This window comes from Metapseudomonas resinovorans DSM 21078 (assembly GCF_000423545.1).
GTDB lineage: Bacteria > Pseudomonadota > Gammaproteobacteria > Pseudomonadales > Pseudomonadaceae > Metapseudomonas > Metapseudomonas resinovorans.
The window spans coordinates 114,205-164,517 of the sequence record NZ_AUIE01000016.1 but is presented as its reverse complement, the minus strand read 5'-3'; the positions used below and the strand labels follow the sequence as shown (position 1 = coordinate 164,517).

General features: G+C 63.8%; 50 protein-coding genes and 2 pseudogenes (1 of these 52 only partly in view). 21 read left to right on the top strand and 31 right to left on the bottom strand.

All coding sequences use genetic code 11. The annotated features are described in order from the left end of the window. The 3 genes from G559_RS0115075 to cysK all read right to left on the bottom strand — a co-directional run. A partial coding sequence (locus G559_RS0115075; RefSeq protein ID WP_028629025.1) for a hypothetical protein occupies positions 1-239 on the bottom strand: 239 nt, incomplete at its 3' end. Between the two features lie 101 nt (positions 240-340). Further along, positions 341-1,426, bottom strand: a complete 1,086-nt coding sequence (locus tag G559_RS0115070) for a polyamine ABC transporter substrate-binding protein (RefSeq protein WP_028629024.1) — start codon at positions 1,424-1,426, stop codon at positions 341-343. A gap of 262 nt (positions 1,427-1,688) precedes the next feature. Then, the gene (gene cysK, locus G559_RS0115065) at positions 1,689-2,663 is read right to left on the bottom strand and encodes a cysteine synthase A (protein ID WP_028629023.1); all 975 of its coding nucleotides are present in this window, start codon (positions 2,661-2,663) and stop codon (positions 1,689-1,691) included. A gap of 220 nt (positions 2,664-2,883) precedes the next feature. Between cysK and G559_RS0115060 the strand changes: the two genes are divergently transcribed. The 3 genes from G559_RS0115060 (at position 2,884) to G559_RS0115050 (ending at position 5,624) form a co-directional block, all read left to right on the top strand. Continuing rightward, complete coding sequence (locus G559_RS0115060) at positions 2,884-3,729, top strand: AAA family ATPase (RefSeq protein WP_028629022.1); 846 nt, start codon at positions 2,884-2,886, stop codon at positions 3,727-3,729. 140 nt (positions 3,730-3,869) lie between these two features. Next, positions 3,870-5,048, top strand: coding sequence for a vWA domain-containing protein (locus tag G559_RS0115055; RefSeq protein ID WP_028629021.1), 1,179 nt, complete (start codon positions 3,870-3,872; stop codon positions 5,046-5,048). Between the two features lie 81 nt (positions 5,049-5,129). Next, entirely contained in the window at positions 5,130-5,624 is a 495-nt protein-coding gene (locus G559_RS0115050; protein ID WP_028629020.1) for a PaaI family thioesterase, read from the top strand. A 37-nt stretch (positions 5,625-5,661) separates the two neighbouring features. Here the strand turns inward: G559_RS0115050 and G559_RS0115045 are convergent, their stop codons facing one another. After that, positions 5,662-6,687 carry a sterol desaturase family protein gene (locus G559_RS0115045; RefSeq protein WP_028629019.1) on the bottom strand — a complete coding sequence of 342 codons (1,026 nt, stop codon included), beginning with the start codon at positions 6,685-6,687 and terminating at the stop codon, positions 5,662-5,664. 248 nt (positions 6,688-6,935) lie between these two features. Then, entirely contained in the window at positions 6,936-7,607 is a 672-nt protein-coding gene (locus G559_RS0115040; protein ID WP_028629018.1) for a DUF3313 domain-containing protein, read from the bottom strand. 325 nt (positions 7,608-7,932) lie between these two features. Between G559_RS0115040 and G559_RS0115035 the strand changes: the two genes are divergently transcribed. Both G559_RS0115035 and G559_RS0115030 read left to right on the top strand, forming a co-directional pair. Further along, a complete protein-coding gene (locus tag G559_RS0115035; RefSeq protein ID WP_028629017.1) occupies positions 7,933-8,595 on the top strand; it encodes a membrane protein in 663 nt (220 codons plus the stop codon). Between the two features lie 140 nt (positions 8,596-8,735). Then, on the top strand, positions 8,736-9,227 hold the full coding sequence (locus G559_RS0115030) for a GrpB family protein (RefSeq protein ID WP_028629016.1): 492 nt from the start codon (positions 8,736-8,738) through the stop codon (positions 9,225-9,227). A gap of 179 nt (positions 9,228-9,406) precedes the next feature. Here G559_RS0115030 and G559_RS0115025 read toward each other — a convergent pair whose 3' ends face one another. Continuing rightward, a complete protein-coding gene (locus tag G559_RS0115025) occupies positions 9,407-10,030 on the bottom strand; it encodes a glutathione S-transferase family protein (RefSeq protein WP_028629015.1) in 624 nt (207 codons plus the stop codon). Positions 10,031-10,990: 960 nt separating this feature from the next. On the opposite strand from G559_RS0115025, the gene G559_RS0115020 reads away from it, so the two are divergent. The 3 genes from G559_RS0115020 to G559_RS0115010 all read left to right on the top strand — a co-directional run bounded on the left by G559_RS0115020 (position 10,991) and on the right by G559_RS0115010 (position 14,179). After that, positions 10,991-11,917 carry a universal stress protein gene (locus G559_RS0115020; RefSeq protein ID WP_028629014.1) on the top strand — a complete coding sequence of 309 codons (927 nt, stop codon included), beginning with the start codon at positions 10,991-10,993 and terminating at the stop codon, positions 11,915-11,917. Positions 11,918-12,461: 544 nt separating this feature from the next. Then, complete coding sequence (locus G559_RS0115015; RefSeq protein WP_028629013.1) at positions 12,462-12,803, top strand: hypothetical protein; 342 nt, start codon at positions 12,462-12,464, stop codon at positions 12,801-12,803. Positions 12,804-13,669: 866 nt separating this feature from the next. After that, positions 13,670-14,179 (top strand): BRO-N domain-containing protein, encoded by a 510-nt coding sequence (locus G559_RS0115010; protein ID WP_028629012.1) that lies wholly within the window; start codon positions 13,670-13,672, stop codon positions 14,177-14,179. Positions 14,180-14,392: 213 nt separating this feature from the next. Here G559_RS0115010 and G559_RS0115005 read toward each other — a convergent pair whose 3' ends face one another. Continuing rightward, on the bottom strand, positions 14,393-15,808 hold the full coding sequence (locus G559_RS0115005; RefSeq protein ID WP_245586508.1) for a DUF2252 domain-containing protein: 1,416 nt from the start codon (positions 15,806-15,808) through the stop codon (positions 14,393-14,395). A gap of 601 nt (positions 15,809-16,409) precedes the next feature. On the opposite strand from G559_RS0115005, the gene G559_RS29015 reads away from it, so the two are divergent. After that, entirely contained in the window at positions 16,410-17,492 is a 1,083-nt protein-coding gene (locus G559_RS29015; RefSeq protein ID WP_051246685.1) for a hypothetical protein, read from the top strand. Between the two features lie 190 nt (positions 17,493-17,682). Continuing rightward, a complete protein-coding gene (locus tag G559_RS0114995; RefSeq protein WP_028629010.1) occupies positions 17,683-19,440 on the top strand; it encodes a SulP family inorganic anion transporter in 1,758 nt (585 codons plus the stop codon). Between the two features lie 165 nt (positions 19,441-19,605). On the opposite strand, the gene G559_RS0114990 is transcribed toward G559_RS0114995, so the two are convergent. The 4 genes from G559_RS0114990 to G559_RS0114975 form a co-directional block, all read right to left on the bottom strand. Continuing rightward, the gene (locus G559_RS0114990) at positions 19,606-19,914 is read right to left on the bottom strand and encodes an NIPSNAP family protein (protein ID WP_028629009.1); all 309 of its coding nucleotides are present in this window, start codon (positions 19,912-19,914) and stop codon (positions 19,606-19,608) included. A gap of 37 nt (positions 19,915-19,951) precedes the next feature. Next, positions 19,952-20,470, bottom strand: coding sequence for a DUF2937 family protein (locus tag G559_RS0114985; protein ID WP_028629008.1), 519 nt, complete (start codon positions 20,468-20,470; stop codon positions 19,952-19,954). A gap of 18 nt (positions 20,471-20,488) precedes the next feature. Next, entirely contained in the window at positions 20,489-21,262 is a 774-nt protein-coding gene (locus G559_RS0114980; RefSeq protein WP_028629007.1) for a class II glutamine amidotransferase, read from the bottom strand. Positions 21,263-21,390: 128 nt separating this feature from the next. Next, positions 21,391-21,876 carry a hypothetical protein gene (locus tag G559_RS0114975; protein WP_028629006.1) on the bottom strand — a complete coding sequence of 162 codons (486 nt, stop codon included), beginning with the start codon at positions 21,874-21,876 and terminating at the stop codon, positions 21,391-21,393. 101 nt (positions 21,877-21,977) lie between these two features. Between G559_RS0114975 and G559_RS0114970 the strand changes: the two genes are divergently transcribed. Then, on the top strand, positions 21,978-24,011 hold the full coding sequence (locus G559_RS0114970) for a S9 family peptidase (protein WP_028629005.1): 2,034 nt from the start codon (positions 21,978-21,980) through the stop codon (positions 24,009-24,011). A gap of 3 nt (positions 24,012-24,014) precedes the next feature. Here G559_RS0114970 and G559_RS0114965 read toward each other — a convergent pair whose 3' ends face one another. After that, complete coding sequence (locus tag G559_RS0114965) at positions 24,015-24,341, bottom strand: hypothetical protein (protein ID WP_028629004.1); 327 nt, start codon at positions 24,339-24,341, stop codon at positions 24,015-24,017. A 133-nt stretch (positions 24,342-24,474) separates the two neighbouring features. Here G559_RS0114965 and G559_RS0114960 point away from each other — a divergent pair, with 133 nt between their 5' ends. Further along, positions 24,475-24,849 (top strand): YajD family HNH nuclease, encoded by a 375-nt coding sequence (locus G559_RS0114960; protein ID WP_081668088.1) that lies wholly within the window; start codon positions 24,475-24,477, stop codon positions 24,847-24,849. Between the two features lie 41 nt (positions 24,850-24,890). After that, entirely contained in the window at positions 24,891-25,586 is a 696-nt protein-coding gene (locus G559_RS0114955; protein WP_028629002.1) for a type 1 glutamine amidotransferase domain-containing protein, read from the top strand. A 78-nt stretch (positions 25,587-25,664) separates the two neighbouring features. Here G559_RS0114955 and G559_RS0114950 read toward each other — a convergent pair whose 3' ends face one another. The 6 genes from G559_RS0114950 to dapA form a co-directional block, all read right to left on the bottom strand. After that, entirely contained in the window at positions 25,665-26,888 is a 1,224-nt protein-coding gene (locus G559_RS0114950; protein ID WP_028629001.1) for a hypothetical protein, read from the bottom strand. A 220-nt stretch (positions 26,889-27,108) separates the two neighbouring features. Then, a complete protein-coding gene (locus G559_RS0114945; protein ID WP_028629000.1) occupies positions 27,109-27,558 on the bottom strand; it encodes a YcgN family cysteine cluster protein in 450 nt (149 codons plus the stop codon). A gap of 92 nt (positions 27,559-27,650) precedes the next feature. After that, positions 27,651-28,580, bottom strand: coding sequence for a D-2-hydroxyacid dehydrogenase (locus G559_RS0114940; protein ID WP_028628999.1), 930 nt, complete (start codon positions 28,578-28,580; stop codon positions 27,651-27,653). After that, positions 28,580-28,873 (bottom strand): YcgL domain-containing protein, encoded by a 294-nt coding sequence (locus tag G559_RS0114935; protein ID WP_028628998.1) that lies wholly within the window; start codon positions 28,871-28,873, stop codon positions 28,580-28,582. The genes G559_RS0114940 and G559_RS0114935 overlap by 1 nt, the downstream gene beginning before the upstream one ends. A gap of 47 nt (positions 28,874-28,920) precedes the next feature. Beyond that, positions 28,921-30,048, bottom strand: coding sequence for a ribonuclease D (rnd, locus tag G559_RS0114930; protein WP_028628997.1), 1,128 nt, complete (start codon positions 30,046-30,048; stop codon positions 28,921-28,923). 111 nt (positions 30,049-30,159) lie between these two features. After that, positions 30,160-31,014, bottom strand: coding sequence for a 4-hydroxy-tetrahydrodipicolinate synthase (gene dapA / locus G559_RS0114925; protein WP_028628996.1), 855 nt, complete (start codon positions 31,012-31,014; stop codon positions 30,160-30,162). A 415-nt stretch (positions 31,015-31,429) separates the two neighbouring features. Here dapA and G559_RS0114915 point away from each other — a divergent pair, with 415 nt between their 5' ends. After that, positions 31,430-32,491 (top strand): SMP-30/gluconolactonase/LRE family protein, encoded by a 1,062-nt coding sequence (locus G559_RS0114915; RefSeq protein ID WP_028628995.1) that lies wholly within the window; start codon positions 31,430-31,432, stop codon positions 32,489-32,491. Between the two features lie 131 nt (positions 32,492-32,622). Here the strand turns inward: G559_RS0114915 and G559_RS29010 are convergent, their stop codons facing one another. Further along, complete coding sequence (locus G559_RS29010; protein ID WP_051246682.1) at positions 32,623-33,432, bottom strand: lysophospholipid acyltransferase family protein; 810 nt, start codon at positions 33,430-33,432, stop codon at positions 32,623-32,625. A gap of 125 nt (positions 33,433-33,557) precedes the next feature. Between G559_RS29010 and G559_RS0114905 the strand changes: the two genes are divergently transcribed. The 5 genes from G559_RS0114905 to G559_RS0114885 all read left to right on the top strand — a co-directional run bounded on the left by G559_RS0114905 (position 33,558) and on the right by G559_RS0114885 (position 38,544). Continuing rightward, positions 33,558-34,034 carry an Lrp/AsnC family transcriptional regulator gene (locus tag G559_RS0114905; protein WP_028628994.1) on the top strand — a complete coding sequence of 159 codons (477 nt, stop codon included), beginning with the start codon at positions 33,558-33,560 and terminating at the stop codon, positions 34,032-34,034. 203 nt (positions 34,035-34,237) lie between these two features. Continuing rightward, a complete protein-coding gene (gene metC, locus G559_RS0114900; protein ID WP_028628993.1) occupies positions 34,238-35,413 on the top strand; it encodes a cystathionine beta-lyase in 1,176 nt (391 codons plus the stop codon). Positions 35,414-35,518: 105 nt separating this feature from the next. Next, on the top strand, positions 35,519-36,373 hold the full coding sequence (locus G559_RS0114895) for a sulfurtransferase (RefSeq protein ID WP_028628992.1): 855 nt from the start codon (positions 35,519-35,521) through the stop codon (positions 36,371-36,373). A 241-nt stretch (positions 36,374-36,614) separates the two neighbouring features. Then, the gene (locus G559_RS0114890; RefSeq protein ID WP_028628991.1) at positions 36,615-37,094 is read left to right on the top strand and encodes a hypothetical protein; all 480 of its coding nucleotides are present in this window, start codon (positions 36,615-36,617) and stop codon (positions 37,092-37,094) included. A gap of 181 nt (positions 37,095-37,275) precedes the next feature. Beyond that, positions 37,276-38,544, top strand: a complete 1,269-nt coding sequence (locus tag G559_RS0114885; RefSeq protein WP_028628990.1) for an OmpP1/FadL family transporter — start codon at positions 37,276-37,278, stop codon at positions 38,542-38,544. Positions 38,545-38,600: 56 nt separating this feature from the next. Here G559_RS0114885 and G559_RS0114880 read toward each other — a convergent pair whose 3' ends face one another. From G559_RS0114880 to G559_RS0114865, 3 genes are all read right to left on the bottom strand, one after another. Continuing rightward, positions 38,601-39,155, bottom strand: a complete 555-nt coding sequence (locus G559_RS0114880; RefSeq protein WP_028628989.1) for a glutathione peroxidase — start codon at positions 39,153-39,155, stop codon at positions 38,601-38,603. Between the two features lie 170 nt (positions 39,156-39,325). Then, positions 39,326-40,531 carry an MFS transporter gene (locus G559_RS0114870; RefSeq protein ID WP_028628988.1) on the bottom strand — a complete coding sequence of 402 codons (1,206 nt, stop codon included), beginning with the start codon at positions 40,529-40,531 and terminating at the stop codon, positions 39,326-39,328. A gap of 44 nt (positions 40,532-40,575) precedes the next feature. Then, the gene (locus tag G559_RS0114865; protein ID WP_028628987.1) at positions 40,576-40,989 is read right to left on the bottom strand and encodes a MarR family winged helix-turn-helix transcriptional regulator; all 414 of its coding nucleotides are present in this window, start codon (positions 40,987-40,989) and stop codon (positions 40,576-40,578) included. Between the two features lie 305 nt (positions 40,990-41,294). Here G559_RS0114865 and G559_RS29920 point away from each other — a divergent pair. Both G559_RS29920 and G559_RS0114850 read left to right on the top strand, forming a co-directional pair. Continuing rightward, a pseudogene (locus tag G559_RS29920) lies at positions 41,295-41,807 on the top strand (acyl-CoA dehydrogenase C-terminal domain-containing protein); the annotation flags it as partial. A gap of 89 nt (positions 41,808-41,896) precedes the next feature. Next, a complete protein-coding gene (locus G559_RS0114850; RefSeq protein ID WP_338053612.1) occupies positions 41,897-42,304 on the top strand; it encodes an endonuclease domain-containing protein in 408 nt (135 codons plus the stop codon). Here G559_RS0114850 and G559_RS0114845 read toward each other — a convergent pair. The 9 genes and pseudogenes from G559_RS0114845 to G559_RS0114810 form a co-directional block, all read right to left on the bottom strand. Beyond that, positions 42,301-43,032 carry an adenosylcobinamide-GDP ribazoletransferase gene (locus tag G559_RS0114845; protein ID WP_028628983.1) on the bottom strand — a complete coding sequence of 244 codons (732 nt, stop codon included), beginning with the start codon at positions 43,030-43,032 and terminating at the stop codon, positions 42,301-42,303. The genes G559_RS0114850 and G559_RS0114845 overlap by 4 nt on opposite strands. Continuing rightward, positions 43,029-43,595, bottom strand: coding sequence for an alpha-ribazole phosphatase family protein (cobC, locus tag G559_RS0114840; RefSeq protein ID WP_028628982.1), 567 nt, complete (start codon positions 43,593-43,595; stop codon positions 43,029-43,031). The genes G559_RS0114845 and cobC overlap by 4 nt, the downstream gene beginning before the upstream one ends. Beyond that, positions 43,592-44,647: a nicotinate-nucleotide--dimethylbenzimidazole phosphoribosyltransferase gene (gene cobT / locus G559_RS0114835; RefSeq protein ID WP_028628981.1), complete on the bottom strand. Its 1,056-nt coding sequence runs from the start codon at positions 44,645-44,647 to the stop codon at positions 43,592-43,594. The genes cobC and cobT overlap by 4 nt, the downstream gene beginning before the upstream one ends. Further along, positions 44,644-45,165 (bottom strand): bifunctional adenosylcobinamide kinase/adenosylcobinamide-phosphate guanylyltransferase, encoded by a 522-nt coding sequence (gene cobU / locus G559_RS30630; RefSeq protein WP_162144821.1) that lies wholly within the window; start codon positions 45,163-45,165, stop codon positions 44,644-44,646. Before cobU ends, cobT begins: the two co-directional genes overlap by 4 nt. A gap of 60 nt (positions 45,166-45,225) precedes the next feature. Further along, positions 45,226-46,674: pseudogene (locus G559_RS29005) on the bottom strand (cobyric acid synthase); the annotation flags it as partial. Further along, on the bottom strand, positions 46,671-47,663 hold the full coding sequence (cobD, locus tag G559_RS0114825) for a threonine-phosphate decarboxylase CobD (RefSeq protein ID WP_028628980.1): 993 nt from the start codon (positions 47,661-47,663) through the stop codon (positions 46,671-46,673). The pseudogene G559_RS29005 and the gene cobD, both read right to left, overlap by 4 nt. Continuing rightward, positions 47,656-48,564 carry an adenosylcobinamide-phosphate synthase CbiB gene (gene cbiB / locus G559_RS0114820; RefSeq protein WP_028628979.1) on the bottom strand — a complete coding sequence of 303 codons (909 nt, stop codon included), beginning with the start codon at positions 48,562-48,564 and terminating at the stop codon, positions 47,656-47,658. The genes cobD and cbiB overlap by 8 nt, the downstream gene beginning before the upstream one ends. Continuing rightward, complete coding sequence (bluB, locus tag G559_RS0114815; protein ID WP_028628978.1) at positions 48,561-49,211, bottom strand: 5,6-dimethylbenzimidazole synthase; 651 nt, start codon at positions 49,209-49,211, stop codon at positions 48,561-48,563. Before bluB ends, cbiB begins: the two co-directional genes overlap by 4 nt. Further along, positions 49,208-50,313, bottom strand: partial view of a cobyrinate a,c-diamide synthase gene (locus tag G559_RS0114810; protein WP_051246678.1) — the 3' portion only. The gene runs 223 nt beyond the window's last position; the window shows 1,106 of its 1,329 coding nt (coding positions 224-1,329); its start codon lies off the right edge, out of view — the gene reads right to left on this strand; its stop codon occupies positions 49,208-49,210. The genes bluB and G559_RS0114810 overlap by 4 nt, the downstream gene beginning before the upstream one ends.

Genomic DNA, 50,313 nt, shown 5'->3' with positions numbered 1-50,313 from the left:
GCTTCATACACCACGACCACTCTGGCGGACGCCGGCAACGCCCAGAGCGCGCGCGTCTCCGCGATCGTTTGCACCACCTGCTCCAGGCGCGCCAGGGGCTGCGGTGCGTCGACTGTCTTCAGCCGGGGGTTGCGCCGGGCATCGCTCAGCGCCACTTTCCAACTGGCCTTGGCCAACTCCAGCGCCACTGCCAGGACCGGTTCATTCGCACTATGCTGTTCAACGTAGGCCGTTCGCATGTCGATTCCTCCTCTGGGCCAAACCTTCTATCCCCCGGATTAAGAATCGGCGTGCGGGCGGCCTTTGCATAGGATCTACACGAGATCGTGCGGGACGAGCCCTAGCGCCCCGTCTTCACCGCATTCCATGTACGGGTCCGCACGCGGTCGATCTTCTGCGGCATGGACTCCAAGGCGAAGAGGTTCTTCATCACGTCGGCCGGCGGGTAGATGGCCGGGTCGGCCTTGATCGCGGCCTCCACCAGCGGGTCAGCGGCCGCGTTGCCGTTGGCGTAGTGCACCGAGTTGCTGATGCCGGCCATCACATCCGGGCGCAGCAGGTAGTTGAGGAAGGCGTAGCCAGCCGCTTCATCGGGCGCATCGGCGGGCATCGCGACCATGTCGAACCACATGGGCGAGCCTTCCTTCGGCGTGGAGTACTGGATGTTCACACCGTTGCCCGCTTCCTTGGCGCGGGTGGCCGCCTGGAGGATGTCGCCGGAGAAGCCGACCGCCACGCAAATATCGCCATTAGCCAGGTCGCTGATGTACTTCGAGGAATGGAAGTAGGTGATGTAGGGGCGCACTTTCAGCAGCTCGGCCTGAGCGGTCTTGTAGTCTTCCGGCTTCTGGCTGTGGTGCGGCAGGCCCAGGTAGTTGAGGGTGATGGGCAGCAGCTCCGGGCCATTGTCGAGCACGGCGACGCCGCACTTGGCCAGCTTCTCCATGTTCTCCGGCTTGAAGAACAGGTCCCAGGAATCCACCGGGGCGTTATCGCCCAGCACCGCCTTCACCTTGTCGACGTTGTAGCCGATGCCGGTGCTGCCCCAGAGGTAAGGGAAGCCGTACTGGTTGCCCGGGTCGTTCACTTCCAGCGCCTTGAGCAGCACCGGGTTGAGGTTCTTCCAGTTGGGTAGCTGGGCCTTGTCCAGCTTCTTCAGGGCACCGGCCTGGATCTGCTTGGCCATGAAGTGGTTGGACGGCACCACCACGTCGTAGCCGGTTTTGCCGGTCATCAGTTTGCCGTCGAGGGTCTCGTTGCTGTCGTAGACGTCGTAGCTGGCCTGGATGCCGGTTTCCTTGCTGAAGTTGGCCACGGTGTCCGGGGCGATGTACTCGCTCCAGTTGTAGATCTTCACCGTATCGGCCGCCTGGGCGGCGGCGGACATGGCCAGCGTCAGAAGGAGGGGCGCGAAGGAACGTGTCATTGTCTTTTTGTCCTGGCTGCTTGTGGATCGAGACCCCGTCGTGCGGGGTTTCCAGCTTCGCCATCACCGCCGCCAGTGACAATGCGCGACAAGTCCCAGCGTGCCCGCGAGGAAACCAGACCATAAGAAGGAGATGACCCACCCCGCATGCCGCAGGGTGTGCCAAATGCCAGGAAACTATGTAGGTCGTGACAGCGCGGAGCGAAGCCCAACGCCAGTGGCACGGATGCCCACGTTGGGTTTCGCTGCGCTCAACGCCAACCTACTGTTGCAGCTCTTGCTCGGTAAACAGGCCGTCGAACAGCATGCTGGACAGGTAGCGCTCGCCCGAGTCCGGCAGGATCACCACGATGGTCTTGCCCTGCATTTCCGGACGCTCGGCCAGTCGCACGGCGACTGCCATTGCAGCACCGGACGAGATGCCGCAGAGGATGCCCTCTTCGCGCATCAGGCGCAGGGCCATGGTCTTGGCTTCGTCATCGGTGCTCTGCTCGACGCGATCGACCTGAGTCAGGTCGAGGTTCTTCGGCACGAAGCCGGCGCCGATGCCCTGGATCTTGTGCGGGCTGGGCTTCACTTCATCGCCGGCCAGGGTCTGGCTGATCACCGGCGAAGACACCGGCTCCACCGCCACCGAAAGAATCGGCTTGCCGCAGGTTTGCTTGATGTAGCGAGACACACCGGTGATGGTGCCGCCGGTGCCGACGCCGGCCACCACTACATCCACCGCGCCATCAGTATCGTTCCAGATTTCCGGGCCGGTGGTCTTCTCGTGGATCGCCGGGTTGGCCGGGTTCTCGAACTGTTGCAGCAGCAGGTACTGCTCGGGATTGGACGCGACCAGTTCATTGGCCTTCTCGATCGCGCCCTTCATGCCCTTGGCCGGCTCGGTGAGCACCAGCTCCGCACCCAGCGCCTTCAGCACCTTGCGCCGCTCCAGGCTCATGGAGGCCGGCATGGTGAGGATCAGCTTGTAGCCACGGGCGGCGGCGACGAAAGCCAGGCCGATGCCGGTGTTGCCGGAGGTGGGTTCCACCAGGGTCATGCCCGGCTTGAGTCGGCCGGAAGCCTCTGCGTCCCAGATCATGCTGGCGCCGATGCGGCACTTCACCGAGTAAGCGGGGTTGCGGCCCTCGATCTTGGCGAGAATGGTCACACCGCGCGGCCCCAGGTGGTTGATACGCACCAGGGGGGTGTTGCCAATGGCTTGCGAGTTGTCGGCGAAGATGCGGCTCATGGCGGAATCCTTGTCATGGCGGAAAAGTGCCCAAGCCTACGGCCCATCCTCAGGAGCGTCCAGCGCTCCACGGGGGCGGTTTGAGGGCATTCCTGCCATTCAGTGACTGAATGAATCGTCTGCGTTCACAGTCGACTCGTGCGCGCGTTATAGTCAGCGTTTTCCCAAATACTGAACCGCCCGGTTTTCCAACCGGAGTCTCACGTCCGAGGATTCACTGATGAAGTTCGAAGGCACCCAGTCCTACGTCGCCACCGACGACCTCAAGCTCGCGGTGAATGCCGCCATCACCCTGCAGCGCCCACTGCTGGTCAAGGGTGAACCGGGTACCGGCAAGACCATGCTGGCCGAGCAACTGGCCGCCTCCTTCGGCGCCAAACTGATCACCTGGCACATCAAGTCCACCACCAAGGCGCACCAGGGCCTGTACGAATACGACGCCGTCAGCCGCCTGCGCGATTCCCAGCTGGATTCCGACAAGGTCCACGACGTTCGCAACTACATCAAGAAAGGCAAGCTGTGGGAGGCGTTCGAGTCCGAAGAGCGCGTCATCCTGCTGATCGACGAGATCGACAAGGCCGACATCGAGTTCCCCAACGACCTGCTGCAAGAACTCGACAAGATGGAGTTCTACGTTTACGAGACCAACGAAACCATCAAGGCCAAGCAGCGCCCGATCATCATCATCACCTCGAACAACGAGAAGGAACTGCCGGACGCCTTCCTGCGCCGCTGCTTCTTCCACTACATCGCCTTCCCTGACCGCGACACCCTGCAGAAGATCGTCGACGTGCACTACCCGAACATCAGCAACTCGCTGGTGGCCGAGGCGCTGGACGTGTTCTTCGACGTGCGCAAGGTGCCGGGCCTGAAGAAGAAGCCCTCCACCTCCGAACTGGTGGACTGGCTGAAGCTGCTGATGGCCGACAACATCGGCGAAGCCGTGCTGCGCGAGCGCGACCCCACCAAGGCCATCCCGCCGCTGGCTGGCGCCCTGGTGAAGAACGAGCAGGACGTGCAACTGCTGGAACGCCTGGCCTTCATGAGCCGCCGCGCGAGCCGCTAAGAAGCGCTTGTAGGGTGGGTTAGCGAAGCGTAACCCACCAACCGGCCGCCAGGCTGGCCAAAACGATGCCTGTGGCATCGAAGGTGGGTTACGTCGCTACGCGGCTAACCCACCCTACGGTTATTGATGAGGGCGCATAAATGCTGCTCAACCTGTTCAACGAAATGCGCGCAGCCAAGGTACCGGTCTCGGTCCGCGAGCTGCTGGACCTGATCAACGCGTTGAAGCACAACGTGGTGTTCGCCGACATGGACGAGTTCTACTTCCTCGCCCGCACGGTGCTGGTCAAGGACGAGCGCCATTTCGACAAGTTCGACCGTGCCTTCAGCGCCTACTTCAAGGGCCTGGAAAAGCTCGACGACTACCTCCAGGCGCTGATTCCCGAGGAATGGCTGCGCAAGGAATTCGAACGCATGCTCACCGATGAAGAGCGTGCGCAGATCCAGTCCCTCGGCGGCCTGGACAAGCTGATCGAGGAATTCAAGAAGCGCCTCGAAGAGCAGAAGGAACGCCACGCCGGCGGCAACAAGTGGATCGGCACCGGCGGCACCAGCCCCTTCGGCTCTGGCGGCTTCAACCCCGAAGGCATTCGCGTCGGCGATGCCGGCAAGCGCCAGGGCAAGGCCGTGAAGGTCTGGGACCAGCGCGAATACAAGAACCTCGACGACCAGGTGGAACTCGGCACCCGCAACATCAAGGTCGCCCTGCGCCGCCTGCGCAAGTTCGCCCGCGAAGGCGCTGCGGAAGAACTGGACCTGGAAGGCACCATCGACCACACCGCCAAGGACGCCGGCCTGCTCAACATCCAGATGCGCCCGGAACGCCGCAACACCGTGAAGCTGCTCCTGCTGCTGGACATCGGTGGTTCCATGGACGCCCACGTGAAGGTCTGCGAAGAGCTGTTCTCGGCCTGCAAGACCGAGTTCAAGCACCTCGAATACTTCTACTTCCACAACTTCGTCTACGAATCCGTGTGGAAGAACAACCTGCGCCGCACCTCCGAACGCACCGCCACGATGGACCTGCTGCACAAGTACGGCCCGGACTACAAAGTGGTCTTCGTTGGCGACGCCGCCATGGCCCCCTACGAAATCACCCAGGCCGGCGGCAGCGTCGAGCACTGGAACGAAGAACCGGGCTACGCCTGGATGAAGCGCTTCATGGAGAAGTACAAGAAGCTCATCTGGATCAACCCCTACCCCAAAGACACCTGGAACTACACCGCCTCCACCAACATCGTCCGCGAGCTGATCAACGACCAGATGTACCCGCTGACCCTGCGGGGCCTGGAAGACGGGATGAAGTTTCTGTCGAAATGAGCAACGGGCCCTGCGGGGCCCGTTCTGCTTTGTTGCCAAAGCCGCTAGGCTTGGCGCGTATTCCTTCGAAACGAGTCGATCATGCACGACATCTCCCTGCAGGACGCCGCCGCGCCGGATGGCGTCTGCTATGGCTGCGGCGGTCGCAACCATCACGGTTTGCACATCAAGAGCCACTGGCACGAAGACGGCGTCCATGTCGTGGCCGAGCACGTACCGGATGCCAAGTACTGCGGCTGGCCGGACCTGGTTTACGGTGGGCTGATCGCCATGCTGGTGGACTGCCACTCCAACTGGACCGCCATGGCCTACCACTACCGCGCCGAGGGCCGCGAACCCGGTAGCCTGCCGCGCATCGAGTGCGTCACCGGCAACCTCGGCATCAAGTTCATCAAGCCGACGCCCATGGGCGTACCGCTGCTGCTGCGCGCCCGGCTGGAGGGCGAACTGGGCCGCAAGACCCGGGTGATCTGCGAGGTTTATGCGGGAGAGCTGCTGACCGCCGTCGGCGATTCCATGTTCGTGCGGGTGGACACCGGGCAGCTGGCTGCGTCGGCCCACGGTCGCGAGTCTTGAGCAACGCGGGAGCCCAACCGACCATCAGCCAATCGGCTCAGCCATTGCGCAGCGGAAATCGCTGCGGGCGTTTCACCCTGGCGAGCTTGCGCGCGGTATCCACGAATGGCGTGACGATCAGGCTGTAGATCGTCAGGTAGCGGTCGTGGTCCTTTTCCAAGGTGCCGAAGCGGATGTCCTCAGGCTTCGAGGTGGTGACGTAGAGCGTGCCGAACATCCAGTCCCAGATCGACAGGTTGGTGCCGAAGTTCTTGTTGAAGTGCTTGGGCGCGTCGCTGTGGTGAATCTGATGCTGGGCCGGACTGTTCAGCACATGCTCGACCACAGGCCCGAACGACAGCCACACATGGCTGTGCCGTAGGTTGGCCGCCAGGGCATTGCAGATGAACACCAGGTAGGTAACGCCGAACAACGTATAGCGGCTGATCTCCCCACCGCAGGCATACCAGAAGGTGCCGGCATAGAGGCCCAGGAAGACGCCGGTGCTCAGCTTCTCGACGATCTTCTCCACAAAATGCACCCGGCTCGCCGTCGCCGGCACCAGCACGGGCGCCGAATGATGAACCTTGTGAAACGCCCAGAGCCAGCGGGAATGAAAAGCCCGGTGCGCCCAGTAGTGCACGAAGTCCTTCACCAGGAACACGCCCAACCCGTAGAGCAGCGAGAGCGAGAGGTTCTCACCCAGCCGCGGGCGCTCGCCCCATAGGTTGGTGAAAAAAGCGATGTAGTCCCCCGACTTCAGGATGTACGGGTCGACCAGGGCGACAATGGGCACCACCAGCGCAACCTTGAGCACCGCCCGCACGAAGTAGTAGCGGTAATCCAGCAACGCCGACCTGTGGAAATACACCCCGCTGCCACCGATGAACTGCCAGAACGAACTCGCGTCGGTCAGCCCGCGATGCTTCCTGAGTCGGAACAGCCCGTAGGCGATGCAATAGGAAATGCACAGGAACAACACGCCGAAGCGGCCATTCAGATCGAAAATGCCGGCGAACTGGGTGATTACGGGATCGATCGTCCACTGGGCCACGCGCTCATGGACGTACAAGAGAACATCCATGAATGGCTGGCCTCGACGGAAGGAGGCGCATTCTAGATCAAAACGGGAATCATCCGCTGCTGCATCCCGCGATCAAATTGCATCCCCGCGAGCTGGAGGGAACGAGTGGGGCAAAAAGGGGACACCCATTAGCCGGTCCCCTTTTTCTCCGGATCAAGCAGATGCGAGCAAAGGGCATCACCCTCGACGATGGTATGCACGAAGCCTGCTGAGTTCTTTGCTGGTCGGCTTGTGGCAGCCGGCCTCAGTCAGGGACGCTTATGGAACTGGAGATAGGCGAGTCTCATGTCACTTGCCCACCCGTCGATTACGGGCTGGATGTTCTTCACCGAAAGCACCGCTTCCTTGTTCTCCAAACTTTCGCCGGTGCCTTGGCGCACCACCTCCGCCAGGAGTTTGGTATTGCCTCCATCGAGGAACATCGCTTCGGTGGCGATTTCCACTTGCTGGTCCCGGGCGCCAATCGCTGTAGATGTCGCGGCGACGACAAGCGCGATGGGAATCACCTCGTAAGGTTTGAGCCCCTCGGTGGACGTCGAAACAGCGGTAATGGCCGGGCGCACGATGACACTGTCGGCCGTGGGCGAGTCGCTGATCCTCACCACCGATCCGAGCTCTCGCCTGAGCGCCGCATCGTAGTACCGGGTGATGTCATCCAGCGTGGCCTGGGGTATCTGCGAGCTGGGCTGGGGACGCGGGTAGAACTGGCTGGGCTCCAGATAAATGCTGCTATAGCGCGACAGGTCGATGTCGGGATCTATCCAGCGGGCTACCTTCACCCCACTGGCGGACTCCTGCTTTTCCAGCACCTGGTAGTTAGGAAGGAACCCCGAGTAATTGGCGGGCTCGACCATTGTGCTCGAGCATCCCCCCGTAGCCAGAAGTGCAGCGACCGTTACAGCAATCACGTGAGAACGCATGGTGAACCCCCGATGGAAAAATCTGAATGTCCGCCCTCCAGTTGCCTGGAAAGCAGGATGCAAAGTGCGGAAAAGAGAATCGGACTCCTCGCGTCTGCTCCCGCTATCAGGTCGGGAGTCAGGGCGATCCCCGCCGTGGGGACAGGCTCAAGCGTAGTTGGCGCCATGCCGAGTTCCAGTGCGGATCACACGTTAATCAAGGGCGACCACGGGATCACGAGTGCGAGCAGGACGCCGGTCTGGGTCTGGGTCGACCCTGAAACCCACGCGGGTCTGACACCTTGCCTACACTTCTCTCGCGAAGCTGATAGAGCGAGGGTCTGCGATGGAACACGAGGAAAGAGGCACCCGGCAGCGAATACTCGAACCCGTCGACCGCATCACCGAAGTGATATTCGGACTGCTGATGGCAATGACCTTCATCGGATCGCTGAGCGTTGCCACGGCAGGCCGTGAAGAGGCAAGAACCATGCTGATCGCGGCTTTCGGCTGTAACCTCGCATGGGGCCTGGCCGATGCCCTCATCTACCTGCTGCGTACCTGGACTGAACGCACTCGCAGCCGCACATTGCTCCTCCGCCTGCAAAGCGATGCAAGTCCGGCCAAAGGTCAGGAGCTGATTGCCGACGCCTTGCCACTGAGCATTTCCGCAGCGGCAGGTGCGGACGGCCTGGAGTTGTTGCGTTTGCGCCTGCTGGCCAACGCGGGCAAACCCCTTCGCGCGCGGTTGGACCTGAGGGATTTCGCAGGTGCATTGGGCACCTTCCTGCTGGTCGTGCTGGCAACGTTCCCCCTGGTCATACCTTTTCTGTTGATAGACCAGACCGGACCGGCGATTCGAACGTCCAACCTGGTGTCGCTGGCAATGCTGTTTCTTTCAGGTTGGCTGCTGGCCCGCTATTCCGGCGGCACCCCGTGGGCGACAGGCGCGGTGTTGGCGCTCGTTGGCACGGCACTGATATTCGCGATCATTGCGCTGGGTGGGTGATGGCATTGCCTTAAACAAGCAACGAAGTCCAACGGACGAACTACCCACAACACGCCGCGCCCATCCCCCGGTGCCAAGGCTTACAAAAAAGCGAAGAATCGAGCCCCCGCACGCATCGTTAATGGACCAACGAAAGCACCATGGCACTGACCAGCACCATCACCCGCTACAACGAAAATTGGCCTGCCCTCTTCCTCGCCGAGCAGGCACGCATCGCGGAAGGCTTCCAGGCCGAACTCCTCGCCATTCACCCTGTCGGCAGCACAGCCGTCCCGGGGCTTGCAGCCAAGCCGGAAATCGACGTATTGGTCGTCGTCTCCGGACATCGGGATGAACCCGCAAAAAAGACCTTCATGACCACCCTGGGCTATGCGCGCGGAAGCAACCTTTCCGAAGGACACCACTTCTCCCGGCGCGATGTGGATGGGGTCAGAACACACAAGGTGCATGTTTGCATCAACGGCCATCCCCAGATCGCACGCATGCTCCGCTTTCGCGAACTTCTCAGACATGACTCCGCGATCCGACAGCAGTACCAGGCGCTGAAGCTTCAGTTGGAGGCCAGCAATCGCGAGGGGATTGGTGAGTACCTGGCCGGGAAGGCGCCTTTCATTGATGAGGTGGTGGGGTGATCAGCTTCCTGCGCTGTGTGGCTGTATTGGGGCCGGTAGTGCGCTTTGTTATGGGCAGCTACCGGCCAGAAGAAAACATTCAAAGTTGCCTACAAAAAATGGGGCGATTCACCTCGAGAAGTGGCACGTCATGATCAACAACATGGTTAACAAGCCGCTCCACTGACGCGACTTTCGCACTACAGACCGTGACGCTTCCAAACAGCGGCGACGGTGGGATGGGCGGTCACACCATCGTGGAGAGCCTTCAAGTTGGGATGCTTGGCGAAGAGGCTCGGCAGATTATTGTTCCAGCCAGCGATCATGGCGGCATAGATGTCGGCTGCGCTCATCGCCGCACCGAGGATGAACGGGGCGCGGCCCAAGGCTTCGGCGAAGATGTCCCATTCCTTGGCCATCAGCCGGATCGCCGCCGACTTGACGCCTTGGGCGCCGTTGGGATCGTCGGTGTAGCCGCTAGGGAAATCCCATCGGCCTTCGGTCATATAGGAATTGGCAGCAAGGAACACCATCCAGCGCAAGTAGCGAGGGCGGAGCGGCGAGGCGAGGCCCGGCGCTAGCTGGGCGTCTGGAAAAGCGTCAGCGAGGTAGATGGCCATCGCTGCGCTTTCCGTCATCACGCTGCCGTCGGGAAGCATCAGAACTGGAACTTGGCCCATGGGGTTGAGTTCGATAAACCAGGGCGGAAAGCGCCGCTCGGTGTCTTGCTCGACATCGACGACTGTATAGGGAGCACCGCACAAGGCGAGCACCGCTTCGACCGCCATGGAACCCCAACTCCTGACTCCGTAGAGCTTGTACATGATTCCTCTCAAACAGCTTTTTCGACAAAAGACGGGCCGGCGTCATTTATCTACAGGATAGTCCCTGCTTCGACCGACCAGCGCTCCTGCTGAGCGTTGGCGTCCCTGCGGATCAATAGCTCCATGGCTTACCCTGAATCGCCCCGGCCTTTGTAGGCACTCAATGACCGCTACTGGCCGGTTTCTGCCTATCTCGACCGGCAGCCTCGGGTCGACTTCTGCCGGTCACGATCGGCAGGGATCGGCCCAGACCGTGTAAAAACGCAACAAGCGATGGCACCGAGCAGTTCCCCTGCGCCCGCCGGTAAATGCCGGCGTGCCATCCACAGCCCATAGCTCAGGGCCTGGGTTGATGCATAGAGCAGACGGCACCTTTGCGGGGGTTTCTTAAGCATAAATCGACTTGCCCAGCCGACCAGCTACCTCGCTGTTGAGCCTGCTGGCTCCCACACTACCCCCTTGAGCGAGCAAGACAGGATCCTCGCGTCTACCTGTGTAGTAACGCCTACCGCAGCGCGCCCCGGCGCATCCGCCAATGAGAAGGACAGCCGGGAGTGCTACTCGAACAGGATGGACGGCGCGTGCATGAGCGACGTCGAAGGGAGCCAGGCGCCCCTTCGGTCTCGGGTATGGGGGCGTGTTCAAACTCGGCCTTCTCGATGTAGATGCAGTGGAACAACAGCGCCAGCGCTGTGGAAGCAGCTTTTTGCAGTTGCCTGAGCGATCAGCCCTCGTTCCGTGACCATCAACGCCAGTTCAATTCAGGCAGCAACAATCTGACTGAGTGAGCGAACTTCGATTTCGGCTGTCGCGTGCATGACGTTTGTGGGTGAGCTTCCGACTGACGGACAGAGCGGCAAGGTTAAGCAACCAACGCGCCAAACCCGCCCGCTGGAACATAAGCCAAGAACACTTGTGCCTCTGTTCACCTGAAAACCTTACTCGCGAGGGAGAATGCCCATGCATACCATCCGTAACACCTTGGTGGTGATGGATTCGCAGCAGCCTGAGGACCTGATTCTGAACAGAGCCAGGATGATTGCCAGCGCCACCCAGTCGCACCTGCACCTGCTGGTCTGCGACAAGCGACTCAAGCATTCCTCTTACCTGGACGACATGCGAGGTGCCCTGGCAAAGGAGGGTTTTAGCGTCAGCGCCCAACAGGCCTGGCATGAAAGCCCGCACAAAACCATCATCGCCGCTCAGCAGGCGGAGGGCTGCGGCCTAGTGATCAAGCAGCACCTGCCCGACAATCCGCTGGCCAAGACCTTGCTCACCCCCGAGGACTGGAAGCTGCTGCGCTATTGCCCCAGCCCAGTGCTGATTGTGAAAACCGCAATGCCCTGGACCGGTGGCACGATTCTCACGGCTGTCGACGTGGGCAACGACGATATCGGACACCGCGTGCTACATGCCGGCATCGTCAGCCACGGCTACGACATCGCCCAACTGGCCGGCGGCACCCTGCACATGATGAGCGCCCACCCCTACCCCATGCTCGGGTCACACGATCCGGTCTTCCAGCTCAAGGAGAGCATCGAGGATTTCTATCGCACGCAATGCAAAACCTTGCAGAGCGAGTTCAACATCGACGACGAACACCTGCATATAGAGGAAGGCTCGGCCGATTTGCTGATCCCGCAAATCGCGCACAGGCTCAACGCGGCGTTGACGGTGATCGGCAACGTAGCCCGCACCGGTTTGTCCGGCGTTTTAATCGGCAATACGGCCGAGATGATTCTCGACACCCTGGAGAGCGACGTTCTGGTACTCAAACCGGACGACATCATCACGCATCTGGAGGAACTGGCCGCTCCAGCGCAAAGTCCCACGGCGCAGGCCGCGCTAGCCACCTGGCCCTACAACCACCATAACCACAAACTATAGCCTCAGACATTTCGCCAGCCACTGCGGGTTGGTATTGCCGCGTCGGCTGGGATTGCAGCGCGGGTTGCACCCGCCCCAAGTAGTTTTCGTGAGGGCGGGCTTTGGGGCGTTCCGAACCGGGGTGACCTCATTCGGCCAATAGTTGCCCGTGGACGCTGCGATGGCAAATGAGTACCTATGCTTGGTATGAAACCGGAATTGATCAAGCAGGATGGGCTTTCAAAAGATTCGGGAAGTCTTCTTCAGAAGGGTTTCCTTAGTTCAGGTCGCACTAATATTTATTGAATTTGTTTCTAAAGTGTTTTTCTGAAACCAGACGGAAACATCTCAACTACACGCACTTACATAGCGCAATACAATCCGTCACATGCACTAAATACGGGCATAACTGTAGGAATAACGCATGCCAGACAGATAGTTACGAACTACCACTTCGTCTTGAAGTTCACCACTTGTCAGGCATTCGAAGATAGTACTGGAAGTCTTTTTCCTCTTCCTTATTATCCGACATCGGGGATTATCTGGGGGGTTACGAGGAAGACACATGAAATCCGCAATTACCACCACTGTCTTGTCCAGCCTGCTGTTTTCTTTTGTCGCGTTGACTTCATTGCAGGCATCCAGTTCATCTCTTCCATCGGCAAGCCAGCAGCCGACTCTGATGCTGGCGGAAGGAGGCGGTGATCGCCTCATCCAATATCAGGAGTGGCAAGCGCAACGCGAGCAGACAACTGATGACGAAAGCGAGCGTTTCGCCCAGATGGTCGAGGAGCAACCGACCGCCGCCGGCGCACAGGTCACCCAGGAAGAAACAGAGTCGATCGCCAAGCCGGCAACCCGTTATAAATCAAGGATCCACCAGCAGAAGGTGGAATACGGACATTGACCTGACCTTGTCCGTCCTTCCGGGTGCGCCCCGCCCCGCACTCGGAGGGCCGCAGCACAGACCATCGCGATTGAATTCGCTTGTATGTCCTAAGCCAGTCACGGATGATTCCTGGAATAGATTAAAACTCAGCGCCCTCTGCTATCACAACAGCGCATGCGCCTCTGTGAAAAAGGCTTATCTTCATTTCGAATTCCTTATCTGAATAAGCACAAGCGATACACGGACTGGCATTGGAACTGGTTATCCCAGTAGTCTCGCAGACGGGTCAATGCCATGTTCGATCATGAAATCGAGGCGACACCGGAAGAGTTCTTCATGATGCGGCTCGGAATACTTAATAGCAATTACAATCATTTATTTTTATACTTAGAGGATAATCTTGAGGAATTTCCCTATAAATGGGTGGCACTCACTAGCGCACTACCCACAGCTGGTCCAACCCAGTCGTGTACCCTCATTTCTTGTCCACCGACATTAGTGAATGTCCGCCTCGGGTCGAAAGCTGCCTGACGCGAGTGGCTGCCTCTGGCCGAACGTGCCATTGAGATCTAGCCGCCCCCCCACTTGCCCTTCCAATCTCCCCTCCCTATCCTGCGCCGGTCACGGTAAATCCCGTGGCCGGGTTTGACAGCCCGACGCAAAGGCGCGATTGCGCCGCAAGGTGCATGCGAAAAACGGCGGACGTTTTTTGCAGGCCTTTGTTCGCATGCAGTTTTTGCTGCACTGCTCTATGGCAGATCGCGTGGGGAGACCCTTGCGGTCTGCCGGCTCCTTTGCCCGGTCTGTCAACCCTGCGCGATCTGCCACCCTTCGACTGACAGCGGATGGTGGCAGCTGATGAACTCAGCAAAGGACTATTCGCCATGCAAGACGCATATCGCCCCATCGTTTTCCAACGCCATTCCCATCAACTACGCGCGCTGATGATCGACAACCAGCCCTGGTTCGTCGCCTACGACTTCGCGCGGCTGATTGGTGCCCATCGCCCCTACCGCCTGCCGCAGCGCATGGACCCGCACCAGAAGCGCGCCGTGGTGCTGGAGTTCGCCAGCGGCCTGCGGGAGGAAGTGGAGGTGATCAGCGATGCCGGGGCCTACAAGGCGCTGTATCGCTTTGGGCACCCGGAGCATCGCTGCATCAGCCAGTGGCTGAGCGAGGTGCTGGTGCCCACGCTGCATGACTATCACCGTGCTCCGGACGCAACGCCGCAGCGGGCGTTCATGACCTGGGCGAATCAGCGGATTGGGGTGGTGAAATGGCAAGGGGATATCTGGATTGCGCGGCGGGATTTGCCGGTGTTCATGGCGGCGCATGATGCCCCATCGTTGAAGGAGGAGCCGAGCTGGAAGCGGATTTCGCTTGGGGACTGCTAGCGGCGTCCGAGGTTGGACTGGCTCCCCTCCCCCGGCCCCTCGCAGTATGGAGCGGGGTAGGGGGCGAGGCGCCCGTGTTGCAACCCTGCCAGGATAGCGATGGGCGGTTCGACGTCTGTTTTTGTCATCACCGGCTCAGAGCGATCGACCTGAACAGCCCGGATTACGAATCCATGATGTGTCCACCCTGTCTCCGAACACCCGATCTGATCATTACTCCTCCTCAATAAGGACCTCCAATCGCCCGGACTTCACGGCCTTCACCAAGGCCGCATGATCCTGCTCCGTCTGATCGGCATAGGCGAGGGAAAAGTCACCCAGTGCCTCATCGAAACTGTCGCCGTTGCCCAGGTAACCCGTGATGGTCGCACTATCACCCGACTTGGCATGGGCGCGGGCCAGGGTAATGCCACAGACTCCGGCATAGCGTTTGAGCCGCGTGGCTGAAACCCCCTCGATGGGCACGGACATCTTCATGTCGCGCATCTGCCGGACAAAGTAATCATGCCCACCCTGGCCACGCGTCCAGCCCAGGAAAATGTCGCTGGAGGACTGCATGAGCCTCTGCCCCATGACGACGCGCTGCCCCTGGTTCGTGTACTGGCTTTTCCCCGCATAGGGTTCGAGAACCGAGCGACAGGATTCCTTGAACTGAAGAATCAGCGGATGGTTTTCTTCGGAGAAGAGCAATCCGATGAAGCAGCGGGTGCCAACGCTGCCAATGCCCACGACTTTCATGGCTACGTCCACCAGGCGATAGCGATCCAGGAGAACGCGGCGTTCGTCGGACAGCGTCGAACGGTAGTCCGCCATCGCACGGTGGGCCGTTTCCAGGAATCGTGGCGTGTCGACGTGGTACAGGATCGGGGGTTGATCGACGATGCGCGGGTACCCGGCAACCTGCTCGGTAATCTTGGGAAAGACGTTTTCGACCACCCGCGCGCGGGCTTTATCGGCAAGTTGCTGGCGACTCTTTTTAATCTTTTCATCGGGCGCCAGCTCGATCAGGGTGTCCATGTCCAGGCGCGAATACCAGACCTCCAGCGGATTCTTCCTGGAGTATTCGTGCAGGTTCTCCCGATAGGCGCGCGCACATGCCACCGCGGCTTCCCGTGCCTGGTCATCGGACAGCCCGTTATCGCGTCCGGCAACCGCAAAACTCGCGGCGAGCCGTTTGATATCCCACTCCCAAGGGGCGGGAAGGGTTTCGTCAAAGTCGTTGAGGTCGAACACCAGGTTGCGCTCTGGCGTGGCGAACAGACCGAAGTTCAAGAGGTGGCAGTCGCCGCAGGCCTGCACTTGCACCCCGATGTCGGGGGTGCTGGCCAGGTCATGGGCCATGAGCGCCGCCGAGCCCCGGAGGAAAGTAAAGGGGCTGCGGAGCATGCGTCCGTAGCGGATCGGCACCAGCTCCTGAAGCCGATCCTTGTTCGACTTTTCGAGGATCGCGATCGGGTACCGTCGCTTGTCCTTTGTTGTCCAGGCGGCGTGGCTGCTGCGCGGCACCCTGTCACGCAGCAGCTTCCCGGCATTCAGTCGTTCCTCGCGAGAGCGGAATTGCGGTAGGGCCGCTGCTGCCTTGGTGGCTTTGCCCTTTGCCATGTGGGTGGTTTTCTTGCTGGCTGCCATGGTTGCGCCCCGCGTTCCCGCTCACAGTAATCGTCGGTTGGCCCCCATAAGGGGGCATCGCGGATGCAGCCGGCCAGATCGTGGCCCGGATTTCATCCGCGCTACCGACGTGTAGGAGCGAGCTTGCTCGCGAAAGATCGTGCTCGGGCTGTTCGCGAGCAAGCTCGCTCCTACTGACAATCCGGCTTCATCCTTTAAATCAGGCATTTCGATCGTCACAGGCAGAGCCGATGACTCATGACCACGCCCTAAACACGTGGTTTCCCACGTTCAAATGAAAGTTGAACATTCGACCTTATGCACGCCCTCGGCCCGGATATCCGCGTGAGCGGATGATGCGCAGCGACGCTGAGGCCTGCGGAGCTGGGCTAACCTCTCAGGTTGAGGCCCGTGATCGGACTGCCAGCATCATCAGGACCCGGATCAATGCACCGGCCGACACCTTGCGCTGTGGCGTGGCATCTACGGAGCCGCTGACTCAGTGCGATCAAGAGAACGATGTTTCCCTGGCCGGATCGGCATGGCGCAGTCGGTACGCGGAAGTCGAGCGCGCACCCGTTGATGCAGCGCTGATGCCCGCCCCCAGCTGAGGATGGTGAGAGTGACTCCGAACGAGACGATCCTTCTCATTGCCGCCGTGTTGGCATCTCTGGTGCTGTCGGGTTGCGCGAGCATCGGCCCCGGTACCGTGACGGTGGATCGCTTCGATTACAGTTCGGCCATCGCCGATTCCTGGAAGCAGCAGACCCTGCTCAACATCGTCAAGCTGCGCTACATGGACATGCCCGTATTTGTCGACGTTGCCTCGATCGTCGCCGGCTACTCGCTGGAAACCGGAGGCAACATCGGCGGCCAGATTTCCTCGGCCGATGCCGTTCAGGGCAACAGCGTCGTACTCGGTGCCAACGGCAAATACACCGATCGCCCCACGATTACCTATGTGCCGATGACCGGCGAGAAGTTCCTGATCGGACTGCTGACGCCCATCGACCCAAAGAACATTTTCTCCTTGCTCCAGTCAGGCTATGCGGCGGACTTCATCCTCGGGCTGACGGTCGAGTCGCTCAACGGTGTCCGCAATCGCACGGCATTGGCTGGCGCCGTGCGTGAGGCCGAACCGGATTTCCTGCGTGCCCTGGCGTTGCTGCGCGAAATCCAGGCAGCGGGCGCCGTGGGTTTGCGCGTGGATGAAAACAAGGCCACGGGCACGACCGCGCTGCTGATCATGCGTCGAGATGACGTAGAACCGGACATACTGGAAAAGCAGAATCAGCTCCGTCGCCTGCTTCATTTGCCTGAAGACAGCCAGCGCTTCGTGCTCAAGTACTCGCCATCACGGGGCGAAGAGGGCGAACTGTCGGTCAACAGCCGTTCGATGCTGCAGATCATGACGGCCTTCTCCAGTTACATAGACGTGCCCGAAGCGCATATTCAGGACCGAAGCGCCGTACCGACCGTCGACACGGGCAGTGCGGATAATCCCGCATCTGGAACGCTCGTTCACAGCGGAAAGGAAAAGCCCGAGCACGCTTACACGGCCGTGCGTTATCGCGATTACTGGTTCTGGATAGATCACAGCAACTGGCAGGCGAAGCGGGCACTGGCCGCCATCATGTTTTTCTTCACGTTGTCGGAGGCCAAGGGGAATAACAGTCTGCCGCTGATCACCATCCCGGCGCAGTGATGGCGTACACCAGCAATGACCTGCCCCTTTGCGAACCGACGCCGTCGACAAGGCAGTGGAAAGCGGCCCACCCGCCTTTGCTGGCCCAATCGGGGCGATCTAATCTGCACGGATAGCTGAGGCCCACCGCGGTCATGTCGCAGTCGAGGTGGTAGAAGACTGACGCTCCGCATGCAGGACGGATGGACTCATGCCAAGAAACGATCCCCCCGCGACCAATAAGGCCACGCCCGCAACGATGCCTGCCGCCCATGCGCCGGTTCGCGGCTGGCGCGCGGCCTTTCCTCCGGCCCAGTGGCTCCCGACCTACCAGGTGAAGTGGCTTCGCAATGACGTTGTCGCGGGTGTGACCCTGGCGGCCTACGGCATTCCGGTCTCCCTCGCCTACGCCTTGCTCGCGGGTCTTCCGCCGCAGTACGGCATCTACTGCTATCTGGTCGGCGGCCTGTTCTATGCGCTGTTCGGCTCTTCTCGCCAGCTGGCCATTGGCCCCACATCCGCCATCTCGATGCTCATCGGCGTCACGGTTGCGGGCATGGCGGGGGGCGATCCGACACGTTGGGCCGACATAGCGGCACTGACAGCGCTGGTCATCGCCGCCATGTGTGCGCTGGCATGGCTGCTGCGCCTGAGCTCGCTGGTCAACTTCATCAGCGAGACCATTCTGCTGGGTTTCAAGGCCGGCGCAGCGCTGACCATTGCGATGACCCAGTTGCCCAAGCTGTTCGGGGTCCCGGGAGGCGGGGAAGACTTCTTCGAGCGCATTGTTGTCCTGACCGGCCAACTTCCCGACACCAACTTCGCTGTACTGATATTCGGCCTGGCAGCCATCGCGGCGCTGATGCTCGGGGAAAGGTTTCTGCCAGGCCGCCCGGTGGCTTTGTTCGTGGTGGTGATATCGATCATCGCCCTGTCGGTGACACCGCTGAGCAGCCTTGGCTTCAAGGTGGTCGGGGCTTTGCCGACCGGCCTCCCCGACTTCCACCCCCCGGAGCTGCGACTGCGGGACGTGGACGGGGTCATCCCCCTCGCGTTCGCGTGCATGCTGCTGGCCTATGTGGAAAGCGTTTCAGCGGCCCGAGCCCTGGCCCAGGCGCACGGCCAGGAAATTGATCCACGCCAGGAACTGCTTGGCCTGGGTGCCGCGAATCTGGGTGCAGCCTTGTTCCAGGCCTATCCGGTGGCCGGCGGTCTGTCTCAATCGTCGGTGAATGACAAAGCCGGCGCCAAGACGCCGCTGGCACTGGTCTTTGCCTCGATCACCATCGCCTTGTGCCTGATGTTCCTGACAGGATTACTGGCCAACCTGCCCAATGTGGTGCTTGCAGCCATCGTGCTGGTGGCCGTCAAAGGCTTGATCAACATCCCCGAGCTGCGCCACGTCTGGCGTGTGAGTCGCTTCGAGTTCAGCGTGTCGATGGTCGCCTTCGCCGCCGTGCTACTGCTGGGGATTCTCAAGGGTGTGCTATTGGCGGTACTGGTGTCGCTCCTGTTGCTGATACATCGTGTCGCGCACCCCCACGTGGCGTTTCTCGGCCAGATCCCCGGCACCCGGAGCTACTCCGACATGGATCGCAGTTCCGACAATCTGGCCGTACCGGGCGTGTTGGTGTTCCGCGTCGAAGCATCGTTGCTCTACTTCAACGTCGAGCACGTGCGCGATGTGCTCTGGCAGAGAATCCGCTCTACCCCCGACGCATTGAAACTGGTGGTCTGCGACATGTCCGCCTCCCCGCTCGTCGACTTGGCCGGCGTACGTATGCTTGAGGCGTTGCATGGGGAACTGCAGGGGTTAGGGATACGCTTGCGACCCGTCGGGGCCCATGCGCGAGTACGGGACATACTGCGCACCGAAGGGCTGGAGGAACGCTTCGGCAACTTCGGCCACACGGTTTCGGTGGCCGATGTCATCGACGAGTTCCAGGGCAAGGCTGTGGCAGGCACATGATGACCCGTGGTTGAAGGACGAGCCGCGCTGGAAGCGGATTCCGCTCGAACTCAGCCGCAACACCCGGATTCGAGACGTGCCACTCGCAGGATGTGGCGGGCGGCGTTCCGCTGGAGCGCAGCGATACCCATCAGCGACGGTCCAATGGAGCACTGCCGGCGCTCTCTACGCGCCAAACACAGGCCTGAAGAACGAGCGCTCGTAGCTGAGGATGCACCGGGTCTCTTCCGCGTACTTGAAGGCGGCGATGCATTCGGGGTCGTTCATGGATTGCTGCCGGTAGCGCTCGTAGTCCGCCAGGCTGGGAAAGGTGAACATCGCGAGCGCGATGTTGTTTGCGCCTTCGGATGGCAGGAAGTAGCCGTGGTGCTGGCCGCCGAACTTCTCCACCAGCGGAATCCACAGTTTTCCGTAGTGCTCGAATTCACTCAGCTTGTACGGGTCCAGGACGTATCTCAGGTAACAGGTGACCATTTCTTCCCTCTCTGGCAATGGATGGGTGGCATGAGCGTCACCGCCAATGCCGCTGCTGCACCTTCTTGCTGCGGCCGATGCCAGCGCCGATGAGCAGGAGGAGGCTTTCCACCAGCCACGCCAGCAGCAGGCCGCAGGCCAGGCCCCAGGCGATGGCTTCGGGTTTGAGCAGCAGTTGATAGCTGTAGGCGGTGAGGGTTTCCTGGCGCAGCTCGGGGTTGGCCATGGCCAGTACATGCCAGGCGCGCTGGTACCAGGGGCCTTGCAGGGCGCGCCATTCGCGTTGCATCAGGTCGTTACGGGTGACGAGGTGGGCCACGCTGTCGGCGTCGCTGCGCATGACCGGGTCGGCGCTTGCGCGGTAGTGGGCGACCAGGGCGTCGAGGTCGCCCTCGAAGAAGCGCTGGGCGGTTTCACGGAAGCCCTTGAGGCCCTGCTCCGCTTCCAGCCGGTGGGCGTCGACGCGCTGGGCGTAGTCTTCGATGAAGCCCGGCACCTGCACCCCGACCAGCAAGCCCAGGGTGAACAGGATCAGGCGCAGGTAGCTTCGCAACATTCCCTGTATCTCCTGTTGTCAGGCCCGGCCCTGGGTGACGATCTCGCCGCGGCGCCAGAGGATCCACTCGCCGGGCTGGAAGATGTTCCAGTTTTCGTTTTCGGTCAGCGGTTCGGTGGCAATTACCGTGACCACGTCGTTGGGGGTGGTTTCGGCCTGGAAGTCCACCGTCAGGTCGGCGTCCTTCAGGCTTGCTGGGCCGAAGGGCGCGCGGCGGGTGATGTGGGCCAGCTTGGTGGAGCAGAAGCTGAACAGCCAGTCGCCATCGCTGAGCAGGCAGTTGAACACGCCCTTCTGGCGAAATTCGAAGCAGGCCTGGATCAGCACCGGCAGGAGGATTTCCGCCATGACCGGCTCTGGAAAGGCACCGCGCACACGGTTGAGCAGGTTGCAGAAGGCCGCTTCGCTGTCGGTATCGCCCACCGGGCAATAGAAACCTTTGGGCGGCTCGTAGCCGGACAGTTGGCCGTTGTGCGCAAAGCACCAGTTGCGGCCCCAGAGCTCGCGGACGAACGGATGGGTGTTGGACAGGCAGACCTTGCCGACGTTGGCCTGGCGAATATGGCCGATGACGGTTTCGCTCTTGATCGGGTAACGCTGGACCAGGCGCGCCACCTCGGACTCGATGCTCGCGGCAGGGTCCTGGAACAGGCGCAGGCCGCGCCCTTCATAGAAGCCGATGCCCCAGCCGTCGCGGTGCGGGCCAGTGCCGCCGCCGCGTTGCATCAGGCCGGTGAAGCTGAAAACGATATCGGTGGGGACGTTGGCGCTCATGCCGAGCAATTCGCACATGGTTCAGGACTCTGGCGTCAGGCGTTCTTGGAAGGAGGCGACTTCCCGCACCGGGAAGTGAAAGGGACGTTCCGGGCCGGGGTGGCCCATGCTGAACGTCCAGTGGCCGGGCCGCAAGGCCCGGTGCATCAGAGGCGGGGTTCGATGCGCAGGCGGCGGTCGCCGTTCTGGTCGTAGCGGGTGTCCGCTTCGGGTTTGCTGTCGCGCATGATTTCGCGCAGGGTCGGCTCTTCTTCGGCTTCGGCCTGTTGGGCCGCTTCGCGTTCGGCACGGCGGGCCTTGAGTTTGTTCTCGATGGGCCAGCGGATGCTGGCATATACCAGGTACAGGGTCAGCGCAATGATGCTGTACATGGTCAGATCGAGGGTAGCCTTCCAGGCGTTGTTGCCGACCTTGAACAGCACATCCAGCGCGGTGATGGCCACTGCCGGGGCGAACATGTCCTTGGCCGGGTCGACGATGGTGGGGGTCAGCAACAGCACTGCCACCAGCAGACGCAGCGGCTCACGCAGCCAGCGCCACATCCAGCCCGTGAGGCGGAACCAGACCAGCAGGCAGCCGAGCGCGGCCACTCCATAGGCAGCCCAGGCGAGCAGGTAGTCGTTTTCAGTCATTGGCGTCCGTGGCAAGGCTGGCAAAAGGGCGCTTATGATAAACGCTTTTCACGGTTCCGGCGCTCCTGCCGTCGCCGCCCCGCCTGCCTTCGAGAGTACCCATGTCCCAAGCCCCCATCGCCCGCATCGAACCCGGTGACGACCCCTACCGCTGGCTGGAGGAGCGCGATGCGCCCGACGTGCTCGCCCACCTCGAGGCGGAGAACGCCTGGCTGGAAACCGTGCTGGCCGATCAGAAAGCGCTGCGCGAGACGCTGTTCCAGGAGATCAAGGGCCGCATCCGCGAAACCGACCTGTCCCTGCCGGTGCCCTGGGGCCCCTGGCTCTACTACCAGCGCACCACTGCCGGTGACGAGTACCCGCGCCACTACCGCTGCCCGCGCCCGACCGACGGCTCCCTGACCCTGGACGACGCCGGCGAAGAACTGCTGCTGGACCCGAACGAGCTGGCCGCTGGCGGCTTCCTGTCCATTGGCGCCTTCAGCATCAGCCCGGACCACGCACGCCTGGCCTACAGCCTGGATACCAGCGGCGACGAGATCTACCAGCTGTTCGTCAAGGAACTGGCGACGGGAGAAATCACCGCCCTGCCCTTCGAGCACTGCGACGGCAGCATGACCTGGGCCAACGACAGCGCCACGCTGTTCTTTGGTGAACTGGACGACACCCATCGCCCGCACCGCCTGTACCGCACCCGCCTGGGCGAGCCCGGCGCGGCACTGGTATTCGAGGAAGGCGACGGACGCTTTTTCCTGCATTGCTACCGCGCCAGCTCCGAGCGCCAGCTGATCCTCCTGCTCAACAGCAAGACCACCAGCGAAGCCTGGGTGCTGGATGCCGACACCCCTGAAGGTACCTGGGCCTGCGTGGCCGAGCGCGAAGAAGAGCACGAGTACTACATCGACCACGGCAAGCTGGACGGCCAGTGGGCCTGGTTGATCCGCAGCAACCAGAGCGGCATCAACTTCGCGCTCTACCAGAGCACCGAAGCGGTACCCGTTCGCGACCGCTGGCAGACGCTGATCCCCCATGACGAGACGCGCATGCTGGAAGGCGTCAGCCTGAATGCCGGCGGCTTCGTCCTGAGCCTGCGCGAAGGGGGCCTGCCGATCATCCAGGTGCACCCGCAAGGTGCGGCGCCCTACCCGCTCCAGTTGCCGGATGCGGCCTACAGCCTTTACGTGCAGGACAGCCTGGAGTTCGACAGCCCGGTGGTCCGCCTGCGCTACGAGGCCCTCAACCGGCCGGCGCAGGTGCGCCAACTGGAGCTGGCCACAGGCGCGCAGAAGGTGCTCAAGGAAACGCCGGTGGAAGGCCCCTTCGATGCGGACGCCTTTGTCAGCCGCCGTCTCTGGGCGACGGCGGCGGACGGTACGCGCATCCCCATCAGCCTGGTGGCGCACCGCGACACGCTGGGCAAGCCCGCCCCGCTCTACCTCTATGGCTACGGCGCTTATGGCGAGAGCCTCGACCCCTGGTTCTCCCATGCACGGCTGAGCCTGCTGGAGCGCGGGTTCGTCTTCGCCATCGCCCACGTGCGCGGCGGCGGCGAGCTGGGTGAGGCCTGGTACCGCGCCGGCAAGCTGGAGCACAAGGCCAACAGCTTCGGCGACTTCATCGCCTGCGCCGAGCACCTGATCGCAGAGGGCTACACCACCTCCGCGCAACTGGCCATCAGTGGCGGCAGCGCCGGGGGCCTGCTGATTGGGGCGGTGCTGAACCTGCGCCCGGAGCTGTTCGCCGCGGCCATCGCCGAAGTGCCGTTCGTGGATGTGCTGAACACCATGCAGAACCCCGACCTGCCGCTGACTGTGACCGAGTACGACGAATGGGGCGACCCGAACGAGCCTGAGGTGTTCGCGCGGATCAAGGGCTACGCGCCCTACGAGAACGTGAGCGCACAGGCCTACCCGGCGATGCTGGTGGTGGCCGGCTACAACGACAGCCGCGTGCAGTACTGGGAAGCCGCCAAATGGGTGGCCCGCTTGCGCGCAACGAAGACCGACAACAACCCGCTGCTGCTCAAGACCGACCTCGGCGCCGGCCATGGCGGCATGAGCGGCCGCTACCAGGCGCTACGCGACGTGGCGCTGGAGTACGCCTTCCTGCTCAAGGTGCTGGGGCTGCCCCAGTAACGATCAGGGATTGCCGGTGCCGGTCCCGAGTCCCTTGGTGTTGCGCTCCAGTTGCTGCTCCAGCACCGGGATCGGCTGGTCGCGCTGCTCCAGGGACTGGCGCAGGCGTTGCTCCTGGTCTGGCCGCTTCATCATCTGCGGGCTGCCGCTCTGCGGCGCCGGGCTGGTGATCGCACGCGGCGTCACTTGCGGGTAGGGCTGCGGATTGACGGTGCCGGGCGATCCGGCCGGCGCCTGCAAGGGCGCACGCAGCAGCGGTGGATTCTGCGCGGCCGCGCTGCCGGCGATCAGGGCCAGCGCCAGCAGCAACGACCTGTGCGAAAGCTTCATGGGCTGCCTCCGGTTCATACCTTGTCTGAGTCTAAACCCCGACGGCCGGCGCGACGCCCCGTGCGACGGGATACCCGCGATCCGGCATGCCCGGACTAGACTTTTCACAGATCCAGACTCGGGAGCGCAACCAATGGGCACAGAGCGATCAGCACCGCCCACAAGCAAGCTGGACAAACTGCTCGCCGACGAACGCAAGCGACGCGAACACAGCTACCGGGAACAGGCACTGAAGCTGTTTCCCTGGGTATGTGGCCGCTGTGGACGCGAGTTCAGCGGCAAGCGCCTGTCCGAACTTACGGTGCATCACCGCGATCACAATCATGACAACAACCCGCCGGACGGTTCGAACTGGGAGCTGCTCTGCCTCTACTGTCATGACAACGAGCACGCCCGCTACATCGACCAGCAGTGGCACAGCGAGGAAGAACCCGGCGCGCGGCAGAGTCCGCGCACCACCTACAAGGCGTTCGCCGACATCGGCAACCTGTTGAAGCGCGAGGAATAGCCCGCCGGGCCGTTCGTCACCGAGTCCGCAAGGAGATCACGATGAAGATCCTGATGGTACTGACCTCCCACGACCAGTTGGGCAACACCGGCAAGAAGACCGGTTTCTGGCTGGAGGAGTTCGCCGCGCCTTATTTCGCCTTTCGCGATGCCGGCGCCGAGGTGGTGCTGGCCTCGCCCAGGGGCGGCCAGCCGCCGCTGGACCCGAAGAGCGACGACCCGGACGCCCAGACCGAGGCAACGCACCGTTTCCGCGAGGATGACGAGGCGCGCCGTGCACTGGCCAACACCCATTTGCTGGCCGGGCTGGCGCCGGGGGACTACGACGCCCTCTTCTACCCCGGTGGCCACGGCCCGATGTGGGACCTGGTGGACGACCTGCACTCCATCGTGCTGATCGAAAGCTTCTACGCCGCCGGCAAGCCGGTGGGCGCCGTGTGCCACGCACCAGCCGTGCTGCTTAACGCCAAGGCGCCGGACGGTGCACCTCTGGTGCAGGGCAATGCAGTGACCGGCTTTTCCAACTCCGAGGAAACCGCTGTGGGCCTGGCCGACGTGGTGCCCTTCCTGCTGGAAGATGCGCTCAAGGAGAACGGTGGCCATTACTCCAAAGTGGCGGACTGGCAGCCCCATGTGGTCACCGACGGCAACCTGATCACCGGGCAGAACCCGGCATCGTCCGAGCCGACGGCGGCAGCCATGCTGGAACTGCTGAGCGGGCGGCGGGGGGAGATGTAGGCCGACAGTGGGAAATTCGCCCCTACAGGCAAAAGCGCCGGCCAGTTCGTAGGATGGGTAGTCGTGGTGGACGAGGCATCAACGCAACAGCTTGGTATCGAGCACGTCCGACGCGCCGCCCATGATGTTTTCGGTGATTTCGATGAAGTCCTGGGTGCTGGCCTTGTCCAGGCGCATCAGGCCGCGGGCGACGTCGTCCATGGAGCGCAGGCCGTCAGTGCGCAGGCGGATTTCCTTGTCCAGGTCCTGCAGCAGCAGCACGGCGCGTGCGGTGACCGGGCCGCTGGCGTGTTCGCCGCGCAGGCTGTCGACCTTCTTGCTCCACTGGCGCAGTTGCTTGCGAATGGCCTCGTAACGATCGTCGCTCAGGCCACCGGCACGGCGCAGCAGCTCGATGGCGTAGTACTCGGCCACCCCTTCGCTGATCCAGTCGCTCTTGTCGGTATCGCTGATCCGGCTGAGTACATGCACCAGCTCATGCACCAGGGAACTGGTGCCGTTTTCGCTCACTAGTGGTCGCGCCGAGTGCATGAAATAGGAGTTGGGAGCAGACAGGCCGCCTCGCCACATGGGGTCGTTGGCCCCGACGATCAGCAGCTTGCCCGGCTCGCGGGGGAAGACTTCCTGGGCATGAGGCCAGACGAAGGTCAGCAAGGTGAGGATGTCCATGCGCCGCATGCCCTCGCCCACCGGCGCACTGACCGTGACGTCGGTAGCCCCCAGGGTGGCACGGCGACTGCCCAGCTTGCCGGCCAGGATCCAGCCGGTTGGACGGTCGAACATGCGCTCGGGGTTGTCGATGCGGAAGCGGTTCTTGCCGACGCGTGGCCAGCCGGTTTCCACCGACTTCCACCCCTTGGGCATATCGATCTGCAGGCGCGCCACCAGCTCGATGCCATCCACCATGTCCAGGCGCGCCGCCGGCACCAGGTCATCGCCCCGCAGCAATGCCCAATCGGGGGTCATGCGGGCATCGAAACGACCATCGCCACGCGGGTGGCTGACACGCACCTTGTAGCTCAGGCTGGTCTGGCCGTCGCCGGGCACCCAGGTGCCGTGTTGCGGGTCATCCTGAGTCCAGCTGCCGCTGGCCTTGAAGTCGCTGTAGTAGCCCTTGTCGCCCAGGTCGAAACGCAGGCTGCGCACGCTGTCGCCCTTCTCCAGTACCAGACTGACTTCGGCCTGGTCGCTTTCGGGCAGAAAGCGCACCTGATAGTCGAGATCGACCTGCTTCGCTGCCCACAGCGGGGCGCTGAGGGTCAACAGGACGGCGGACAGCAGGAGCTGGGAACGGGCGGACATCGAGGATGGTTTCCTTGGTGGGTGTGACAGTCAGTCCCTGAGACTCGAACGGCAGTGGTTTGATCCGTGACCGGCCAAAGCAGCTCATTGAAAAACGTGAGCGAGGCAGCCGAGGCGAGGAAAAAAACGACGAAAATGCGGAGTTTACGTGTTGTAAATGAGCAATTTGAGTCGGTTTTTAACGACGCATCGGCAACGCAGGTAGTTTTTCAACTGCCTGCTAGCCTGCGCGAAAAATCAGATAGTCCTCCCAATCATCCTCGGCCACGCTGTTTTCACTGAGCATGCGTCCGGATTGGGAGATGCCGGCCTTGTGCACCGCCTCGGGGTCATTGCAGACCAGGTGGTGCCAGGGCGGCAGGTCCTTGCCCTCGGCCACCAGGCGGTAGCCGCAGGTGGGCGGCAACCAGCTGAACTGATCGGCCTGGGCCGGGGTGAGCTGGATGCAGTCGGCAACGAACTGGCGGCGATTGGCGTAGTCGGTGCAGCGGCAGGTTTTCAGATCCAGCAGCTTGCAGGCGATGCGCGTGTAATAGACGCTGCCGTCGTCCTCGTCCTCCAGCTTCTGCAGGCAACAAAGTCCGCAGCCATCGCAGAGGGACTCCCATTCCTCCTGATCGAGCTGATCGAGGGTCTTGCGCTTCCAGAAGGGTTCGACTTTGGCGGCCATGGCGTACGGGGGGTTATTTCGGGGGCGCGTAGTCTAGTCGGGTCCAGGGTGTCGGCCAAGCATAGCTGACCATTGGTTACAGCGCGGCGAACTCAGTAGCCGCGCTCGAAGCTGACTTGCCCCCTGAGCGGTTCCCCGGCGCGGTAGCGCCCCAGGTTATCGACGAACAGCCGCGCCATGGCGCTGGGCAGCGTTGGCGCCGAGCTGTGGCCCGTGACCAGCAGGTTGGGGGCGGTCCAGAACGGGTGCCAGGCGGGCAGCGGTTCTTCACGGCAGACATCGATCACGGCACCGGCCAGTTGCCCGGCCTGCAGCGCCGCCACCAGGTCATGGTCCACCACTGCCACGCCGCGACCGGCGTTGATGAACAGCGCGGTCGGGCGCATGCGTTCAAAAATCGCGGCATCGTAGATATCGCGGGTGGCCGGCGTGTCGGGCAGCAGATTCACCACGCAGTCGGCCCACCCCACCTGCTCCACCAGCGACTCCATGCCGAAGACCCGCTCGAAGGGCTCCAGTTGACGGGGCTCGCGGGCGATGCCGTGAAGTTCGACGCCGAAGGGTTCGAGGAAGCCCGCCACGCTCTGGCCGATATCACCACTGCCGACGATCAACACCCGCTTACCCACCAGACTGCTCGGCAGGCGGTTATCCCAGCGCTTCTCGGCCTGGGCAGCAACCCGCGAGAGGGTTTGCCGCTGGTGTGCCAGCAGGTAGGTGAGTACGTACTCGGCCATGACCTGGCCGAAGATGCCGACGGCGCGGGTCAGTTGGTAGTCGTTGGGCAGGTCGGCCGCCAGCAGCGGCGTGATGCCCGCCCAGGTGGACTGCATCCACTCCGGTTTGCGGCCCTGGCGCAACAGTTGCGCCAGCAGGTCGGGCTGGCCCAGCCAGACCGGGCATTCCCGCGCGGCCTCCAGCAGGCGCTCGGCCTCGCTGCCGCCATGCAACTGCAGACCGGTTTCGGTGCGCAGCAGATCGGCGTAAAGCGCGAACTCTTCTTCGGCGATGAGGATTTTCATCAGAGGGGATCGTTCATCCGCAACAGCTCTTCCGGCAGGTGCTCGATGTACTCATCCTGGGCCGGCGGCATCTGCAGGTGATAGCCCTGCTTCTCGATGTTCTCCAGCACCTTGCCGATGTCTTCACGGGCCAGTTGGCGCTCGGAGCTAAGCACCAGATCGAAGGTGTGCTGCGGGGCGCCAAAGGCGCTGAGCAGGCCTTCGGGCACGCGGCTCAGGGCCTCGCGCTTGTCGACATAGAGGTACATCTCGTTCTTGCGCGGACTTTTGTAGATGGAGCAGATACGTTTCATGGTCAGGCTCGTGGGGCGAGCCGTGCCAGGCGGCACGGCGAAAGGGTTCATTGGCCGGCCGTGGCCAGGGTGTCCAGCAGGGCCTGGCCCATCAGCTCGCGGCGCCAGCCACGCAGGCCCTCGGGCAGGCTGTAGGGGCCGTCGGGGAAGCCGGTCTTGAGCAGGGCCTCCAGATGCTTCTTGCGCAGCATCAGTTCCGGGGCCATGCCCAGGCGCTCGGCTTCGGCCTGGCCAACGGCGCGCAGCTGTTTCAGCAGCGGCGAGGCTTCGGGCGGCAGCGGCTCGGGCAGCTTCTCGGGCCACTGCTCAGGCGGCGTTTCGGCGGCCTCGCGAATCAATTTAAGCAAGGTATTGCCGTCCTGGCGCACGGTCCGCGGGTGCATGTCGTCGATTCGCGCCAGGGCCACGAGGTTGTCCGGCTGGAAGCGCGCCAGGGGCCAGAGGCTGTGCTCACGCAGGATGCGGTTGCGCGGCTGGTCACGCAGGCGCGCTTCGGTCTCGCGCCAGGCGCAGAGTTCGCGCAGCACGGCGAGCTGGGCGCGAGTGAGTTTCCAGCCCAACTTGGCCTCGCGGTAGAGCTCTTCCGGAATGACTTCGCGGCGCAGGTTGGCCACCAGCTCGGCGCCATCTTCCAGCACCCAGGCACGTTTCGGGTCGGTCAGGCGTGGCTCCAGGGCGGCGTAGAGCTCGGCCAGGTGCTGCACGTCTTCGGCGGCGTAACGCACCTGCATCTCGGTGAGCGGGCGCTGCAGCCAGTCGGAACGGGTTTCGTCCTTGGGCAGCTCAATGCCGAGCACCGCCTGCACCAGGCGCGAATAGCCCATGGAATAGCCGATGCCGAGATAACCGGCGGCCAGCTGGGTATCCAGCAGCGGCTGTGGCAAGGCGCCAGTCAGGCGCATGAAGACTTCCAGGTCCTCGCTGCAGGCATGCAGGACCTTGAGCACGGCGTGGTCTTCCAGCAGTTCGGCGAAGGGCGACCAGTCGCCGATCAGCAGCGGATCGATGAGGAATGCCCGCTCACTGTCACCGACCTGTACCAGGCCGGCCTTGGGGTAGAAGGTGTCGACCCGCATGAACTCGGTGTCCAGGGCCACGAAGGGCAGGCGCCGCCACTCGGCGCAGTGTTTGGCCAGCGAAGCGTCGTCGCGAATCCAGATAATGTCGATGGCCACAGGGCTCTCCTAGAATCAGTGGCGCGCAGTATATATCGCGCCGGGTCCTCGCTTCGCGCCTTGCATCGCTCCCGCCCCGTCGCGGCTGATTCGCGTGAGGCGGGCCGGCGCCTAGGCCAGCTCGGCGCGCAGGCGCTGCAGCAGCGTTGCGGAACTGCGCTGCATGGGCAGGCGCAGCTCATCCACGATGAGCCCTTGCATGGCCAGCAGGCTTTTCACCGGGGCCGGATTGGGCTCGGCGAAGGCCAGGCGAATCAGCGGCTGCAGTTTCTGGAAGATCACTCTGGCGGCAGCAAGTTCACCGTTGGCGATGCAATCGGCCATGCGCACGAACTCCTGCGGGTGGATGTGAGCCGAAGCGGCAATCGCTCCACGACCGCCCATGCACAGGGTGTTGAATATCTGCCCGTCCTCCCCCGTCAGCACGTCCAGCTCGCCGTCAGCGATCAACGCCAGGGTGGTTTCCGGATTGCCGCCGCAGTCCTTGATGGCCACCACGCGCGGGTGCCGGGCCAACTGGCGAAGGGTGTCCAGCTCCAGGCGCACGCCGGTGCGATAGGGAATGTCATAGAGGATCACCGGCACCGTCGAGGCATCGGCAATGGCACCGAACCAGGCCAGCAGACCGTCCTGGGACGGACGGATGTAGTAAGGCGCCGGCACCAGCACGCCGGCGATGGGGCGGCGCTGCACCTCGCGCTGGAAGGCCAGCACCTCCGTCAGGTTGTTGCCTGCCACGCCCATCACCAGTTGGTCGCCGGGCACCTCGTCGAGCAGCGCGTCGAGCACCGCCAGTTGCTCATCCTTGGACAGGGCCGCCGCCTCCCCCGTGGTGCCGCAGGCGACCAGGCCGGAAACGCCGGCGTCCAGCAGGTGCCGGGCCAGGCGGCGCAGGGCGGGAAAGTCGATGGCGCCTTCATTGAAGGGGGTTACCAGGGCAACCCAGATTCCAGAAAACACAGGCATTGCAGATCTCCTTTGGTTGACCGTCAGAGTCACCGTCGGAGGGATGCAGGGAGGGAGATTCGAGGAAGGATCGACCTACTTCGCGCCTACTGTCCTGTCAGCCCATCTGACGGGACAGCGCGCCCCGGTCAAATGAGCGACTGTTTCTTCGATTTGTCCGCGGCAACGCCAATAGCCGACGCCTGGGCCGGGAGGTCCAGGGCAAGAACGGCGTTGGAGGCGATGGCGGGCATTGAAAGCTCGGTTGAATGCAGCGAAGGCACCGATACTGCGAAAGCCACCCGGCGCCTGTCAACTGCGGCCTGTCTAATGCCGCAACATTCAGCCCTGGCGCCGGGGGCGGACGACTGCTAAAAAGCCCGCGCGAAGAAGAACAAGGCTCCGGCCACCCCCTCACCTGAATGGATACAAGAAGATGAAGAAGCTGCTGGGCATATTCGCCCTGCTGATCGTCGCGCTGACGGTCTATCTCGCCATCACGCCGTCTCCCATCGACCCGCTGGCCTGGGATGCACCCAAGGCGCCGGACATGACCGGTGTGCTGGAGCCCAACGACACCCTGATGAAGGCCGAGCTGGTCGCCCAGGGCCAGGTGCATGGCCCGGAAGACACTGCCGTCGACGGCCAGGGCCGCCTCTATGCCGGCCTGCATGACGGACGCATTGTGCGCATCGCCGAGAACGGCCAGGTCGAGACCTTCGCCGACACCGGCGGACGGCCGCTGGGGATGGACTTCGACGCCGCCGGCAACCTGATCGTCGGCGATGCCTACAAGGGCCTGCTGCGCATCGACCCGCAAGGAAAGATCACGGTGCTCGCCAGCGAGGCCGAGGGCGTGCCCTTCCGCTTTACCGACGACCTGGACATCGCCCAGGACGGCCGCATCTACTTCACCGACGCCTCGAGCAAGTTCCAGCAGCCGGACTACTTGCTGGACCTGCTGGAAGCCCGCCCCCATGGCCGCCTGATGCGCTTCGACCCGGCCACCGGCAAGACCGACGTGCTGCTCAAGGACCTCTACTTCGCCAACGGCGTGGCGCTGTCGGCCAACGAGGATTTCGTGCTGGTCAACGAAACCTACCGCTACCGCATCACCCGCTACTGGCTGAGCGGCGAGAAGGCCGGCACCCACGATGTGTTCATCGACAACCTGCCGGGCCTGCCGGACAACCTGCAGGGTGACCACCAAGGCACCTTCTGGGTCGCACTGCCCTCCCCGCGCAAGGCCGATGCCGACTTCCTGCACACCCAGCCCTGGCTGAAGGCGCAGATCGCCAAGCTGCCGCGCATGTTCTGGCCCAAGCCGGTGCCCTACGGCCTGGTGCTGCAACTGAACGAGAACGGCGAGATCGTCCACAGCCTGCACGACACCAGCGGCACCCACCTGCGCATGGTGACCTCGGTCAAGCCGGTGGGGGACTACCTCTACCTGGGCAGCCTGGACAATGACCGGATCGGGAAATTGAAGATTCGTTGATCACCGGGGCGAGCCTTTGCCCTGCCCGGCGAATGAAATGGCTATGCCTGCGTTACATGTTGCAAGCAGCTGCATTGCCCGTAGGAGCTGGCTTGCCAGCAAATGGCCCCGTTTCGCTGGCAAGCCAGCTCCTACAAGGTTCGCGCCGGCGGCAGTTCGGAAGTCACGCCGACAGGATTCGTGGCGTCACCGGGCGGCTGCCCCAGCAACCCCTCCATCCGCTCGCGAGTCTCGGCCATCAGCTCACCGAGCCGCTCCGGGCCGTACTGGCTGGCATCGATGGGCGAACCGACGTGAACTTCCACCTTCTGCCCCAAGTTCAGGCGGAAGGTACGCGCCGGCAGCACGCGGTGGATGCCGCGGATGGACACGGGGATGATCACCGCGTCGGTATCCAGTGCCAGGTGGAAGCAGCCCTTCTTGAACTTCAACAGGCGACCATCAGCGGAGCGCGTGCCCTCGGGCGCGGCCCAGAGGACGATGCCGCTCTCCATCATGCGCCGGGCGGTGTCGAGGTCAGCCAGGGCCTGGCGGCGGTTGTGCCGGTCAATGGAGGGAAACTCCGCTGCGCGCATGGCCGGGCCGAGAAAGGGGATGCGGAACAGCTCTTTCTTCGCCAGCATGCGGATCGACCCCGGCAGGGCGACGAAGCTGGCCGGAATGTCGTAGTGGCTGGAGTGGCTGCAGAGAATCAGGTAGCGGCGACCATCGTTGAAGTCGGGAATCGCCCCGTGCACCGACAGGTCCATGCGTACCAGACGCAGCAGCAGGCGTGACATGGCGCGGGTATAGCGGTCCACGCAGGCGCGGTCGAGACGCCCCAGCAGACCGCGCACCAGCACCAGGCAGCAGTAGTAGAAAACCACCGACAAAGTCCCCAGGATCACGCCAAGACGGCGGACCAACGAGGCACGTTCGCTCAGTATTTGCAGGCTTGGCATCGAGCTCTCCCATCTTCTACCCGCGCGACTTCATGCACGAGCGACTTTATGATGCCGATTGTCATCGTTTCGACACACTTGGCCCGCCAGCCTCCCGACCAAACGCATCCGCACGGACCCAGCCCATGGACAAGAAAGACCTGCAGATCATCGCCCTCCTGCAGCAGGACGCTTCCATCTCACTCGCGGAACTGGCCGAGGCGGTGAACCTCTCTCCCACGCCCTGCTGGCGGCGCTTGCAGAAGCTGCGCGAGGACGGCGTGATCCAGAAGCAGGTGGCGCTTTGCGATGCCGAACGGCTCAAGCTCGGGGTCACCGTATTCGTCACCATCCGCACCAGCCGCCATAGCGACGACTGGACCCGCCAGTTCATCGAAGGCACCCGCGACATCCCCGAGATCGTCGAGATCTACCGCATGACCGGGGACGTGGACTACCTGCTGAAGATCGTGGTGCCCGACATCAAGGGCTATGACGCGGTGTACAAGCGCCTGATCCGCGTTGCCGACCTGTCCGACGTCAGCTCCGGCTTCGCCATGGAAGTGATCAAGCACACCACGGCCCTGCCACTCGGTCACCTGGAGCAGGCCGGCGACCCATGATTTCCGCATCACGACGCATAACCGAAAAATATTTCTACAAAATAATTAATAAGTAGATTTTTCTTCTACAAAACCGCCATTCCCAGCAAATCAAAGCAAAGAATTTCCCCGCGCCCATCGGTAATCTTTCCCCCACGCCAGTTGCCTCTCCTAACGGAAGGCACCGCCCCATCTCGTCATTCGGATTCAGAGGAAACACCCAGGTGGACGACCGCAAGCTGCATGTTGAAACGCTGCTGGCCCATGAAGGCCGCGAACGGGGCCGCGTCGGTGGCACCGTGAATACCCCGGTCTATCGCGCCTCCACGCTGCTCTTCCCCACCGTGGAAGCCCTGCACGCGCAAAATGGCACCCTCAATACCTATGGCCGCCACGGCAACCCCACCACCCGCTCCCTGGAGAGCGCCCTGGCTGAGCTGGAAGGTGCCTACGGCGCCATGCTCACCCCCAGCGGCCTGAGCGCCCTGACCACGGCCCTGCTGGCCACGCTCAAGCCTGGCGATCATCTGCTGATGACCGACTCGGTCTACGACCCGACCCGCGCCTTCTGCGACGAAACCCTGAAGCGTTTCGGCATCGAGACCACCTACTACGATCCGTTGATCGGCGGTGGCATCGTCGAACTGATGCGCCCCAACACCCGCGTGGTGTTCCTCGAATCCCCCGGTTCGCTCACCTTCGAAGTGCAGGACGTGCCCAGCATCGCCGAAGTCGCCCATGCCCACGGCGCCCTGGTGATGCTCGACAACACCTGGGGCACGCCGGTGCATTTCGCCTCCTTCAAGCACGGCGTGGACATCTCCATCCATGCCGCGACCAAGTACATCGTCGGTCACTCCGATGTGCTGATGGGGGTAATCATGACCACCGAAGCGCTGTTCCCGCAGGTGCGTGGCTTCTACAAGCAGCTCGGCCTGTCAGTCAGTGCCGACGATGCCTATCTCGCCCTGCGCGGCCTGCGCACGCTCTCGACCCGTCTGGAGCGGCACCAGCGCAACGCGGAGAAGGTCGCCCAGTGGCTGGCCGAGCAACCGGAAGTGGAACAGATCCTCTACCCCGCACTGCCCGGCGCCCCTGGACATGAGTTGTGGAAGCGCGACTTCAGCGGCGCGTGCGGCCTGTTCAGCGTGGTCCTCAAGGCGATGCCCGAGCAGGCTATCCGCGCCATGCTCGACAACATGCAACTGTTTGGCATGGGTTTCAGCTGGGGCGGTTTCGAAAGCCTGATCCTGCTGACCAACCCCAGCGCCCACCGCAGCGCCACCACCTGGAAGGCGAGTGGCCCGCTGGTGCGCCTGCACATCGGCCTGGAGCATCCGGACGACCTGATCGCCGATCTCGACGCCGGCTTCCAGCGCCTGCGCAGCGCCTGCCGCTGACGCACAGGCGGCGCGGGCTCCGCGCCGCCGCCAATAGCGCGCGACAGGCCATGCGGGCGTCCTTATGATGCTCGCCACAACAATGGTCACGACAAGGACCCCGCCATGTCGCTCGCGCAACTCATCAGCCCTGCCCAACTCAGTGCCCGCCAGGATGAACCGGGCCTGGTCATCCTTGACTGCCGTTTCTCCCTCGACGACCCGGCCTACGGCCAGCGCAGCTACACCGAAAGTCACATTCCCAAGGCCCGCTTCGCTGACCTGGAGCGTGACCTCTCTGGCCCGGTGAGCAAGGGTGTGACCGGCCGTCATCCGCTGCCAGACGCTGCGGTACTTGCCGCAAGGCTGCGCGACTGGGGCGTCAATGCCGACAGCGCCATCGTGCTCTACGACGACGGCCCCGGCGCCTTTGCCGCCCGCGCCTGGTGGCTGCTGACCTGGCTGGGCAAGCGCGATGGCGTATTCCTGCTGGATGGCGGCCTGAAGGCCTGGCGCGATGCCGGTCTGTCGCTGACTGCCGTGGAGCCGTCCGTGCAGCCGGGCAACTTTGCAGGCCAGCCCGACGACAGCCTGCTGATCGACGCCGACAGCCTCCAGCAACGCCTGGGCAATGCCAGCCTCACTCTGTTGGACGCCCGCGCCCTGCCGCGCTTCAAGGGCGAAGTGGAACCCATCGACCCGGTGGCCGGCCATATCCCCGGCGCCCAATGCGCAGCCTTCACCGACAACCTCGGCAGCGATGGCCGCTTCCTTCCGGCCGAGGCGCTGAAGCAACGTTTCGCCGCGATGATCGGCGACCGCCCGGTGGACGAGCTGGTGGCCTACTGCGGTTCGGGCGTCACCGCCTGCCACAACCTTTTCGCCCTGAATCTCGCCGGTTACCCGCTGGCGCGGCTCTACGCCGGCTCCTGGAGCGAGTGGATCACCAACCCCGCCCGCCCTCAGGCCAAGGGCGAGTAAGACCGAGAAACCAGCGGGCGATGGGCTTGGCGGCCTCGCCCTGCTGGCTGTTTTTTAATCACAGGCAGCTATATAGACAATAACCAGAAGCCTGAAACAGTTTAAAAACAGGCCTTTACAGCACAAATATCCCACTAGACTTCAAATCGAGCGGCTAACTCCGCTCCCGGTGGGGCCTTCCTTAGAACGATGAGAAGCTGCCAAAGCGCCCGGCCCCGCCGGCACCTTTCGCGAGGGCCATATGGGAATTGCCGCCTGCGATCTCCGCCAACATGTGATACGACCGACGCTGCTCTACCTGCAGCGCCCCTCCTCCACCGCCGAAAGCCTGCTGCTAGGCGCTGCCGCCTGCCAGTCCGCCCTCGGCGCGGCACTGGACGGCGGCACGGGACGCGGCCTCTATTGCATCAGCGATGAGCGCCACCAGCAGCTCTGGGACCAGCACCTGGCCCGTGACCCGGAACTTGCCAGCCAGGTGCGCGGGCTCGCCAGCCAGCACGCCTTCCTCGCTTCACCGCACCTGGAACTGACCGTCAACCTGCGCTACGCCACCGCCATCGCGTGGATGCTGGTGGAGTCGAGCGTCCTGGTGCTTCCCGCCGCCGACGACCTGGTCGGCATGGCCATGATCTGGCGCCAGGTCTTCCAGCCCGATGGCAGCCCGCGGGACTTCATCGATGCCTGGCAGCGTCATGTTGCCCATCTCAGCCAGGCCGCCTGATCACTGACCAACCAGTCAGGAACGAGCGTACAAGGCAATCTGCACGATCAGCGAAGATGCCATCGTTTTGCCTTTTGTTCGACAATCTTACAAGGATTTTCCTTACATTCTTCCAGGCTGGAAAGCCCTCCTGAATCCTGTTAGCGTGCCGCCCTTTTGCACGATCGTTCAGGAGTTCACCGTGACCAGCAGAGCCCTCAAGACCGCCCTCGCCCTGGCCATTAGCGCCGCTTCCAGCTACAGCCTGGCCGCTGGCTTCGCCCTCAACGAGCAAAGCGTCAGCGGCATGGGTACCGCCTTCGCCGGGCGCTCCTCCTCCGCCGATGACGCCACCACCGTTTATGGCAACCCCGCCGGCATGGCCCGTCTCAAGCGCGAGCAGGTAAGCGTCGGCGCCGCCGCGATCTTCGCCAAGACCGACATCGACGACGCCCGCAGCTCCTTCCGCGGCAGCAACGATGGCGACATGGTTCCCACCGTGGGCGTGCCGATGGGTTACTACGTCAAGCCGATCGATGACAAATGGGCCATCGGCTTCGGCATGTACGTACCCTTCGGCCTGATCACCGATTACGAAACCGGCTTCGCCGGCCGTTACTACGGCGACAAGAGCGAAGTACGCGTAATCACCCTGCAGCCCACCGTCAGCTACCGCATCAACGATCAGCTGTCCGTCGGCTTCGGCCCCACCATCAACCGCATCGACGGCGAACTGACTTCCGCCGTGCTCAACCCGCTGTCCATTGGCCGCAATGACGGCAAGGTGAAGGTCAAGGGCGACGACACCGCACTGGGCTTCAACGCCGGCGTGCTCTACGAACTGAACGCAAGCACCCGCTTCGGCCTGACCTACCACTCCAAGGTGGACTACAAGCTGCGCGGTGACACCACCATCTCCGGTAGCGGCCCCATCCTGGGCAGCTCCGCTGGCAAGTACGACGCTTCGCTGGAGCTGGAAACGCCCGAATCCGTCGACTTCTCCGTCACCCACGACCTGAACGACACCTGGACCCTCTTCGCCGGCAGCACCTGGACCCGCTGGAGCCGCCTGGAAGAGATCAAGGTGGAAAACAAGGGCGTTGGCGGTCTGCTCGGCCCAGCCCTCGGCACCATCACTGAAGAACAGGACTGGCGCGACACCTGGTCCTACGCCGTCGGCGCCGCCTACAAGCTGAACCCGCAGTGGACCCTGCGCGCCGGCCTGGCCTACGACCAGTCCCCGACCCGCAACGAGCTGCGCTCGCCGCGCATTCCCACCGACGATCGCAAGATCTTCAGCCTGGGTGCCGCCTGGAGCCCCAACGACGATGTGACCGTCGACGTGGCCTACTCCTACCTGAAGGAAGACGACGCCAAGATCGATCAGACCAGCCCGATCAAGGGTTCATACAGCGCCACCTACAAGAACAGCGCCCATGGCCTGGGTGCGCAGCTGACCTATCGCTTCTGATCAGGCAGTAGGAAAAAGAAAGCCCGGACAAGTCCGGGCTTTCTTCTATCTGTCATTCAGGGTTGACTGGCCAGCGCCTGCTCCACGGCCTTCAGCAAATCCGGGTCATCCGGCTTGGTAAGGCTGGAAAAATGGGCGATTACCTTGCCTTGGCGGTCCACCACGTACTTGTAGAAATTCCAGCGCGGCGTCTGCCCGGACTGGGCGATCAGTTCTTTGTAGAGCGGCGTCGCCTCGTCGCCGGTCACGTGCTGTGGCTGAGTCATGGCGAACGTCACACCGTAGTTCACGTAGCAGACCTTGGCAGTTTCCTCAGTGCTGGCGGCTTCCTGTTTGAAGTCGTCCGAGGGTACGCCCAACACCTCCAGCCCCTGATCCTTGTAGCGCTTGTAGAGCGCCTCCAGCCCCTTGAACTGCGGGGTGAATCCGCAATGGCTGGCGGTGTTGACGATCACCAGGGGCTTGCCGGCGAAACGCTGGCAAAGGTCGAGGGTGTTCTTGGAGCGCAGTTGCGGCAATTCATGCTGCAGCAGCGAGGGACACTCGGCGGCCATGGCCTGGCCGCCGAACAAGGCGAGCAGTAGCAAAGACAGGGCGGGCAAAGCTTTCATGGCGGACTCCGGCACGATCGGGCGATCTGTCTACGCTACTGCCAAGCGACCCGCCTAGCAATTGAATCCCAACTGCATCAGCGCCAGTCCACCCTGCTGCCAGCCCCACCATACAAGGGCCAGCAGCAGCCCCAGCACCAGTGCTCCCAACGCCCAGCCCAGACGCTGGCTCATACGGCCCCGACGGGCTGCAGGCGCGCCACCGGTTGCTCCCGCACCGGCCAGTTCAGCACGGCGGCGAGCAGACTGAGGAAGATGGAAATCTGCCATACCAGTTCGTAACTGCCCGTGTGGTCATAAAGGTAGCCCCCCAGCCAGCCGCCGAGGAAGGCGCCCAACTGGTGGAACAGGAAAACGATACCACCGAGCATGGACAGATTGCGCACGCCGAACAGGGTTGCGACGGTGCCGTTGGTCAGGGGCACGGTGGACAACCACAGCAGCCCCATGGCCATACCAAAGGCATAGGCACTCCAGATGGTCAGCGGCGAATAGACAAAGGCGACGATGACCACGCCGCGCAGCAGATAAAGCGCGGTCAACAGCCTGGGCTTGGCATGGCGGCCGCCCAGCCAGCCGGCGATGTAGGTGCCGAATACGTTGAACAACCCCACCAGCGCCAGCACCGTGGTGCCCACCGCAGCCGGCAGGTGCTGATCCACCAGGTAGGCCGGCAGATGCACGCCGATGAACACCACCTGGAAGCCACAGACGAAGAAGCCCAGCGCCAGCAGCCAGAAGCCTGAGTGACCCGCCGCCTCACGCAGGGCATCGCCAAGGCTTTGTTCATGAGCCTGGGGCGGCGGCGGATTGTCCTTGAGCAACCCCACCAGCGGCACGATCAGCGCAACTAGCAGACCCAGCGCCAGCAGTGCGGACGACCAGCCGAGCCAGCCGATCAGCCCGAGGGTACCGGGAAGCATGGCGAACTGGCCGAAAGAGCCGGCGGCTGCGGCGATCCCCATGGCCATGCTGCGTTTTTCCACCGGCACGGCGCGACCCACCACGCCAAGAATCACCGAGAATGAGGTGCCCGAGAGGCCAATGCCGATCAGCAGGCCGGCGCTGAAGGACAGCGACAATGCCGAATCGGAAAACCCCATCAGCACCAGGCCAATGGCATACAGGACGCCACCGACGACCACGGTCTTTGCCGCGCCGAAGCGGTCGGCCAGAGCGCCGGTGAAGGGTTGCGCCAGACCCCAGATGAGGTTCTGCAGGGCAATCGCGAACGCGAAGACTTCCCTGCCCCAGCCGAACTCGCTGCTCATGGGCGCCAGGAACAGGCCGAATCCATGGCGAATGCCTAACGACAAGGCCAGGATCAACGACGCCCCCAGGAGGACCCAGCCACTCGTACGCCATACCGATGTCATAGAAAATTCCTTTACGGGTAGATACCCGTTTTCCAGAGAAAATATCAGGCGATATGTTCCAGATCGTCCAGCAGCGCCATCAGTGCTGCCCGCTTCTCCGGCCCCATGCGTTGCCCCATGTCCTGTTGCACACGCTCCCAGGCCTGCAAAGCCTGGTCGAGGCTGTTGCGGCCAGCCGGCGTCAGCGATACCAGCCGATTGCGCTGGTCCTCGCCGCCCTCCAGCAACACCAGCCCCTTGGCCTCCAGCACCTTGAGGTTGCGCCCCAAGGTGCTGCGGTCCAGCCCCATGGCTTCGGCCAGGCTGGTGATACTCGGCTGGTCGAGCCGCGCCAGGTTCTTCAACAGCGAGTACTGGGCGACATTCACCCCGACGCCGGCAAGGGCATCGTCGTAGAGCCGGGTCACGTTACGTGTGGCGCGGCGCAGCTTGGTACAGAGACATTGAGTCGGCAACATGGGTTGCATGTATATACCCGCATCTCCCTGAGCGTCAATCGAATCCTGCCGATGGCAGGTGGCCGGAAACGGAACCGATTGTCCCAACTGCCAGAACACCTCGTTGCCGCTGCCAAGGCCGGCGTCCTGCCCGCCCCATATAAACCGGGCCATCAACGCACGCCGAGGTCACCATGCCCAGCTACAAAGCACCGCTGCGCGACATGCGCTTTCTGCTCAACGAAGTCTTCGATTTCCCCGCCTATTACCGCGCGCTGGCCAATGGCAGCGACGCGACTCCGGACATGGTCGAAGCCATCCTCGACGAATGCGCCCGGCTCTGCGAAGAGGTGTTTGGCGGCCATGGCTACATCCGCGAGCACGGCATGGAGCAGATCGTCCGCGACGCCCGCATCGCCACCCTTTACGAAGGCACTACTGGCAATCCAGGCACTCGACCTGCTCGGCCGCAAGGTGCTGCTGATGACCCAAGGCAAGGCCGTGCGTGACATCACCGGCCAGATCGCTCGCTTGGCCGTCGACCTGCTGAGAAACGCGCCCGCAAGGAGCGCGACGTGGTGAGCACCGCCAGTCACGACTTCCTGATGTATTCCGGCTACGCCGCCCTCGCCTACGCCTGGGCCCTGCAGAAACGCGCGGCCCGCCAACGACTGCGTGACGGCGGCGTGGAATCCACCGAGTTCTACCGCGCCAAGCTGGCCACCAGCGACTTCTACTTCGCCCGCCTGCTACCCCGTGCCAAGGGGCATGCAGCCGCCATGCTGAAGCCGACCGCGTTGGTGATGGGGCTGGCGAGCGAGCATTTTGTGTTTGAGTAGATCGGGGGAATCGGGGGAATCGGGGGCGGATATCGGAAGTTTCCTGCCGGCTAACCCCGGACAATCGAGTCTTTATTCACTGAGCAAGGATGCTTATGGAAAGGCTCGAATTTGCCAGGAGACTCAGGGTGGAGCAGACGGATGCGGAGCGTCTGCTATGGCAGCATCTGCGCAATCGCTTGCTATCCGGCTTGAAGTTTCGTCGGCAACAACCGCTGGGGCCCTACTTCGCAGACTTCTACTGCCATGAACACAAACTCGTCGTCGAACTCGACGGCGGCCAGCACCTGGAGAATCCCGTCGACTCTAGACGCGATGCCTGGCTCGTAACGAACGGATATCGCGTGCTGCGCTTCTGGAACCACGACGTATTGCAACAGACGAACGCCGTGCTTGAAGCAATCTGGCTGACGACGCAGGAGCCGGAGCTCTCTATCAAACCACCCTCACCCCTAGCCCCTCTCCCTCCGGGAGAGGGGCTAGGGGTGAGGGCCTAACCGACAAGCGCCACACCCACCAGCACCCCCACCTCCACCAACTCCACCAGCGCCCCCGCCGTATCCCCTGTCGTGCCGCCCAGCCGCCGCAGGAAGCGTCCGCGCAACCAGCCGAACACCACCAGCGCTGCGGCCAGGGCAACCCAGGCCGACCAGCCCAGCACCAGCATCGCCACGCCCTGCGCAGCCAGCCACAGGGGCAGTTCCCGGCGTGGCAGGTGTTCGGCCAACGCTTGGCCCAGGCCACCCGGGCGCACGTACGGAGTGGTCAGGAACAACAAGGGCAGCATTCCGCGCGCCAGCCAGGGGGCCAGCACGAGGGGCAGCCATTGCCCTGCCTGCAGCACAGCCGTGAGTGCCGCGAACTTGAGCAACAGCACCACCACCAGCACGACCACCGCGATGGGGCCGCTGCGTGGGTCCTTCATGATCGTCAGGGTGCGTTCGCGGTCGCCGTAGCCGCCCACCCAGGCATCCGCCGTGTCGGCCAGGCCGTCCAGGTGAAGACCGCCCGACAGCCCCACCCAGAGCGCGAGCAGCAGCGCCGCGGACAACAGCATCGGCTGCCCATCCAGCAGCCAGGCTGCGGCCAGCAGCAGTCCCCCGATCAGCAGGCCGACCAGCGGGTACCACAATAGCGAGCGCCCGATTTCTCGCGGCTCGGGCATACCCGGCAGGCGGACAGGCAGACGGGTGAGGAACTGCAGGGCGATCAGCAAGGGCGTCATGGGCGTTCCCGCAGGCCGCTTTCGTCGACGGCCAGGCGGAACAGTTCGCCGTGGGCGACCTCCACCTGCATCAGTTGGGCACGCGGCAGTTGCCGGGCGCGCGCCACCAGGAGGCGGATCACCCCGCCGTGGGTAACCAGCAGCACCCGCTGACCGGCAAAACGCTCATGCAGGCGTTCGCCTGCGGCCATGACCCGCGCTTCGAAGTCCTGCAATGTCTCGCCGTCCGGCGGGGTAAAGCTGTAGGGGTCGTTCCAGAACAGGCCCAGGCCTTCGCCGTGCTCTTCCATCAGCTCAGCGGCGCTGCGGCCTTCCCACTGGCCGAAGTGCAGTTCGCGCAGATCGGCATCGAAGTGCAGCGGCAGGCCAAGACGCTGCTCCAGCTCGCGAGCAAAGGCCGCGCAGCGTTGCAGGGGCGAACTCACCAGCACATCCCAGGGGCCCGCCTCTGCGACCCCGGAGCGCATCTGCGCCCAGCCGGTATCGGTCAGGGCGTCGTCCAGGCTGCCGCGAAAGCCGCCGCCGCGCTCGGTTTCGCCATGACGCAGAAGGTCGAGCTTCATGCAGGTCGGTCCGATACCGAAGCCTCGGCGAACGTGGCCATTCCGTCATGCAGCTCGCACGCCAGGCGCAGCAACGGCAGGGCGATCGCCGCGCCGCTGCCTTCGCCCAAGCGCAGCCCCAGGTCCAGCAGCGGCTGAGCTTCCAGCGCATCGAGTACGGCCATGTGGCCGGGCTCGGCGGAGCGGTGGGAGAACAACAGCCACTCGCGGCACGCGGGGTTCAGGCGTACGGCACAGAGCGCAGCGACGCTGCAGATGAAGCCATCCACCAGGACCGGCAGGCCCTGCTGGGCGCACGCGAGATAGGCGCCAGTCAGCGCCGCCACTTCGAAGCCGCCAAGTCGACGCAGGGTTTCCTGCGGGCTGTCGCAGTGATCGCGGTGCAGGGCCAGGGCGTGCTCGATCACCTGGATCTTGTGCGCCACACCCTTGCCATCCAGCCCGGTACCAGGCCCAGCCAGCGAGGAGGCCGGCAGGTCCAACAGGGCACACGCCAAGGCACTGGCAGTGGTCGTATTGCCGATGCCCATTTCGCCGCCGACGTACAGGTCGGCACCCGCTTCCAGGGCGCGCTCCACGCTGGCATGGCCGGCCTGCAGGGCGATCAGGCACTGGGCCGCGGTCATCGCCGGCTCTCGGGCGAAGTTCGCGGTGCCCGCTCCCACCTGCAAATGCAGCACGCCTGGCAGCGGCTCCAATGGCACGGCGGTGCCCAGATCCACCAGCTCCAGGGTGGCGCCCAGGCTCTTCGCCAGCACGCTGATGGCGGCCCCGCCGCGGACGAAGTTGCGCAGCATCTCGCCCGTCACCGCCTGCGGGTAGGCGGATACGCCCTCCTCCACCACGCCATGGTCGCCGGCGAACACCGCGAACCAGGGGCGGTCGATGCACGGCCGCTCACGACCCTGCTGGGCGGCAAGGGTGATGGCCAGGTCTTCCAGTTGGCCGAGCGCGCCACGCGGTTTGGTCAATTGGTCCTGGCGGGCCTGGGCCTTGGCGCGGGCTACCGGGTCGAGCGGCTGGCAGGGTTTCAACCACCAATCGAGTGTCATAGGGGCTCTCCCTTCAGAATCATGGGCAGGCCAGCGACGGTGAATATCACCCGTTCGCTGCGTTCGGCCAGGGCCTGGTGCAGCCAGCCGGCTTCGTCGACATAGCGACGGGTCAGCTCGCCCAGGGGCACGACGCCCAGCCCGGTTTCATTGCTCACCAGCAGCACGCGGCCCGGCAGCTCGGCGATGCAACCGAGCAGCGCTTCGCGCTCAGCATCGAGCCGCGCCGGGTCGTCCAGCATCAGCAGGTTGGTCAGCCAGAGGGTCAGGCAATCCACCAGCAGGCAGGTGTCGGCGGCGGCGCTCTCGCGCAATACGCGGGCCAGCTCCAGCGGCTCTTCCACTAGGCCCCAGTGCTCTGGACGGCGGGCGCGGTGATGGGCGACCCGCGCGCTCATCTCACCGTCCAGCGGCTGGCTGGTGGCGACGTAGATGACCTTGAGGCCACTTTCAGCGGCGAGCTTCTCTGCCATCCGGCTCTTGCCGGAGCGGGCACCGCCGAGGATGAGCTCAGGCATCGGTAAACCTCGTAATTCGTGGGGCGTTCTGCCGTGGTTCGAGTGCATGCCCGTAGGGGACAGCCCGCACAGTAACTGCAGCCTCCGCGTATCCAGATGCTGTTCCACCTGGTCGGCAAGGCGCTCGATATCGCGTTCCCGCAGGGCGTGGTAGTCGACGCTTTGCACGGCGGCGAGACCCGCCCAGCGCAGGATGGCGGCGCACGCCTCGGAGGATTCGAACAGGCCGTGCAGGTAGGTGCCCATGACTTGGCCGTCGGAACTGCGAGCGCCATCGGTGTGGCCGTCGTCCAGCGTGACCATGGGGTTTTCCAGGCCAATGCCGGTAGTGACACCGGCATGGATTTCGTAGCCGCTCACCGCCGCGTCTTCCAGGCGCAGGTGGCCGGCGACATTGCGCAGCTGCTTCTCGGGCTCCAGCACGGTGTCGATGTCCAGCAGGCCGAGGCCGGCGCTCTCCCCGGCGGGACCTTCCAGGCCGTGGGGATCGGCAATGCGGCGGCCGAGCATCTGGTAGCCACCGCAAATGCCGAGCACCTTGCCGCCGTAGCGCAGATGACGCTGCAGCGCCTGGTCCCAACCGTGTTCACGCAGGCGCGCGAGGTCGGCGCGCACGCTCTTGGAGCCGGGCAGGATGATCAGGTCCGACGGCGGAATGGGTTGGCCCGGGCCGACAAAACTGAGTTGTACCTGCGGGTGCAGGCGCAGCGGGTCGAAGTCGGTGTGGTTGCTGATGCGCGGCAACACCGGCACCGCTACCCGCAGCAGTTCTCCGGCCTTGGCTGCCTGGCGCAGGTCAATGGCGTCCTCGGCCTCCAGGTGGAAGTCGGTGAGGTACGGCAGCACGCCGAGCACCGGCTTGCCGGTGCGTTGCTCCAGCCAGTCCAGGCCCGGCTTGAGCAGGCCGATATCGCCCCGGAAACGGTTGATGACGAAGCCCTTCACCCGCGCCTGTTCGCTGGGCGAGAGCAGCGCCAGGGTGCCCACCAGATGGGCGAAAACGCCGCCCCGGTCGATATCGGCGACCAGGATCACCGGGCAGTCCACCGCCTCGGCAAAGCCCATGTTGGCAATGTCGTTGGCGCGCAGGTTGATCTCTGCCGGGGAGCCAGCGCCCTCCACCAGCACCACCGAATACTGGCTGCCAAGGCGCTGGTGGGACTCCAGCACCGCGGCCATCGCGACCTTCTTGTAGTCGTGGTAGGCGGCGGCATTCATGCTGGTGACGGCGCGGCCATGGATGATCACCTGGGCGCCGATGTCGGTGTTGGGCTTGAGCAGCACCGGGTTCATGTCGGTATGGGGCGCCAGGCCACATGCCTGAGCCTGCACGGCCTGGGCGCGGCCGATTTCGCCGCCATCGGCGGTCACCGCGCTGTTCAGGGCCATGTTCTGCGGTTTGAACGGCACCACCGCCACGCCCTGGCGCCTGAGCCAGCGGCAAATCGCCGTCACCAGGGTGCTCTTGCCGGCGTCGGAGGTGGTGCCCTGCACCATCAGAGTGGTCATGGACGCTCCTTGGAATAGTCGATCAGGGCCCGCCGCAGCCTTTCCCAACCCGCCTCGTCCGGCGGCAAACCGAAGCGCAGGCTGGCCGGCACGCTGAATAGCCGGGTGAGAATGCCGCGCGCGGCGAGAAATTCGTGCAAGGCCGTTGCGTCCTCCCGGACCAGGCGCTGGAACAGTGCCGTGCCACCGGATGGCGGCCATCCGCAGTCGTTCAGCAGGGCTACCAGGCGCTGACCGTCCCGCAGCAGGGATTGCCGCTGGCGAGCCTGCCCCGCTTTGTCTTGGAGCAACGCCTTGGCCAGGGCGCGGGCCGGGCCGCTCACCGTCCAGGGGCCGAGCCACTCGGCGAGCCGATCCAGCAGTTGAGGTTCGGCCAGGACAAAGCCCAGGCGGATGCCCGCCAGGCCGAAGAACTTGCCGAAGGAGCGCAGCACCAACAGCCCTGGCAAGGGGCAATGGCGCGCCAGGCTCAGCTCCGGAGTGCAGTCCATGAAGGCTTCGTCCACCAGCAACCAGCCACCGCGCTCTGCCAGACGCGCACGCCAGGCCAGCAGAGTGTGTGGCGCCAGTCGCTCTCCGGTGGGGTTGTTCGGGTTGACCACCAGCAGCACGTCGAATCGTTCCAGCTCGCGCTCGGCAGTGTCGGCGTCCAGCGCTTCCAGCTCATGCCCTTCGCGGCGCCAGGCGTGGGCGTGCTCGGCGTAGCAGGGTGAGATCACCCCGACCCGGCTGCGCTCGCGAAGTCGCGGCAAGGCCTGGATCGCCGCCTGGGAACCGGCAACGGGCAGCAGCGAGTCGCAGCCGTAGTAGCGCCGGGCCGCGTGTTCCAGGCCGTCGTCCAGCTCGGGCAGGCGCGCCCAGGCTGCCGCGGGGATGGCCGGCAGTTCCCAGCCATAGGGGGCGATGCCGGTGGACAGGTCGAGCCACTCGGCCTCGGCTATGCCGTAGCGCTGCGCCGCCGCACGCAGCCGTCCGCCATGTTCAAGCAAGGAGCCAGCCTCCGATGATCAGCGCCGCGAGCCAGAGCATCACCCCCTGGCGCACCAGGTCCATCGCACGACGGATGTCTTCGGCGCGAGCGGCCGGACCTTCGCCCAGTCGCGGGCGGTCGTGCAGTTCGCCGTGGTAGACCGCCGGGCCACCGAGGGCCACGCCCAGGGCGCCCGCGCCGGCGGCCATCACCGGCCCGGCGTTGGGGCTGTCCCACTGCGGCGCTTGGCTGCGCCAGCAGCGCAGGGCCAGGCTGGTTTTGCCGAGCACCGCGTAGGTCAGGGCCACCAGCCGGGCCGGGATGTAGTTGAGGACGTCGTCGATGCGCGCAGCGGCCCAGCCAAAGCGCTCGAAGCGCTCGTTGCGGTAACCCCACATGGCGTCCAGCGTGTTGGAAAGGCGGTACAGCACCACTCCGGGCGCACCCGCCACGGCGAACCAGAACAGCGCAGCGAACACCGCGTCACTGCCGTTTTCCAGCACCGACTCGGTAGCGGCGCGGGCCACGGCCGCTTCGTCCAGCTCGCGTGTTTCGCGACTGACCATGTAGCCGACGCGCTTGCGTGCTTCCGGCAAGTCCCCCGCTTGCAGCGCGCTGGCGACCGGCTCTGCGTGCTCATTGAGGCTGCGCAGGCCAATGGCGGCGTAGAGCGCAATGACGCCCACCAGCCAACCGATATAGGGCAGTTCCGAAAGCAGCCAGGCAGCGAAGGTCAGCGGCAGCACGGCGAGTACCCAGGCACTCACGCCATGACTGCGCCAGCCACGGCCCCCCGTGTTGAAGCGTTGCTCCAGGCGGTTGGCGAGCCTGCCGAAAGCCACCAGCGGGTGCCAGCCCCTGGGCTCACCGAACAGGGCATCCAGCGCCACGGCGCCGAGCGTGAGGAAACCCAGGCTCATGGGCGCTCCCCCCATTGGTTCTCGAACACCAGCTCGGCCAGCGGACGCGGCTGGGCCCAGCCTTCCAGCGCCAACATGGGCGCCGGGTAGAACTCGGTGACCGGCCCCAGGCAGAGCACCGCCATGGGCTTGCTGCCTGCGGGCATGCCGAGCAGGTCAGCCAGGGCAGCGGGATCGAACAGCGAAACCCAGCCCATTCCCAAGCCTTCTGCGCGGGCGGCCAGCCAGAGGTTTTGGATAGCGCAGGAGAGCGAGGCCAGGTCCATTTCCGGTAGGGTGCGGCGGCCGAATACATGGGCCTCACGTCCGTCCATCAAGGCGGCCACCAGCAGTTCGGCACAATCGCGGATGCCTTCTACCTTGAGTTTCATGAACTCGTCGGAGCGTTCACCCAGGGCTTCGGCGGTGCTTATCCGTTCGGCGTCCACCAGCGCGTGAATACCATCGCGCAGCCCTTGCAAGGTGATGCGGATAAACCGCCAGGGCTGCATCAGCCCGACACTGGGCGCATGGTGCGCCGCCTCCAGCAGCCGAGCCAGCACCTCGGGCGCAACCTCACCGCCGCTGAAGTGGCGCATGTCGCGGCGCTCGGCAATGGCGCGGTAGACCGCTGCCCGTTCGTCAGGGCTGAAGGCATGCTCGCTCATGGTCGGAACAGCTCCACGGCCGCCCGTGGATTGGACGGCAGGTAGAAGTGAATGTAGGAGGCGGTCAAACGGCCCCTGCGGAACACTGCCTCGGCCACCGGTTTGTCGTTCGGGCACAGGCCGCGCACCAGGGGTTCCTGCGGCGAATCCAGCAACGAATGGTGGAAGGTGTGGCCGCGCAGGCTGCCTTCCGGCAGTGGCGCTTCCTGAAGAGCCAGGGCCGCCAGGCGCTTCTGCAGGGTAGCGCGACCGGGCAGCAGACCGACCAGCTCAGCGGATTCGCCAGCCACGTCGGTCAGGGCTTCCAGCAGGTAGAGCATGCCGCCGCACTCGGCGAGGATCGGCCTGCCCGCTTCATGGTGGGCGCGGATGGCCTCCGCCATGGCGCGGTTGCCTTCCAGTTGGCGCAGGTGCAGCTCGGGGTAGCCGCCCGGCAGGTAGAGACTGTCCACCTCAGGCAGGCGCTCATCCGCCAGCGGCGAGAAGAACACCAGCTCGGCCCCCAGGCGCTGGAGCAAGTCCAGGTTGGCCTGATAGAGAAAGGCGAAGGAGGTATCCCGCGCCACGCCGATGCGCACACCAGCCAGACCGTCACCCAGCGCCTGCGGCTCGGGGGCGCTGAAGTTCACCGCCGGGGGCAGGGCCACTTCCGCGCTGGCAGCCAGGGCGTCGGCGGCGGCGTCGAGGCGCGCATCCAGGTCGGCCAGTTCCTCGGCCTGCACCAGGCCCAGGTGGCGGCTGGGCAACTCCACATCGGCGCTGCGCGGCAGGGAGCCGTACCAGCGGATCCAGTCCGGCAGGCTGTTGCGGATCAGGTCACTGTGGCGCTGGCTGCCGACCCGGTTGCCGAGCACGCCGGCAAAAGGCAGGCCGGGCTGGTAGGTGGCCAGCCCCACGGCCAGGGCACCGAAGGTCTGCGCCATGGCGGCGCCATTGATTACACCCAGCACCGGCACGCCAAAGTGACGCGCCAGATCGGCCGCCGAGGGCGAGCCGTCGAACAGCCCCATCACGCCCTCGGTCAGGATCAGGTCGGCCTCCCCTGCGGCTTCCCAGAGCAAGCGGCGACTTTCCGCCTCGCCCACCATCCACAGGTCCAACT

Excerpts from the sequence above, each read along its gene's own strand:
- G559_RS0115070 (WP_028629024.1), bottom strand. The coding sequence starts at position 1,426 with ATGACACGTTCCTTCGCGCCCCTCCTTCTGACGCTGGCCATGTCCGCC.
- cysK (WP_028629023.1), bottom strand. The coding sequence starts at position 2,663 with ATGAGCCGCATCTTCGCCGACAACTCGCAAGCCATTGGCAACACCCCC.
- G559_RS0115060 (WP_028629022.1), top strand. The coding sequence starts at position 2,884 with ATGAAGTTCGAAGGCACCCAGTCCTACGTCGCCACCGACGACCTCAAG.
- G559_RS0115055 (WP_028629021.1), top strand. The coding sequence starts at position 3,870 with ATGCTGCTCAACCTGTTCAACGAAATGCGCGCAGCCAAGGTACCGGTC.
- G559_RS0115050 (WP_028629020.1), top strand. The coding sequence starts at position 5,130 with ATGCACGACATCTCCCTGCAGGACGCCGCCGCGCCGGATGGCGTCTGC.
- G559_RS0115045 (WP_028629019.1), bottom strand. The coding sequence starts at position 6,687 with ATGGATGTTCTCTTGTACGTCCATGAGCGCGTGGCCCAGTGGACGATC.
- G559_RS0115040 (WP_028629018.1), bottom strand. The coding sequence starts at position 7,607 with ATGCGTTCTCACGTGATTGCTGTAACGGTCGCTGCACTTCTGGCTACG.
- G559_RS0115035 (WP_028629017.1), top strand. The coding sequence starts at position 7,933 with ATGGAACACGAGGAAAGAGGCACCCGGCAGCGAATACTCGAACCCGTC.
- G559_RS0115030 (WP_028629016.1), top strand. The coding sequence starts at position 8,736 with ATGGCACTGACCAGCACCATCACCCGCTACAACGAAAATTGGCCTGCC.
- G559_RS0115025 (WP_028629015.1), bottom strand. The coding sequence starts at position 10,030 with ATGTACAAGCTCTACGGAGTCAGGAGTTGGGGTTCCATGGCGGTCGAA.
- G559_RS0115020 (WP_028629014.1), top strand. The coding sequence starts at position 10,991 with ATGCATACCATCCGTAACACCTTGGTGGTGATGGATTCGCAGCAGCCT.
- G559_RS0115015 (WP_028629013.1), top strand. The coding sequence starts at position 12,462 with ATGAAATCCGCAATTACCACCACTGTCTTGTCCAGCCTGCTGTTTTCT.
- G559_RS0115010 (WP_028629012.1), top strand. The coding sequence starts at position 13,670 with ATGCAAGACGCATATCGCCCCATCGTTTTCCAACGCCATTCCCATCAA.
- G559_RS0115005 (WP_245586508.1), bottom strand. The coding sequence starts at position 15,808 with ATGGCAGCCAGCAAGAAAACCACCCACATGGCAAAGGGCAAAGCCACC.
- G559_RS0114995 (WP_028629010.1), top strand. The coding sequence starts at position 17,683 with ATGCCAAGAAACGATCCCCCCGCGACCAATAAGGCCACGCCCGCAACG.
- G559_RS0114990 (WP_028629009.1), bottom strand. The coding sequence starts at position 19,914 with ATGGTCACCTGTTACCTGAGATACGTCCTGGACCCGTACAAGCTGAGT.
- G559_RS0114985 (WP_028629008.1), bottom strand. The coding sequence starts at position 20,470 with ATGTTGCGAAGCTACCTGCGCCTGATCCTGTTCACCCTGGGCTTGCTG.
- G559_RS0114980 (WP_028629007.1), bottom strand. The coding sequence starts at position 21,262 with ATGTGCGAATTGCTCGGCATGAGCGCCAACGTCCCCACCGATATCGTT.
- G559_RS0114975 (WP_028629006.1), bottom strand. The coding sequence starts at position 21,876 with ATGACTGAAAACGACTACCTGCTCGCCTGGGCTGCCTATGGAGTGGCC.
- G559_RS0114970 (WP_028629005.1), top strand. The coding sequence starts at position 21,978 with ATGTCCCAAGCCCCCATCGCCCGCATCGAACCCGGTGACGACCCCTAC.
- G559_RS0114965 (WP_028629004.1), bottom strand. The coding sequence starts at position 24,341 with ATGAAGCTTTCGCACAGGTCGTTGCTGCTGGCGCTGGCCCTGATCGCC.
- G559_RS0114960 (WP_081668088.1), top strand. The coding sequence starts at position 24,475 with ATGGGCACAGAGCGATCAGCACCGCCCACAAGCAAGCTGGACAAACTG.
- G559_RS0114955 (WP_028629002.1), top strand. The coding sequence starts at position 24,891 with ATGAAGATCCTGATGGTACTGACCTCCCACGACCAGTTGGGCAACACC.
- G559_RS0114950 (WP_028629001.1), bottom strand. The coding sequence starts at position 26,888 with ATGTCCGCCCGTTCCCAGCTCCTGCTGTCCGCCGTCCTGTTGACCCTC.
- G559_RS0114945 (WP_028629000.1), bottom strand. The coding sequence starts at position 27,558 with ATGGCCGCCAAAGTCGAACCCTTCTGGAAGCGCAAGACCCTCGATCAG.
- G559_RS0114940 (WP_028628999.1), bottom strand. The coding sequence starts at position 28,580 with ATGAAAATCCTCATCGCCGAAGAAGAGTTCGCGCTTTACGCCGATCTG.
- G559_RS0114935 (WP_028628998.1), bottom strand. The coding sequence starts at position 28,873 with ATGAAACGTATCTGCTCCATCTACAAAAGTCCGCGCAAGAACGAGATG.
- dapA (WP_028628996.1), bottom strand. The coding sequence starts at position 31,014 with ATGCCTGTGTTTTCTGGAATCTGGGTTGCCCTGGTAACCCCCTTCAAT.
- G559_RS0114915 (WP_028628995.1), top strand. The coding sequence starts at position 31,430 with ATGAAGAAGCTGCTGGGCATATTCGCCCTGCTGATCGTCGCGCTGACG.
- G559_RS29010 (WP_051246682.1), bottom strand. The coding sequence starts at position 33,432 with ATGCCAAGCCTGCAAATACTGAGCGAACGTGCCTCGTTGGTCCGCCGT.
- G559_RS0114905 (WP_028628994.1), top strand. The coding sequence starts at position 33,558 with ATGGACAAGAAAGACCTGCAGATCATCGCCCTCCTGCAGCAGGACGCT.
- G559_RS0114895 (WP_028628992.1), top strand. The coding sequence starts at position 35,519 with ATGTCGCTCGCGCAACTCATCAGCCCTGCCCAACTCAGTGCCCGCCAG.
- G559_RS0114890 (WP_028628991.1), top strand. The coding sequence starts at position 36,615 with ATGGGAATTGCCGCCTGCGATCTCCGCCAACATGTGATACGACCGACG.
- G559_RS0114880 (WP_028628989.1), bottom strand. The coding sequence starts at position 39,155 with ATGAAAGCTTTGCCCGCCCTGTCTTTGCTACTGCTCGCCTTGTTCGGC.
- G559_RS0114870 (WP_028628988.1), bottom strand. The coding sequence starts at position 40,531 with ATGACATCGGTATGGCGTACGAGTGGCTGGGTCCTCCTGGGGGCGTCG.
- G559_RS0114865 (WP_028628987.1), bottom strand. The coding sequence starts at position 40,989 with ATGTTGCCGACTCAATGTCTCTGTACCAAGCTGCGCCGCGCCACACGT.
- G559_RS0114850 (WP_338053612.1), top strand. The coding sequence starts at position 41,897 with ATGCTTATGGAAAGGCTCGAATTTGCCAGGAGACTCAGGGTGGAGCAG.
- G559_RS0114845 (WP_028628983.1), bottom strand. The coding sequence starts at position 43,032 with ATGACGCCCTTGCTGATCGCCCTGCAGTTCCTCACCCGTCTGCCTGTC.
- cobC (WP_028628982.1), bottom strand. The coding sequence starts at position 43,595 with ATGAAGCTCGACCTTCTGCGTCATGGCGAAACCGAGCGCGGCGGCGGC.
- cobT (WP_028628981.1), bottom strand. The coding sequence starts at position 44,647 with ATGACACTCGATTGGTGGTTGAAACCCTGCCAGCCGCTCGACCCGGTA.
- cobU (WP_162144821.1), bottom strand. The coding sequence starts at position 45,165 with ATGCCTGAGCTCATCCTCGGCGGTGCCCGCTCCGGCAAGAGCCGGATG.
- cbiB (WP_028628979.1), bottom strand. The coding sequence starts at position 48,564 with ATGAGCCTGGGTTTCCTCACGCTCGGCGCCGTGGCGCTGGATGCCCTG.
- bluB (WP_028628978.1), bottom strand. The coding sequence starts at position 49,211 with ATGAGCGAGCATGCCTTCAGCCCTGACGAACGGGCAGCGGTCTACCGC.